This is a genomic window from Terrabacter sp. Root85 (assembly GCF_001429185.1).
Classification (GTDB): Bacteria; Actinomycetota; Actinomycetes; order Actinomycetales; family Dermatophilaceae; genus Terrabacter.
In genome coordinates this window covers 171,430-228,521 of record NZ_LMIW01000012.1, presented here as the reverse complement: position 1 = coordinate 228,521, position 57,092 = coordinate 171,430, and the positions used below count along the sequence as shown (strand labels likewise).

Here is a 57,092-nt window from a genome sequence, read left to right as displayed (position 1 = left end):
TCCGAGGCGCCCGCGGACCCGGACGTCGTCGCGGGCACGGTGCTGGCGGACCCGCCTACCGTCACCGCGCCGTTGCCGGACCACGAGGTCGCCGACGAGACCAGCTGGGCGACCGGCCGGCAGCCAGAACCCTCGCGCTGAGCGCCAGGCTCCGGCGACCGGACGCGTGAACACCGTCGCCGTGGCCGTTGGCCCTCCTGGGGACGCTCTGCGGACCGGGAGCGGCCGCGTGACGTCACCGCAGGTCAGAGACGGGCCGGTACTCGGGTCCCCCCTGGGCCGGGTACCGTCGATCCGTGCTTCGACTCTGGCTGACGCGGCGCTGGCTGCTCTGGACCCTCGTCGCGGTCCTCTTCGGGGTCGCCTGCTTCTACCTCGGCCTGTGGCAGTGGCACCGCCATGTCGAGCAGCGGACCAAGGTCGATGCCATCGCCCGCAACTACGGCGCTGCACCGGTCGCCTTCGCTCCCCCCATGGTCGCGACGCCGATCCCGGCGGAGCGGCAGTGGACCCGGGTCGCGCTGACGGGCACGTATGCCGCCGGCCCCGACCTGCTCGTCCGCAACCGGACGCTCGACGCGACGGTGGGTTTCGAGGTGCTGACGCCGATGCAGACGGGCGACCTGACGCTCCTCGTCGACCGGGGCTGGGTGCCCAACGCGGACGACGCCGAGACCAGTCCGCCCGTCGACCCGCCGCCCTCCGGCCCGGTGCAGATCACCGGGTGGCTGCGCACCGGCGAGGTGAGCCTCGGCCGCGACCTGCCTCGGCCCCAGATGGCGAGCATCAACATCGCCGACGCGCGGACGCAGGTGCCGTCGCTGAGCCCGGTGGACGCGTACGTCGTCCTCGGCGCGCAGGTGCCGACCGCAACCGCGGGCGAGCACCCGCTGCGTCTGCTGCCTCGCCCCGAGGAGGACCTGGGTCCCCACCAGGCGTATGCCTACCAGTGGTGGCTCTTCATGCCCGGCGGGGTCGTCTTCATCTTCTTCGCCATCCGGGGGGAGGCTGCGACCCGGCGCGCCGGGACGGTTGGACCCGACGCGGCTCCCGTCAAGCCGAAGAAGGTGCGCATCTGGGACGAGGAGGACGCCTGAGGACGAGCCCTCCCCCGCGCACAGCCTCCCGGATGAGAAGGTCGACGTCCGAGCACGCCGTCACCACTTCAGAGGAGCCCGCATGGACATGCGCCTGGAACTCGTCCCGCTTCCGACCACCGACGTCGACGCCAGTTTGGCGTTCTACACCGAGGGCATGGGCTTCGTCCTCGACCACGACGTCGAGCCGGGCAACGGCATGCGCGTCGTGCAGCTGACGCCGCCGGGGTCGAGCTGCTCGATCGTCATCGGCGTCGGGATGAGCGCGCCCGACGCGCCGCGCGTGCAGAACCTGCACCTCGTCGTCGATGACATCGACGAGGCGCGGGAGATGCTGACCGGCAACGGGGTCGACGTCTCAGAGGTCCAGGACATGGGTGGCGTCAAGTACGCACACCTCAGCGACCCGGACGGCAACACGTGGGCGCTCCAGCAGCTCTCGCGATGAGCGGGCCCGCGGCACGACGATGACCACCGGCGACTCCGCGCCTGACCACCTCCGGCTGCTCGCCCGACCGACCGTCGCCGAGCGGCGGGCCCAGCTGCCCGGCGACGCCCTCGTGCCCGCCGACGTCGTCATGGACCGGGCCTTCACCGTGTCGGGCTCGCCCGAGCGGGTCTGGCCGTGGCTCCTCCAGCTCGGCAAGCGGCGCGCCGGCTGGTACCTCCCGCGGACCGTCGAGCGAGCCGTCCCGCGGTCGCGCCGGGCCGTCCGTCACCTCGACCCAGCCCTCCAGGCGCTCGCGGTCGGCGACGTCATCCCCGACTGGGGCGGTGCCGACGCGACCTTCACGGTCGTCGAGCTCGAACCGGCCTCACACCTGCTCTTCGCCTCCACCCGAGGCCGCACCGACCTGACGTGGTGCCTCCGGCTGCAGCGGGCCGACGGCGACCGTACCCGGGTCCACCTGCGGCTCCGCCTCGGCCCGGTGCGTCACCGGCGGCTGGCCCGAAGCCTCGGCGGCCTCGTGGACCTCGTCACCGTGGCCGGCCTCGCCGTCGGACTCGAGGAACGGCTGGTGCGCCACCGCGCCTGACCCGACGGCAGTGTCAGACGTGGTCGAGCGCGTCGCGCTCCAGCGCCGTGAGCTCTCGTTCGGCTCGCCCGGGCCGCTCGACGGTCTGGTCGTCGAACTGCGTCGCGTGGAGGTCGGCGTACAGGCCACCCGCCGCGAGCAGCTCGGAGTGCCGGCCGGTCTCGACGACGCGGCCGTGGTCGAGCACGACGATGAGGTCGGCCTGGCGGATCGTCGAGAGCCGGTGGGCGATGACGATCGAGGTGCGCCCCTCGAGGGCCGCGTCGAGCGCCCGCTGCACCGCGACCTCCGACTCGGAGTCGAGGTGGGCCGTCGCCTCGTCGAGCACGACGACGTCGGGCGCCTTGAGCAGCAGGCGCGCGATGGCGAGCCGCTGCTTCTCGCCGCCGCTGAGCCGGTGACCGCGGTCGCCGACGACGGTGTCGAGACCCTCCGGGAGCTCCGCGACGAGGTCGCTGATCTGGGCGGCCCGGAGGGCCGCGTGGATCTCGTCGTCGGTGGCGTCGGGCCGGGCGTAGAGCAGGTTGGCCCGGATCGTGTCGTGGAAGAGGTGGGCCTCCTGGGTCACGACCCCGACGCGGTCGCGCAGCGAGGTCATCGCGACGTCACGCAGGTCGAGGCCACCGATGCGCACGACGCCCTCGCTCGGGTCGTAGAGCCGGGACACGAGCGACGTCAGGGTCGTCTTGCCGGCACCCGAGGGTCCGACGAGCGCGACGAGGTGGCCGGAGGGAGCCGAGACGGTGACGTCGTGGAGCACGACGCCGCTGCCGCGGCGGTCACCCGACGCCACGGACTCGAGGGAGGCGAGCGACACCTCGTCGGCGGACGGGTAGCGGAACGCGACGTGGTCGAGCTCGACCCCGAGGGGTCCGCTGGGCAGGTCGACGGCACCGGGCCGCTCCTTGACGAGCGGCTCGAGGTCGAGCACCTCGAAGACGCGCTCGAAGGAGATGAGCGCCGTCATGATGTCGACCCGGACGTTGGACAGCGACGTCAGCGGGCCGTAGAGGCGGGCGAGCAGCGCGGCCAGGGCCAGCAGCGTGCCGACGGAGAGCGTGCCGTTGACGGCCATGACGCCACCGAAGCCGTAGATCATCGCGGTGGCCAGCGCCGCGACGAGGGTGAGAGCGGCCATGAAGATCGTGCGGTTGAGCGCGATCTGGATGCCGATGTCGCGGACCCGGCCGGCGCGCTCGGCGTACTCGGCCCCCTCACGGGCGGGATTGCCGAAGAGCTTGACGAGCAGCGCACCGGCGACGTTGAAGCGCTCGGTCATCCGCGTGCCCATGTCGGCGTTGAGCGTCATCTGGCGGTGCGCGAGGCTCGCGAGCCGCTGGCCCATGAGCTTGGCCGGGATGAGGAAGAGCGGCACGAGCAGCAGCGAGCCCAGCGTCAGCTGCCACGACAGGGCGAGCATCGCCGCGATGACGAGCACCACCGACACGATGTTGGAGACGACGTTGGACAGCACGGACGTGAACGCCTGCTGGGCGCCGACGACGTCGTTGTTGAGCCGGGAGACCAGCGAGCCGGTCTGCGCGCGGGTGAAGAAGGCGATCGGCTGGCGCAGCACGTGTGCGAAGACCTGGGTGCGCAGGTCGTTGATCAGACCCTCACCGATGCGGGAGGAGTACCACCGCGAGATGACCGTCAGGACGGCGTCGGCGATGGCGATCACCGCGACGACGAGCGAGAGCCGGACGACGACGGACGAGTCCTTGGGGATGACTCCGTCGTCGACGAGGCTCTTGATCAGCAGCGGCACCGTGACGACGAGCACCGAGTCGACGACGACGACCGCGAGGAACGCGATGATCGCGCGGCGGTACGGCGCGGCGTACGTCAGGACCCGGCGACGGGTGCCCGGCGACAGGGTCCGTTCGGCCACCGACGAGTCGCGCGACATCGATCGCATCGCCATCCACGGCTGCATGCCCACGGCACAGACCTCCTTCAGTCCCTTGATCCAACCCCGAGGGACCGACAGCGATTCCCCCGAGGCCGGGATCAGCCGGGGCCGGGGCGCGACTCAGGCGCCGAAACCGCCGAGCATCGCCTGGAGCAGCCCCGTCTGGGCCTCCCGCTCGCGGGCGAGCTGCCCGTCGCGGTCTCCGTCCATCGCGCCCCGCAGCAGCGGCTTGAGCGCTCGCAGCGCGGGTGCCGGCGCTGCGAGCAGCGCCTCGACGAGGGAGCCGGTCACCTCCTCGAGGTCGGCCGCCGGTGCGAGCGTGCCGACGAGTCCGATGCCGTGCGCCTCGGGCGCCGAGACCTTGCGCCCCGTCGCACAGATCTCGAGGGCCCGGGCGTAGCCGACGAGGTGGACGAGCGGGCCGGTGCCCCCGAGGTCTGGCACGAGACCGAGGCTCGTCTCGCGCATGGCGAACCACGCGTCGAGCGCCGCGACGCGCAGGTCGGCCGCGAGCGCGAGCTGGAAGCCGGCGCCGATCGCGTAGCCGTGCACCTGCGCCACGACGACGGCCGGGCACTCCGCCCACGCGGTGAAGCCCTCCTGGTAGGCCGCGATCCCGCGCTGGACGGCCTCCGGGCCTCCCGCGGCGAGCTGGGCGACGCTCACCTCCCCGGGCACCCCCTCCGGGGTGAACATGGCGGTGTCGATGCCGGCGGAGAAGGCGTCACCGGCCCCGCGGAGGACGACGACGCGTACGTCCTCGGGGACCGACCGCGCCTCGTCGGCGAGCGCCGCCCACAGTGACGGGGTCTGCGCGTTGCGCTTCTCCGGGTGGTCGAGCGTGAGGGTGCGGACAGGTCCGTCGGTCTCGACGACGAGGTGCGGATGCGTCATGGACGCAGGCTACCCGTGGGTCACGGCGAGGTCGTCGGGCTCAGGCCGCGACCGCCGGAACGACCCCGCGACCGACCGTCGCAGGCGGGACGACGCGCAGGACACCCCATCCAGTCACGGACGCAGGCTGGACCAGCTCGACCCGGAAGACGCGCGCACAGTCCAGGCACGACCACGCGGAGGTGGGGTCCGGGAACGGCGTCAGGTCCTCGCCCGAGCAGTACGGGCAGGTGAGGTGGTGGTCGCTGGGCATGGCACACAGTGTCCCGATCGACACACCCAGATACAATAACCGTCCATTATGTGAGCCCAACTATTTGCTTATGTATGCCGGAGGCGGGCTCACTGCCCCAGGGCACCCACCGCTCGGGCCACGACGAGCAAGGACGTGAGCAGCGCGGCCGTCGCCTCGAGACCCATGAGGGACTTGGCCCGGGCCGACAGCGGCATCGTGTCGGTGGGGCTGAACGCGCTCGAGTTCGTCAGGGACACGTAGAGGTAGTCGACGAACTCCGGCCGCCAGTTGCTCCGGGCGCTCGAGGTCGCGGCGACCTCGGTGATCGCGTCCTGGTTCTCGTCCTGCGAGAAGCGCCAGTCGGCCGGCGGGAGCCGGTCGCGCACGACCGTGTGCCGCGCGACCGGTCCCCCACGGTCGATCTCCCAGAAGAGCAGGCCGAAGCCGATGACGTTGGTCAGCCACACCTGCATGCCGGCCAGCAGCAAGGGCAGGCCGCCCGGCTCGGACGAGGTGAGGCTCCGCACGAGCATGCCGAGCGCGAAGAGGTTCGTCGCGATGACCACGCACGCGAGGGCGATGGAGACGCCGCGGGACCAGCGCGTCTGACGCACCAGGCGGCGAGGGTTCGTCACGACGAGCGCGCCGAGCAGCACGAGCTCGAGGGCGGGGATGGCCAGCCGGGGGCCGACGAGAAGGCTCTCCGGCAGTACGGCGTAGGCCAGCGCTGCCACGACGACCGCGAGCGCCGGCCACAGGCGGTTCTCGCCGGCGCTCGAGCGTGGCTCACGGCGCCGTCGTCGCCCCGCGCTCGATGTCATGGCGCCAACGTAGCCAGTGGCGCCCCGCGCCGGGTGCCGACAGGCTCAGGCGAGCGAGATGAGGTCGAGGTAGTCCGGTCCCCAGAGGTCCTCGACGCCGTCGGGCAGCAGCAGGATGCGCTCGGGCTCGAGTGCCTCGACGGCCCCTTCGTCGTGGGTGACGAGCACGACGGCACCCTCGAAGGTCGACAGGGCCCCGAGGATCTCGGCCCGCGAGGCAGGGTCGAGGTTGTTCGTGGGCTCGTCGAGGAGCAGCACGTTGGCCGCCGAGACGACGAGCAGGGCGAGCGACAGGCGCGTCTTCTCGCCGCCCGAGAGCACGCCCGCGGGCTTGTGGACGTCGTCGCCCGAGAAGAGGAAGGAGCCGAGCACCTTGCGCACCTCGGTCTCGCCGAGCTCGGGCGCCGCCGACTTCATGTTCTCGAGGACCGTGCGACCGACGTCGAGGTTCTCGTGCTCCTGGGCGTAGTAGCCGAGGCGCAGCCCGTGACCGGGCTCGACTTCGCCGGTGTCGGGGGTGTCGACGCCGGCGAGCATCCGCAGCAGCGTCGTCTTGCCGGCACCGTTGAGGCCGAGCACCACGACCTTGCTGCCGCGGTCGATGGCGAGGTCGACGTCGGTGAAGACCTCGAGCGAGCCGTACGAGCGGGAGAGTCCCGACGCGCGCAGGGGGGTCTTGCCGCAGGCGGCCGGCTTGGGGAAGCGGAGCTTGGCCACCTTGTCCTGGACCCGCTCGCCCTCGACGCCGGCGAGGAGTCGTTCGGCGCGCTTGGCCATGTTCTGGGCCGCCGTCGCCTTGGTGGCCTTGGCGCGCATCTTGTCGGCCTGCGCCATGAGCGCGCCGGCCTTCTTCTGGGCGTTCTGCAGCTCGCGGCGGCGGCGCTTCTCATCCGTCTCGCGTGCCTGGAGGTAGGTCTTCCAGCTGACGTTGTAGACGTCGAGGGCCGAGCGGTTCGCGTCGAGGTGGTAGACCTTGTTGACGACGGCGTCGAGCATCTCGGCGTCGTGGCTGATGATGATGAGCCCGCCCTTGTAGGCGCGGAGATACTCCCTCAGCCAGATGATCGAGTCGGCGTCGAGGTGGTTGGTCGGCTCGTCGAGGAGCAGGGTCTCGTTGCCGGAGAAGAGGATCCGCGACAGCTCGACGCGGCGACGCTGGCCACCCGAGAGGGTTCCGAGCGGTTGGCCGAGGATCCGCTCCTCGAGGTTGAGGGCGCTGGCGATGGACGCGGCCTCGGACTCGGCGGCATACCCGCCCTGGGCCTCGAACTCCACCTCGAGCCGGGTGTAGGCCCGCATCGCCTTGTCGCGAACCTTCTCGTCGTCACTGCCCATCCGCGCCTCGGCCTCGGACCGCTGGCGCACGATGGCGTCCAGGCCGCGGGCGGAGAGGATGCGGTCGCGGGCGAGCATGTCGAGGTCGCCGGTGCGGGGGTCCTGCGGCAGGTAGCCGACGGCGCCCGTGCGGGTCACCGTGCCCGCGGCCGGCTGGCCCTCCCCGGCGAGCACCTTGGTCAGGGTGGTCTTGCCGGCACCGTTGCGTCCGACGAGGCCGATGCGGTCGCCCGCGTCGATCCTGAAGCTGGCGTCCTCGACGAGCAGGCGCGCCCCAGCGCGCAGCTCGATCCCGGTGGCGACGATCACGGCATTCCTCCTATCGGTGCCGCACTACGTCAGCGGCCGGACAACCCCTCCAGTCTAGGAGCCGCGAAGGGGTGCTCTCGACGCGTTATCCGTGCGGCGACCTCGTGGCAGGCCGCGCACCCGCACGTGCGGGAGGCGTGCATCGTGCCGACGTTCCGCTGGGTGCCGGGCTCCCAGAGCTGCTCGCGTATGCCGCCGGGCGAGGTCACGGTCGGCAGCAGCGTCGGGGTCGGGTCGGGGTCGGCCGAACCGGTCCGGCAGCACCGGCACGGCGTGTAGCCGCCGTTCCCGGACTCATGCCACGCCTGCTGGTGGCCGCAGCCGCGGCACAGGTGGACGAGGACGCTCATGCCGGGTCGGCACCCTCTCCGTTCGAGGTGATCGCGTCAGGCACGTCGGTGACGCCATCACCTCGAACCAGGGGCGCGACGGGCATGAGGACGGAGAAGCCCGCCCCGTCACCGCGGATCGCCAGGGGGCGGTGCGGACCGTCGAGCACGAGCGTCGGCCGGGCGCCCGCGACGGCGAGCGCCTCGTGGAGGAACTCGGGGTCGACGAAGACGGCTGCGTCACCGGCACCGACGCCATGCGGCTCGGCCACGTGGACCGAGCCGTCACGCACGACGAGGCCGACCGTCTGCGCCTCCACCGGCAAGCGAGCCTGCAGGCCGTCGGCGTCGACGGCATCCCGACCCGGGTCGGTGGCCACGATGCTGCGGTAGTCGGGGAACGAGCCGGCGACCACCGGGGTCGCGGCCAGCTCACCGTCGACGAGCGCACCCACCCGCCCCGGGCGCACGTCGAGCTCGACCACGGCGTCCGCGTCGATGCGGCCGCACCTCTCGGCGACCCGGTCGGCCCAGCCGAGCGGGACGACGGCGGACACCGGGTGGTCCGGCGAGGCCGTCGGTGGGAGGACGACGGGAGCCCACCCGACGGCGAGGCGGTAGCGGTCGGTGGCGACGCACCGCACCTCGGCGCCGCACACCTCGACGAGGATCCCCGTCAGGACGCGCAGGTCCACCCCGTCGGGGGCGCCCGCCACCGGCTCCCCCGGCGCCACGGCGAACCGGACCGCGCCCAGGGCCGCGGCGAGATCACCGGCACGGACCGTGACCCGACAGGCCTCCGAGCCCGCGTGGTCGCGCTCGGCGAGGAGGGCCAGGGTGCGCACGATCTCGCGCCGGGCATCCGCCAACCCGTCGACCAGGCGCTGCTCGTGGGCGGCGACGACGTCCGCGGCGGCTCCGGACGCACCCCGCGCGTCCTCGTCGAGCACGAGCGCGACCTCGGCGAGCGGCATACCGACCCGGCGCAGCGACGCGAGGAGACGGGCGGCGCGCACCTGCGCGACGGCATACCTCCGGTAGCCCGTCAGGGCGTCCACGTCGGCCGGGACGAGGACGCCCTCTCGGTCGTAGAAGCGCAGCGCGCTGGCGGTGAGGCCACTCCGACGGGCGACCTCCCCGATCGTCAGGAGGCGGTCGTCGACGGCAGCGGGCTCGGGCTCGGCGGGCATGACGAGAAGACTGGGCCCTCGACCGGGTCGAAGGTCAAGCGGTCAGTGGGTCGAGTCGGCGACGGCGTCCGCGACGGCGTCCGCGTCCGCGTCCGCCCGTCGTCCATCCGTCACCGTCGTGGCCCCCACGACGACGGCCCCGGCGAGCGAGATGCCGGCGGTCACCCAGGCCGCGACGTTCCAACCGGCCACGAGCCCCGACGCCCCCGAGCCGGTCCCCGCGTGCGCCGCGACGACGACGGCGACCACCGTGACCCCGATGGACGAGCCGAGGTAGCGGGCCGTGTTGTTCGCGCCGCTACCCATCCCGCCCCGCCCCGGCGGCACGCTCGCGACGGCCTCACGCCCGAGAGCGGCGTTGAGGACCCCACTACCCACCCCGGCGACGAGCAGCCCGGGCAGGAACCGGGCCCAGGAGGACCCGGGCGTGATCCCCGACAGCGCGAGCTGACCTGCGGCCACGACGACCAGCCCACCCGCCAGCTGCGCCCTGCCGGACCACCCGGCCGGCAGCCGCCGGGCCACGAGGGCGAACACGACGCTCGTCCCGGACCAGGCGAGGAAGAGGACGGCGGAGGTCGTCGGGGGCAGACCGAGAGCCAGCGCGAGGAATCCGGGGAGGAACGACAGCAGGCCGATCGCGCCGGCACCGGTCGCGAGCGCAGCCGCGCTCGCGGCGACGAACCGGCCGTCACGGAAGAGGGACGGGTCGACCATCGGGAAGGACGTGCGCCGCTCGGCCACCACGAACGCGGCAGCCGAGGCCGCGCCGAGACCGAGCAGGACGAGGACCTCCGGCCGGCCCCACCCGTTGCGCCCTTCGACGAGCGCCGCGAGGAAGCCCGTGGTCGCAACGGCGAGCAGCGTCGCGCCCCACGCGTCGAGCGGTCGACGTTCGTGCGACCGGGTCTCGTCCAGCCGGCGTCGTGCGACTGCGGCCAGGCCGAGCGCCGCCACGGCGAGGACGACGTACGTGTCGCGCCACGACGCCCAGCGGTCGAAGGCGCTCGCGACGAGCGGGCCGAGGGCGATGCCGCCTCCGACACTCGCACCCCACACCCCGCTCGCGGCCGCCCGGGCCGCCCCGGGCTCGAACCAGTGGGCGACGAGGCCCAGGCTCGCCGCGATGACCGCCGCGGCGCCGATGCCCTGGCCGACCCGGGCGAGGACGAACACGAGCGTGCCTCCGGCGAGAGCGGCGGCGAGGCTCGATGCGGCAAGGACGACCAGGCCACCCACGAGGACGCGACGCCGACCGCGGTCGTCGGCCAGGGTCCCTGTCGTCAGCAGTGCCGCCCCGAGCCCGATGCCCATCGAGCTGAGGATCCACGTGCGTCCGGCGACGTCCGACCCGAGCGCCGCGGTGACCGAACCGACCGTGGCCAGAGGGGCCGTGAAGGCGACGAGGGCCAGGACGGTGCCCACCGCGGCCACGGCGAGCGCCCGCCGGGCCTGCTCTCCGGTTCGGGGCGCGGTCGCCCCGCGCGTCGTCGTATCGGGTGCTGCCTGCCGGATGCGGCTCATGACGTCCTCCATGGTCTCGATTGGTCTGTTGAACAGACCAAGGCGTACCTTCATTCCATGGCACTCGGGACGGACTACAGCGGACAGGACTGCTCGCTCGCCAAGGCACTCGAGGTCGTCGGCGAGCGGTGGTCGCTGCTGCTCGTGCGCGACGCCTTCCTCGGCGTCACCCGTTTCAGCGACTTCCGGCGCCGCCTCGACATCTCCAAGGCGGTCCTCAGCCAACGGCTCGGATCGCTCGTCGAGGCCGGCGTCCTCGAGCGCCGGATGCACGGCGGACACGACGCATACGTCCTCACCCCCTCCGGCGAGGCGCTCTGGCCGGCCGTCCACGCCCTCATGCGCTGGGGGGACGCCACGACGTCCACGCGGGGGCCGCGGCGGCTCTTCCGCCACGTGCCCTGCGACGCCGACGTCGACGTGTTCGGTCGCTGCCCCGTCTGCGGAACGACACCACCCGCGGCCGAGCTCGAGACCCGGCCCGGACCGGGAGCCGGCACGGACCCGCCCGCCAACCCGCTGTCCGCGAGGCTCCGGGAGCCCCACCGCCTGCTGGCGCCGCTGCGCGAGTGAGGGGGCGTAACGCGGGAGACACATCGATGCAGCACGATGTTCCCCATGAACAGCCCCCTGCCCCCGGGTGAACCGCTCAGTGCGGAGCACGCGCGGCTCATCGACTCCCCCGGCCACGACGCCCCGTGGCGCCTCTGGGGCCCCTACCTCTCCGGCCGGCAGTGGGGCACGGTCCGCGAGGACTACTCGGCCGAGGGCAAGGCGTGGTCGGAGTTCCCCTTCGACCAGGCCGTGTCGCGCGCCTACCGCTGGGGCGAGGACGGGCTCGGAGGCATCAGCGACCGCTTCGGCTTCCTCAACTTCTCCGTCGCCCTGTGGAACGGCAAGGACCCGATCCTCAAGGAGCGCCTCTTCGGCCTGACGAACGAGGAGGGCAACCACGGCGAGGACGCCAAGGAGTACTGGTGGGCCCTCGACGGCACCCCGACGCACTCGTGGATGCAGTGGCTCTACCGCTACCCGCAGGCCGAGTTCCCCTACGAGCAGCTGCGGCGCGAGAACCGCGAGCGCACCCGCGACGAAAGGGAGTTCGAGCTCGGCGACACGGGCATCCTCGACGACCACGAGTTCTTCGACGTCACGATGACGTATGCCAAGGCCGGGCCCGACGACATGTGCATCCGGATCTCGGCGACCAACCACGGGCCGGCTGCCGCGCCGCTCCACGTGCTGCCGACGATCTGGCTGCGCAACACCTGGTCCTGGGGCGTCGACGACCGCGTCACCGAGCTGCGCGAGATCCGCCGCAACGGTCGCCCGACGCGTGGCTACCGCGCCGCCGAGGTGACGCACGGCTTCCTCGGCCGCTACGTCCTTGCGGCGTCCGGCTCCCCCACGACGCTCTTCTGCGACAACGAGACGAACGCCCGGCACGTCTTCGGCGACCGGGCGCTCGCGAACCAGTCGCTCTACCCGAAGGACTCGATCAACGAGCGGGTCGTCCACGGCCGCACCCAGGCCGTCAACCCCGGCGGCTACGGCAGCAAGTGCTCGTTCTGGTACCGGTTCGACGCCGTCGAGCCGGGTGAGACCGTCACGGTCGACCTGCGCCTCGCGACCGGCGACCCCGGGATCGAGTGGTTCGGCGAGCCGTTCGAGGAGGTGCTCGGCTCCCGGTCGGCCGAGGCCGACGAGTTCTACGGGCACGTCATCGACGCCTCTCTCGACGAGGCCGACCGCCACGTCGCGCGCCGGGCGTACGCCGGCCTCCTCTGGGGCAAGCAGCTCTACCGCTACGACGTGCGCCAGTGGGTCGACGGCGACCCCGTCGGCCCGGCGGTGGCCGAGTCGCGCAGGAAGGGCCGCAACGAGCACTGGAAGCACCTCGCCCTCGCCGACATCATCTCGATGCCCGACGAGTGGGAGTACCCGTGGTTCGCGGCGTGGGACCTCGCGTTCCACACGATCCCGCTCGCCCACGTCGACCCGGAGTTCGCCAAGGAGCAGCTGCTCCTCATGTGCCGCGAGTGGGCCATGCACCCGAACGGCCAGCTCCCGGCGTACGAGTGGGAGTTCGGCGACGTCAACCCGCCGGTCCACGCGTGGGCGGCCTGGCACGTCTACCGCATCGACGGCTACCGGGACCGCGAGTTCCTCGTCCGCGTCTTCACCAAGCTGCTGCTCAACTTCGCGTGGTGGGTCAACCGCAAGGACGCCAACGGTTCCAACCTCTTCGAGGGCGGCTTCCTCGGGATGGACAACATCGGCCTGTTCAACCGCTCCGCTCCCCTGCCGCCGGGCTTCCGCCTCGAGCAGTCCGACGCGACGAGCTGGATGGCCTTCTACTGCCAGCAGATGCTCAAGATCGCCCTCGAGCTCGCGCGCACCGACAAGGCGTGGGACGACGTCGCGACGAAGTTCCTCGAGCACTTCCTCTCGATCGCCCAGGCGATGCGGCACTTCGGGTCCAGCGACAAGTCGCTGTGGCACGAGGAGGACGGCTTCTACTACGACGTCCTCGTGCAGCCCGACGGGCGCGCGCCGCACATGCGGGTGCGCTCGATGGTCGGCCTGCTGCCGATCCTCGGTGCGACGGAGATCCCCTCGTGGGTCGTCGACGAGTGCCCCGACGTGACGAGCCGCTTCCAGTGGCTCCAGCAGCGCCGGCCCGAGCTCGTCAAGCCGATGCTCGCCCGCGAGGACGGCAAGATGCTGCTCACGCTCGTGCCGCCGAAGCGCCTGCGCCGCATCCTCGAGCGGATGTTCGACTCGGAGGAGTTCTTGTCCCCCTACGGGATCCGGTCGCTGTCCGCCGCGACGCGCCAGGCCGTGACGGCGACGCTCGGCAGCGAGACCGTCTCGATCGAGTACGAGCCGGGCGAGTCGCGCACCGGCATGTTCGGCGGCAACTCCAACTGGCGCGGGCCGGTCTGGTTCCCCACGAACGTGCTGCTCGCGGACAAGCTGCGCACCTACGGCCGCTACTTCGGCGACGACTTCCGGATCGAGATCCCGACCGGCTCGGGCGACTGGCGCACGCTCGACGAGGCGGCCGACGTCATCGACGGCGGCCTGACGGCGCTCTTCCGCCCCGTCGACGGCCGCCGCCCCTCCGACGGCAAACGCATCGAGTCCTCGCCGGACCCGCTGTGGTCAGCGCACCCGACGTTCTCGGAGTACTTCGACGGCGACACCGGCGAGGGCCTCGGCGCGACGCACCAGACCGGGTGGACCGCCCTCGTCGCGCACCTGCTCAACCCGCGGCTGCCCCCCGACCCGCGCACCATGGGCTGGGCCTGAGCGACACGGCATACGTCCTCGGTCGGTCCGGGCGTGCCCGGCGGGTCGCAGAGGGCGTATGCCGTCCGGCGGGCGAGGCGTGTCGGGTGACCCGCCGCGCTCGGGTAGCGTGAGCCAGCGTGAACGCGCCCATCTCCGTTCGTGACATCTCCGCAGCCGAGCACCTCGCCTGGCTGCGATCCCAGCCCTCGGCGAGCTTCCTCCAGACGCCGGCCTGGGCCGACGTCAAGAAGGAGTGGCGCGCCGAGTCGGTCGGCTGGTTCGAGGGCGAGGAGATGGTCGGCGCCGCGCTCGTGCTGCACCGCTCGCTCCCACGCCTGAAGCAGTCGCTGGCCTACGTGCCCGAGGGTCCGTGCATCGACTGGGCCTCACCGCGTCTCGTCGAGCTGCTCCGCGCGCTCCGCGACCACCTCAAGGCCAAGGGTGCCTTCGCGCTGAGGCTCGGGCCGCCCGTGGCGACGCACCGCTGGCGCACGGCCACGATCAAGGCGGCCATCGGCGACCCGGACATCCGCCGCTACGACGACGCGACGCCCGACGTCGTCGAGCCGGTGGGCACAGCGGTCGTCGCCGAGCTGCAACGGCTGGGCTTCCGCCACCTCAGCCCCGACGACGGCTTCGCCGCCGGTCAGCCGGAGTACGTCTTCCAGGTGCCGCTCGCGGGCCGCACCGAGGCCGACGTGCTCGCCGGCATGAACCAGCTGTGGCGCCGCAACATCAAGAAGACCGCGAAGAACGGCGTCACGGTCCGGGTCGGGGACGCCTCCGACCTGCCGGCCTTCCACCGCACCTACGTCGAGACGGCCGAGCGCGACCGCTTCACGCCGCGTGGTCTCGCCTACTTCGAGCAGATGTACGCCGCGCTGTCGGCCGAGGACCCCGAGCGGATCCGCGTCTACCTCGCCGAGCACGAGGGCGACGTCCTCGCGGCGACGATCTTCATCCGGGTCGGAGAGCACGCCTGGTACTCCTACGGCGCGTCGACCTCGGCCAAGCGAGAGCTGCAGGGCTCGACGGCCATCCAGTGGCGGATGATGCAGGACTCGATCGCAGCCGGCGCCGGCGTGTACGACCTGCGCGGCATCACCAACACCGTCGACGAGGCCAACGCGCACATCGGGCTCATCCGCTTCAAGGTCGGCACCGGTGGCGAGGCCGTGCGGCTGGCCGGCGAGTGGGACCTGCCGCTGAACCGCTTGCTCTACAAGGCTTTCGACCTCTACATGAAGCGGCGGTGATCGGCCGTGTCCTTCGTCCTCCACGTCGACGGTGAGCGCTGGCGTGCCGGCCACGACCGTTTCGTCGCCGAGCACCCCGGCGTCGTCCCCGTCGTCAAGGGCAACGGCTACGGCTTCGGTCGTGACCTCCTCTGCGCCGAGGCCGCCCGCCTCGGGGTGCCGATGGTCGCGATCGGCACCTACGCCGAGCTGCCTTCTGCGCTGGGCGCGTTCGGCGGTGACGTGCTCGTCATGGAGCCCTACCGTGCGGCCGTCCACGCCGACCTGCCCGACCTCGCGAACCGCCGCGTCGTGCACACCGTGACGACCGAGTCCGACCTCGGGAGCCTTCGCGAGGTGCTTTCGGACGCACGGGTCGTCGTCGAGGGCCTGACGTCGATGAACCGCTACGGCACGCCCGTCGCCGACGTGGCCGGTCTGGCCGGCGCCGCCGACGCGGTCGGGGTCACGCTGCACCTGCCGCTCGGGACCGGCCACGTCGAGGAGATCTCGCGCTTCATCGCCGCGGTCCCCGGCGTGCGCACGTGGTTCGTGTCGCACGTCTCGCCAGCCGAGCTCGCCGCTCTCGCAGCGCGTTTCCCCGAGCACGAGTTCCGGCCGCGCATCGGCACCGACCTCTGGTACGCCGACAACGGCTCCTACGAGGTCCGCGCGCACGTGCTCGACGTGCGCCCCGTCACCAAGGGCACGCGAGTCGGTTACCGACAGCGAGCGGTCGCCGCGGGCCACCTCGTCGTCGTCAGCGGCGGCACGTCGCACGGCGTCGCCATGGAGAGCCCGTCGTCGGCCGCCACGGCACGGTCGCGTGCCATCGCCGTCACCGAGGGTGTGCTCGAGGCAGCGCACCGGGTGCGGTCGCCCTTCACGGTGTCGGGCGTCATGCCGCGCTTCGCCGAGCCGCCGCACATGCAGTGCAGCCTGCTCGTGCTGCCGGCCGGCGTCGCTCCCCCACGGATCGGCGACGTCGTCCCGGTCCGGATGCGCCTGACGACGACGAACCCGGACGCCGTCGTCGTCTCCTGACACAGCACAGCGACGGCAGGAGGGACGCCTCGCGGACGTCCCGCGGACGCCGACGCGTCCATGCGGGTCGGAACTAGGGCCGCGCCGTCGTCGGGATCGTGAGGACCTCGGCGCCGTCGTCCGTGATGGCGATCGTGTGCTCGCTGTGGGCCGTGTGGCTGCCGGTGGCGCTCCGGAGCGTCCACCCGTCGGCATCGGTCACGAGCTCGGCGGTGCCGGCCATGACCCAGGGCTCGAGGGCGAGCAGGAGTCCGGGGCGCAGCGTGTAGCCGCGGCCCGGGCGGCCGGTGTTCGACACGTGCGGGTCCTGGTGCATCGTCGACCCGACGCCGTGGCCGCCGAACTGCGTGTTGATCGGGTAGCCCGCGTCGGAGAGCACCGAGCCTATGGCATACGAGAGGTCCCCGACACGGGCGCCCGGCCCGGCCGCGGCGATGCCGGCGGCGAGCGCACGCTCGGTGGCCCCGATCATCGCGACGCTCTCCGGAGGCCGGGACCCGCCCACGACGAAGCTGATCGCGGAGTCGGCGACGACCCCGCCCAGGTTCACGGCGAGGTCGAGCGACAGCAGGTCGCCGTCGGCGAGCGACCGGTCGTGAGGCAGCCCGTGGAGCACGGCGTCGTTGACCGAGGTGCAGATGTAGTGGCCGAACGGGCCCCGCCCGAAGGACGGCGCGTAGTCGACGTAGCAGGACATGGCTCCCGCCTCGAGGATCATGGCCTTCGTCCAGCCGTCGATGTCCAGGAGGTTGGTGCCCACGGCAGCGCGGCCCTTGAGGTCTTGCAGGATGTCGGCGACGAGAGCTCCGGCGGCCCTCGCGCGGGGCAGCTCGGAGGGGCTGAGGATCTCGATCATGCGGCGCCTTTCGATGCGGCTGCGGTGCGACCAATAACTATCCCGGCCATGTTATCCCGGTCTAGGATCGTGGTCATGGTCAGGCTGCCGCTCACACCCGCGGAGGTCGAGCGCGGACAGCGCCTCGGCTCCCTGCTGCGTCGGGCCCGCGGGGATCGCACGATGCTCGAGACCGCCCTCGAGGCACGGATCTCCCCCGAGACCCTCCGCAAGATCGAGTCCGGCCGCGTGGCCACCCCGGCCTTCCCGACGATCGCAGCGATCGCCGAGGTCCTCGGCCTGTCCCTCGATGCCGTGTGGGCCGAGATCAGCCCGCCCGAGGCCGGCGCGGCCCCACGGGGCTCCGGTCCCGACCGTCGGGACCGCATCGCCTCGTAGGCCCTCGGGCCGACGACCGCCGGCCCTGCCATGCTGTCGGCATGGAACGCGTCCTCGGCATCGGCGGCTACTTCCTCAGGGCTGCGGACCCCACGGCCATCAGCACCTGGTACCGCGAGGTCCTGGGACTGGACTTCGACGCCAACGGACTGTGGCAGCAGGAGGCCGGGCCGACCGTGTTCGCCGCGTTCCCGGCCGACACGGACTACCTCGGCGCCCGTACCCAGCAGGTGATGCTCAACGTCCGGGTCGGCGACCTGGACGCCATGCTCGCCCAGCTGCGCGCCGCCGGGGCGGAGGTCGACGCCGAGAGCCAGGACCTGGCGGGCGTCGGGCGGTTCGGCTGGGTGACGGACCCGGAGGGCAACAGGATCGAGCTGTGGCAGCCCAGCTGACGACGGCTCGGGCCACCGGTCAGGCGCCCTCGCTCCCCTCGATGACGTCGAGGTCGCGCACGGCGTAGCGGTGGTGCTCCCACTCCTCCTCGAGGATCGTGTGCAGGCACGAGAGCACCGTCTCGGGGTGGGCGGGGTCGTGCGGGTTCGGTCGGGACGACGCGAGCAGCTCGGGCGTGACGCCCGCGATGACGTCGCGCACCATCGCGACGCGGCCTGCCCGCGCCTCGAGGACCTCGCCGTAGGACGGTGCGTCCTGCGCGAGCACCGTCACGTCGAAGCCGTCGTCCGCGGTCGCAACGTCGATCAACCCGTAGGGGTGGTAGGGCTGCTCCTCCCCGAGGATCGCCTTGCGCAGCCACGTGTCCGTCGCCAGCACGAGGTGCCGCAGCGTCTGGGCGAACGACCACTCGCCGGCCACCGACACGTCCACCGTGCCGGACGGCATGGTGTCGACACGCGCGAGCGTGGCGGCCCAGGTGCGCTCCAGCCGGTCCCAGGCAGTGGCGAGTCCCTCCGGATCGGTCGCCCGCCGGTCGGCACGTCCGGGGAAACGACGGTTGAGCTCGGCATCGACGAGCGGGACCACGTCGACGCCGTTGACGAGCAGGACGTTCTCGCCGTCGAAGAGCCACGGCGCATCGATCTCCACGCCCTCCGCCTGCACGCCGCGCATGACGACGCCGGAGATGTCGGCGCCGACGAAGCGCGCGCCGCGCAGGTCCGTGTCGACGAACTCCGCTCCGTGCAGGTCGTCGGTCGAGCCGAAGGTTGCCATGACGTCTCCTCGTCGTACGCCGCGCAGGACGGCTCAGACTACCGATCGAGCACGGCTCGGGTCGGGATCGGACCCACGTCGACGAGCTCGACCGTCACCGCCGGGCGATATCGTCGTCCCGGACGGTCGGCGTCCGGGAGGTGAGAGGTGTGCGGTACGACACGAGTCCCACGGCACGGGCCCTTCTCGCCCTCGAGGCCATCCAGGACAGCCCCGGCATCACGGCGGAGCGGCTCGGCGACCACCTCGGGGTCTCCGAGCGCGCCGCCCGTCGCTACGTCGCGATCCTCCGCGAGGCCGACCTGCCCATCGAGTCGGTGACCGGCCCACACGGCGGCTACCGGGTCGGCCGTGGGCTCCGTCTGCCGCCACTGATGTTCACGGCCGCCGAGGCGCTCGGCCTCGTCATGGCCGTGCTCGAGGGCCACCGCGGCGCCGCTGACCCGACCGAGCTCGTCGGGGCCGCCCTGTCCAAGATCCTGCGCGTGCTCCCCCAGCAGGTCGCCGAACCGGTGCGGGCGGTCCGCCGGGTCACCGGGCCCCCTCCGGACCCGAGCCTGCGCGTCGACCCTGCCGCGACGGCCCAGCTCGTCGAGGCGTGCACGAGGTCGCGCCGGGTGCGCCTCGACTACCGCCTCGAGGACGGCCGGGAGCGGCCCATGGAGATCGATCCGTGGGCCGTCGTCCTGCGTCACGGCCGCTGGTACCTCCTCGGCTGGTCGCAGACGAGCGACGCCCAGCGCGCCCTGCGCGTCGACCGGGTCCGGTCGGTCTTCACGACGTCGGTGACCTTCGACCCCCCGGAGGACCTGGACGCCCTCCGGACGCTGGAGGAGCACCTCTCCCAGGGCTGGCGCCACGACGTCGACGTCCTCCTCCGGGCCGACCTCGACGAGGCCACGCGATGGATCCCGCGCAGCCTCGGACGGCTCGAGCCGGTCGAGGGCGGCGTCCGGCTGAGGGCCACGACCGACGAGCCCGAGTGGTACGCCCGCCAGCTCGCCGTCACCCCGCTGACCTTCGAGGTGATCGGGTCCCCCGCGCTCGTCCAGGCCACCGAGGACCTTGCCGCGCGGCTCGTGAAGTCGGCGGGCGCCGTCGACGCCACCCCCAACGATCCCGCCGATCGCTGACCCGCCCCCAGCGGGTACGACACCGTCACGGCGGCCGTGCAGCAGCCGACGTCCACAGGTCCCCGCGCACTAGGGTGATCTCGACCGGACCGGGGAGGCCCCCGGTCCCGACCCGAGGAGCGGCAGATGAGCTTCAACGACAGCGCCCAGCTCGACACCTCCCAGGTGCAGAGCGGCGGCAGCGGAGGTGGCGGCGGAGGCGGAGGCTTCCCCGGCGGCATCCAGGTCGGCGGAGGCATCGGCGGCCTCATCCTGCTCGTGCTCATGCTCATCTTCGGCGGGGGCAAGATCCTCGGTGGCGGCGGTGACTCCGGCACCGGCGCCGGTGGCCTCCCGTCCCAGCAGCTCGAGAGCAGCCAGGTCGCGGCCGCGGGCCAGGTCGACCAGGGCGAGTTCTCCCAGTGCAAGACCGGCGCCGACGCCAACAAGAACGACGTCTGCCTCATCATCGCGACGGTCAACAGCGTCCAGGACTACTGGGGCAAGACGCTGCCGAAATATCAGATGAACTACGAGCCGGTGAAGACCGTCATCTACCAGGGCCAGACCCCGTCGGGCTGCGGCACCGCCAACTCGCAAGTCGGCCCGTTCTACTGCCCGCTCGACGCCAAGGTCTACGTCGACGCGAGCTTCTTCGAGGAGCTGCAGAGCAAGTTCGGCGCCGACGGCGGCCAGCTCGCCAAGGAGTACGTCATCGCGCACGAGTACGGCCACCACGTGCAGGACCTCCTCGGCATCCTCGACCGGGCGCAGCAGGACCCCCAGGGCCCCAACTCCGGCGCCGTCCGCATCGAGCTCATGGCCGACTGCCTCGCCGGCACGTGGGTCAAGCACGCGACCGAGACGACCGACGCCGACGGCACCCCACTGCTCAAGCCCATCACCGAGCAGGACATCACGTCCGCGCTCTCGGCCGCGTCAGCCGTCGGAGACGACCGCATCCAGAAGAAGATGCAGGGTCGCGTCACTCCCGAGAACTGGACGCACGGCTCGTCGGAGGCCCGCCAGAAGTGGTTCCTGCAGGGCTACCAGACCGGCGACCTCAACCAGTGCAACACCTTCGGCGTCGACACCGTCAGCTGACGCCACCCGGCGGCGCCTCGTCCAGCTCGATGCGCACGGCTCGCCCACGGCGCAGCGCGGTCTCGAGCACGTCGCGCTTCGGGTCGGGCAGGTCGTAGAGCTCCCGCATCGGCAGCCCCGCCAGGGCCCGCAGGGCTCCGGCGTCGAGGACCTCGCGCACGAGCGTGCGGTCCCCGCCGACGACCAGAGCATGAGGTATGCCGTCTGCTCCCGTCGCGGGTGACTCGTCGTCCCCGAGGAGCACCCGTCGCGCGTGGCCGACAACGGCATCGACGAGCTCGTCGGCCTGCTTCCCCCGTCGGCGGGCGAAGCGCTGCTGCGACCACCCACCCGCTGCGGTGCGTGACTGCACGTGGCGCGTCCCGACCTTCGAGGCGGTGAAGGCACCGGCGGAGGCCAGCCCCACGGCATACCCACCGCGCCTGACGAGGATGACACCGAGGGGCTCGTGGGCGAACGGCGTTGCCACGACGGTGGATCCGTCGGCGGCGCGGGCGGACACGACGACGCCGCCGGGAGTGGACTCCTCGGCGGCGTCGTAGGTGCCGTGCCGCTCGGCGAAGCCCGCCATCCAACGGTCGAACCGCACGGGGTCGACCTCGATGACGCGCGTCGTCACGAGCGCGGGTGCTGCTGGCTCAGAGGTTGAAGCCGAGGGCGCGCAGCTGCTCGCGGCCGTCCTCGGTGATCTTGTCGGGACCCCACGGCGGCATCCACACCCAGTTGATGCGGTGCGTGGTGACGAGCCCCTCCAGCGCCTGAGCGGTCTGGTCCTCGATGACGTCGGTGAGGGGGCACGCGGCAGACGTCAGCGTCATGTCGATGACGGCGTGCGACTGGGCGTCGACGGTGATGCCGTAGACGAGGCCGAGGTCGACGACGTTGATGCCGAGCTCGGGGTCGACGACGTCGCGCATGGCCTCCTCGACGTCGGCCACGTTGGGCGGGGTGGTGGTCTGGGTCATGACGAAACTCCTTGGGGGGAGGTGGAACTCGTGGAAGAGATGTCGACACCGGCTCGGGCGAGGGCATCGGTGAAAGCGGACCAGCCGAGCAGGGCGCACTTGACGCGCGCGGGGTACTTCGAGACGCCGGCGAAGGCGACGCCGTCACCGATGACGGTCTCGTCACCGGCCACCTGGCCTCGGGAGGTCAGCATGGCGCGCATCGCCTCGAAGGTCTCGAGGGCCTCGTCGACGCGGTGGCCGATGACCTCCTCGGCGAGGACGGACGCGCTCGCGACGGAGATCGAGCAGCCCTGCGCCTCGTAGGAGACGTCGGTCACGACCGCCTCGGCACCCGTGCCGGAGACGTCGACCCGAAGGGTCACCTCGTCGCCGCACGTCGGGTTGATGTGGTGCACCTCGGCGTCGAACGGGTCGCGCAGGCCCGCGTGGTGCGGGCGCTTGGAGTGCTCGAGGATGAGCTCCTGGTAGAGGTCCATCAGCTCGCCTCCCTCTCGGTGTCGAGCCCGAAGACGACGGGCACCCGGTCGAGCGCCGCGAGCAGCGCCTCGACCTCGGCGACGGTGTTGTGGACGGCGAACGACGCACGGGTGGTCGCGGTGGCCCCGAGAGCCCGGTGCAGCGGCCACGCGCAGTGGTGGCCCACGCGTACGGCCACCCCGGCGTCGTCGAGCACCTGGCCCACGTCGTGGGCGTGCACGCCGTCGACGACGAACGCGACGGCACCGCCGCGTGGCGTGCCGACCGCAGGACCCACGACACGCACCCACGGGCGCTCGGACAGACCGCGCTGGAGCAGGTCGACGAGAGCGGCCTCGTGCGCGTGGATGCGGTCGATGCCGAGACCCTCGATCCACCGGACGGCGGCCGCTAGGCCGACCGCCTGGGCGGCGTTGGGCACGCCGGCCTCGAACTTCTGCGGCGCCGGGGCGTAGGTCGACCGTTCCATCGTGACGAGCTCGATCATCGAGCCGCCCGTGAGGAACGGTGGCATGACCTCGAGCAGCTCGGCGCGACCCCAGAGGACGCCGACCCCCATCGGGCCGTACATCTTGTGGCCGCTGAAAGCGATGAAGTCCGCGCCGAGCGTGGCCACGTCGACCGCGAGGTGCGGCACCGACTGGCATGCGTCGACGACGACGAGCGCTCCCACGGCGTGTGCGCGGGCGGCGAGGTCGGCGACCGGGTTGACCGTGCCCAGCACGTTGGACACGTGCGTGAACGCGAAGACCTTGGTGCGCTCGGTGAGCAGCTCGTCGAGCCCGGACAGGTCGAGTGCGCCGTCCGCGTCCACCGGGACCCAGCGCAGGGTCGCACCCGTGCGACGGGCGAGCTCCTGCCAGGGCACGAGGTTGGCGTGGTGCTCCATCTCGGTGACGAGGATCTCGTCACCGGCACCGAGCACGAAACGCTCGTCCTTGGGGTCGTCGGTCGGGGCCGCGTTGGAGAAGGCGTACGCGACGAGGTTGAGCGCCTCGGTGGCGTTCTTCGTGAAGACGACCTCGTCAGCAGGCGCCCCGATGAACGACGCGACGGTCGCGCGGGCGGCCTCGAAGTCGTCGGTCGCCTCCTCCGCGAGCTGGTGCGCGCCGCGGTGGACCGCGGCGTTGTGCTGCTCGTAGAACGCGCGCTCGGCGTCGAGGACCGGCGTCGGCTTGTGCGACGTCGCCCCCGAGTCGAGGTAGACGAGCGGCCTGCCGTCGCGCACCGTGCGCGTCAGGATGGGGAAGTCGCCGCGGATCGCGGCGAGCTCCCCGTCCGTGAAGGGCAGGACGTCGGCCATTCGGCTCAGGCCTCGACCGCCGCGGCCGGGGCCGCGGTGAGGTAGCGGTCGTAGCCCTCGTCCTCGAGGCGGTCGGCCAGCTCCGGGCCACCCTCCTCGACGACCTTGCCGTCGACGAAGACGTGCACGAAGTCGGGCTTGATGTAGCGCAGGATGCGCGTGTAGTGCGTGATGAGCAGGACGCCGAGGTCGCTCGAGTCCTTGGCCCGGTTGACGCCCTCGGAGACGATCTTGAGCGCGTCGACGTCGAGGCCGGAGTCGGTCTCGTCGAGGATGGCCACCTTCGGGCGCAGCAGCTCCATCTGGAGGATCTCGTGGCGCTTCTTCTCGCCACCGGAGAAGCCCTCGTTGACGTTGCGCTCGGCGAACGCGGGGTCCATGCGCAGGTTGCCCATGGCGGCCTTGACGTCCTTGACCCACGTGCGCAGCTTGGGCGCCTCGCCGTCGATGGCCGTCTTGGCGGTGCGGAGGAAGTTGCTCACCGTGACACCGGGGACCTCGACGGGGTACTGCATCGCGAGGAAGAGGCCGGCACGGGCGCGCTCGTCGACCTTCATGGCGAGGACGTCCTCGCCGTCGAGCGTCACGGTGCCGCCGGTGACGGTGTACTTCGGGTGGCCGGCGATGCTGTAGGCCAGCGTCGACTTGCCGGAGCCGTTGGGCCCCATGATCGCGTGCGTCTCCCCCGACTTCACGGTGAGGTCGACCCCGCGCAGGATCTCCTTGGGGCCGTCCTCGGTCTCGACCGAGACCGTCAGTCCCTTGATCTCGAGCGTGCTCATGGGTCAGTTCTCCTTGTTCGTGATGCTGGGCGTGTGCTGGGTGGGAGCGGCGTAGGCCGTCGACGCGAGCTCGTCCTCGATCGCCGCGGTGATCTCGTCCCGCAGGTCGGCGAGCGGGATCTCGCGGATGATGTCGGCGAAGAAGCCGCGCACGACGAGGCGCTTCGCCTCGTCCTCGTTGATGCCGCGCGACTGGAGGTAGAAGAGCTGCAGGTCGTCGAACCGGCCTGTCGCAGAGGCGTGTCCGGCACCCTCGATCTCGCCGGTCTCGATCTCGAGGTTCGGCACCGAGTCGGCGCGGGCACCGTCGGTCAGCACGAGGTTGCGGTTGAGCTCGTAGGTGTCGGTGCCCTGGGCCTCGGCGCGGATGAGCACGTCGCCGACCCACACCGTGCGGGCGGTCTCACCCTGGAGCGCACCCTTGTAGGTGGCCCGGCTCTTGCAGTGCGGTGCGTTGTGGTCGATGTACGAGCGGTGCTCGAGGTGCTGGCCGGCGTCGGCGAAGTAGACGCCGAGCAGCGTCGCGTCGCCACCCGGGCCGGCGTAGCGCACGTTGGCGTTGACCCGGACGACCTCGCCGCCGAGCGACACCGAGAGGTGCTTGAAGCGGGCGTCGCGCCCGACGAGGGCGTCGTGCTGGGCCAGGTGCTGGGCGTCGTCGGCCCAGCGCTGCACCGACACCACGGTGAGGTCGGATCCGTCACCGGTGACGACCGAGACGAGCTGCGCGTAGCGGGCTGAGCCCGTGTGCTCGACGACGACGGTCGCCTTGGAGAAGCGGCCGGCGCGCACGACGAGGTGACCGTGCACGGGCTCACCGCCACGGCCGACGAGCGACAGGCGTACGGGCTCGTCGAGCTCGGCCTCGGCCGGGATGTCGAGCAGCACGGCGCCGCCCGCGGCCGCGCCGGCCACGACGGCTGCGCGGTCCTGCGGCGGCAGGACGCCGAGGGCCTGGGCCTGCTCGGAGGTGATCATCGACGTCGTGACGCCCTCGGGGAGCGACGTGCTCCAGTCGAGGCTGCCCGTCGCGCCCTCGGCCAGCAGGCCGGCGAGCTTCTTGACGGGCGTGAAGCGCCAGTCCTCCTCGCGACCCGACGGGATCGGGAAGGCGGCGACGTCGAAGGACGCCGTGCGCTCGGCACGCGACTGGTCGGGCACGAAGGCCGCGGCGGAGTCGGTGTGGGCGGCCGCGCCGGGGGCGGCGACGGTGGTGGTGGGGGCGGCGTCGGGCACCGTGGTCTCGCTCTGCTGGGTCTCGGGGATGTCGGTGGTCGTGTCAGCCAGAAGGCTCATCAGCCGACGGCTCCTTCCATCTGCAGCTCGATGAGGCGGTTGAGCTCGAGGGCGTACTCCATGGGCAGCTCGCGCGCGATGGGCTCGATGAAGCCGCGCACGATCATCGCCATGGCCTCGTCCTCGGCCATGCCGCGCGACATGAGGTAGAAGAGCTGGTCCTCGGACACCTTCGAGACCGTGGCCTCGTGTCCCATCGAGACGTCGTCCTCGCGGATGTCGACGTAGGGGTAGGTGTCGGATCGGCTGATCGTGTCGACGAGCAGGGCGTCACAACGCACGGTCGAGGCCGAGTGCGACGCGCCCTCGAGCACCTGCACGAGGCCGCGGTAGCTCGCACGGCCGCCGCCACGGGCGACCGACTTGCTGATGATCGAGCTCTTCGTGTTGGGAGCCGCGTGGACCATCTTGGAGCCGGTGTCCTGGTGCTGGCCCTCGCCGGCGAAGGCGATGGAGAGCGTCTCGCCCTTGGCGTGCTCGCCCATGAGGAAGACGGCGGGGTACTTCATCGTCACCTTGGAGCCGATGTTGCCATCGACCCACTCCATCGTCGCGCCGGCCTCGCAGGTCGCGCGCTTCGTGACGAGGTTGTAGACGTTGTTGGACCAGTTCTGGATCGTCGTGTAGCGCACGCGGGCGTTCTTCTTGACGATGATCTCGACGACGGCCGAGTGGAGCGAGTCCGACTTGTAGATCGGGGCGGTGCAGCCCTCGACGTAGTGCACGTAGGAACCCTCGTCGGCGATGATCAGCGTCCGCTCGAACTGGCCCATGTTCTCGGTGTTGATGCGGAAGTACGCCTGGAGCGGGATGTCCACGTGGACACCCTTGGGGACGTAGATGAACGAGCCCCCCGACCACACGGCGGTGTTGAGCGCGGCGAACTTGTTGTCGCCGGCCGGGATGACGGTCGCGAAGTGCTCGCGGAAGAGGTCCTCGTGCTCCTTCAGGGCCGTGTCGGTGTCGAGGAAGATGACGCCCTGGGCCTCGAGGTCCTCACGGATCTGGTGGTAGACGACCTCCGACTCGTACTGGGCTGCGACACCGGAGACGAGGCGCTGCTTCTCGGCCTCCGGGATGCCCAGACGGTCATAGGTGTTCTTGATGTCCTCTGGCAGGTCGTCCCACGTGGCGGCCTGCTTCTCGGTCGACTTCACGAAGTACTTGATGTTCTGGAAGTCGATGCCGGTGAGGTCCGAGCCCCACGAGGGCATGGGCTTCTTGCCGAAGAGGCTGAGGCTCTTCAGGCGCAGCTTCGTCATCCACTCCGGCTCGCTCTTGCGGGCCGAGATGTCGCGCACGACGTCCTCGTTGAGCCCTCGACGCGCCGTGGACCCGGCCACGTCGCTGTCGGCCCAGCCGTACTCGTAGGTGCCGATGCCCTTGAGGCCGGGGTTCAGCTCTTCGATGTGCGTGGTCATGAGGAACCTTCCTTGACGTGCGTGAGCGTGTCGGTGGTGCTCGAACGAGGTGGGGCAGCCTCCGGGTCAACACCCGAGGGCTGCGTGGTCTTCCGGGGGCGGGAGCCGATCCCACCGGTCGGGACGAACGTCGTGCAGACGTGGTGTCCGCCCGCGAGGGTCGCGAGGCGCTGGACGTGCACCCCGAGCAACCGGGAGAACGCGTCGGTCTCGGCCTCGCAGAAGGCCGGGAACTCGGTGGCGACGTGCTGCACCGGGCAGTGGCCCTGGCACAGCTGGACGCCGGTCAGGCCGCCGGCGCCGACGGGCCGGGCGGTGGCGGCGAAGCCGTCCTCGCTCAGCGCCTCGACGAGGGCCTCGGTGCGCGCGGCGGGGTCGTCGCCGGCGGCGGCGAGCCGGGCGGCATACCGCTCCTCGAGCGCGCCGACGCGGCTGCGGGCGAAGTCGCCGACGGCCGCGGGTCCCGCGTGCTCCTGGAGGTAGCGCAGCACCTCGACGGCGAGCGAGTCGTAGTCGGCCTCGAGGGCGTTGTGGCCGGCGTCGGACACGACGTAGGCGCGAGCAGGGCGTCCACGGCCGCGGCGACCACCGGTGGGCTCGTGCGGGACGACGGCGCCCTGCTCGACGAGCGCGTCGAGGTGACGACGCACGGCAGCCGGTGTCAGGTCGAGATGACGCCCGAGCTCGGCGGCCGAGATCGGGCCGTCGGCAGAGACCATGTGGAGCACCCGCGAGCGCGTGCGCGACTCGAGCGGCGAGACGTGCTGGCCGTCCTCGCCGTCCTTCGTCTCACGCGGGGCGTGCGCTCCGATAAACACCACACCATTGTGACGTAATTGGGGCTGCGACTCCAGTTAGGTCGTCCTTACCGCCAGGTAGCGCGATCGGCGTCGTCGTCCCCGTCGTCATCGTCGTCGTCATCCAGGTCGGGCGGCATGATGACCGATGGCATCCGCGTGCGCGGCGGCGCGACGGCGTCCTCCCCGAACCAGCGCCTCCGCAGCGGGGCCGTGACCCAGCCCAGGGGGCAGGTGAGCACGTAGCCGTACGCGAGCGCCATGCCCGTAGCGCCGGGGAAGAGCGCGAGCCCCAGCGCGATGACGATGCCGAGGGGGATCGTGATCCGCAGGTGGCGCGGCGACAGCAGGTCGCGGAAGGAGCGGAAGCGGAACGACGAGGCCATGAGCGCGGCCGGGACCACCCCGGCCGCGACCGGCACGAGGGGCGCCCAGTCGTAGAGGGGCTCGCCGATGGCGAGCACCGTCGAGATGACGACGCCCGCGGCACCGGGGCTCGCGAGACCGACGAAGTAGCGCTTGTCGGCCAGCGGGTCGATGGTGACGTTGAAGCGGGCCAGTCGGTAGGCCGCGCAGGCGAGCCAGAACATCGCCCCGGCCCAGGCCCAGACCGGGTAGGCCGGCAGCGCCCACGTGTAGACGAGCACGGCGGGTGCGATCCCGAACGAGATGAGGTCGGCGAGGGAGTCGAACTGCAGGCCGAACGGCGTGATGGCACCGACGGCACGGGCCACCGCGCCGTCGCAGATGTCGAGGACGATCGAGATGCCGACGAGCACCGCGGCCGCGCGGAAGTGCCCCTGGAACGACAGGAGCACCGACGAGAAGCCGCACAGCATGTTGCCGAGCGTGAAGAGGCTGGGAAGGGTCGCCCGCGCACGGACGCGCGGGTTGAGCCGGTCGAGCGGGATGACCCGGGCGCCGGTGGCCGACACGAGCCGGATGCGCCGGCTCACGCGGTCGCGCCGGCGGGGCCGATCGTCGGAGGCGGAGGCCGCGTCGCCGCTCACGAGGCGTCCGCCGCGGGGAAGCGGCCCAGCACGGTCTCCCCACCGATGGCGCGCTTGCCCTTGCTGACCTCGAGCTGCACCTCCGGCGGCACGAAGACGTCCATGCGCGAACCGAACTTCATCAGGCCCATGCGCTCGCCGGTGCCGATCTCGTCACCGGGCTCGATGCGGGTGACGATGCGGCGCGCGAGCTGGCCGACGAGCTGGCGGTAGACGATGCGGCGCGGGCGGCCCGCGACGACGCGCTCGACGATGATCTCGCTGCGCTCGTTCTTCGTGGCGCTCTCGGCGCGGTAGGCGGCGAGGAAGCGGCCCGGCGTGTGGGTGACGTCGATGACGCGGCCGCCGTAGGGCGAGCGGTTCATGTGCACGTCGAGCAGCGACAGGAAGATGCTGACCTGCTGCCACTCACCGGGCGGGGCGATGCCCGGCTGCGGCTCCCCCACGTGCATGACGATCCCGTCGGCCGGGGCCAGCACCACGTCGGGGTCGGACACGGGCGAGCGGTCCGGGGTGCGGTCCGGGTCGCGGAAGAAGAGGGTCACCCCCGCAGTGAGCAGGCCGAGGGCGGCGGTCGTGCGCGGTCGGCGGGCCAGCGCGGCGATCACCGTGGGCACGGCGGCCATCGCGGTGAAGGGCTTGGCGGCTGGGTCGATCTTCACGGGTCGGGGTCTCCGTCAGGGTCGAGTGTGGTGAGCAGGTCGAGTGGGGCGGGCGGAGCAGAGACGGCGTGAGGGGTACGCCGGTGGCGACCGAGGTGCGGTGACCGGGGTCGTCGGCACCGAGCCTAGACTCATGAGCCATGACCGATGCGGTGACACTGTCCGACCTCCACCGCACCTTCGGTCAGGTGTGTGCCCTCGACGGCCTGACGTGGACGGCCCCCGCCGGCCGCATCACCGCGGTGCTCGGTCCCAACGGTGCGGGCAAGACGACCGCCATCGAGTGCGCGGTCGGTCTCGGGCGGCCTGACGGCGGCACGGTGCGCGTCCTCGGCACCGACCCGTGGCAGGCGGACGCCGACCACCGCGCCCGCGTCGGCGTCATGCTCCAGGCGGGCGGTCTGCCCAACGGAACGAAGCCGCTGCGTCTGCTCCACCACCTCTCCCGCCTCTACGCCGACCCGCTCGACGTCGACGCCGTCGCGCGGCGGCTCGGCGTCACGGACTTCGCCTCGACGACGGTGCGTCGCCTCTCGGGTGGCCAGAAGCAGCGCCTCGCCCTCGCGGCGTCGCTGCTCGGGCGCCCCGAGGTGCTCTTCCTCGACGAGCCGGCGGCCGGGCTCGACCCGCACGGACGGCTCGACGTGTGGGAGCTCGTGGCCGAGCAGCGTGACGCCGGCACGACCGTCGTCGTGACCACCCACTCGTTCGAGGAGGCAGGGCGTCTCGCGGACCACCTCGTCATCATGAACGCGGGACGCACCGTCGCCGAGGGGACCCCGGCCTCGGTGACCGGCGGCCGCTCCCTCGAGGACGTCTACTTCAGCCTGACCCGCAAGGGAGCCGCGTGAGCACCTCAGCCACCCCGACGACGCCGACCGCCGCTGGAGCGGCCGCTCCGCGCCGTCGGGTCCTCGCCCAGGCCGGCTTCGAGGTCGGCAGCCTGCTGCGCAACGGTGAACAGCTGCTCGTCTCGCTCGTCCTGCCCGCCCTGGCGCTCGTCGGTCTCAGCGTCACGACGTCGCCGTCGCTCGGTCCGGGCACGCGCATCGACGTGGCGACACCGGGCATCATCGCGCTCTGCGTCATCTCGGCCGCCTTCACGTCCCAGGCGATCTCGACCGGCTTCGACCGCCGCTACGCCGTGCTGCGCTACCTCGGTGTCACCCCGCTCGGGCGCGGTGGGCTCGTCGCAGCCAAGGTGGCGGCGACCCTGGCCGTCGAGGCGATCCAGATCGCCGTCATCGCCGTGATCGGTCTCGCGCTCGGGTGGCGACCGGAGGTCGCCGGGATCGCGTATGCCGTCCTCTTCGTCGTCCTCGGCACGTGGGCCTTCGTGGCCCTCGCCCTCCTGCTCGCCGGCACCCTGCGGGCGGAGGCGGTGCTCGCGATCGCCAACCTCGTGTGGGTGCTGCTCCTCGCGGTCGGCGGTGTCGTCGTCCCGCGGAGCGAGCTGCCGGCCGGGGTCTCGCACGTCGTGGCCTTCCTGCCGTCGGCGGGTCTGGCGGACGGGCTCAGGTCGGCCCTGGTGGACGGGACGCTGAACCTGCTCGCGCTCGGGGTCGTCCTCGCGTGGGGAGTGGTCGCAACGGTTCTCGCGGCGCGTCTCTTCCGCTTCGACGACTGAGCGGACGAGACTGGCCGCAGCACCACCGCTCGACCGCTCCCACCGCTCGACCGCACGCCCGCACGAAGAAGCCGCACCACACCCCACGACCCCGACCGGCCTGGAGGCGACGTGTTCGACTACATCTTCGGTCTTCCGATGCACGCCCTCGTGATCCACGCGGTCGTCGTCCTCGTCCCCCTCTCGGCGCTGTGCGCGATCGCCTACGTGGTGCGCCCCGGGTGGCGGCGGCTGCTGCGCTGGCCGACGGCTGCCGGTGCCGTCATCTCGGGTGTCTCGGCGTTCGTCGCGGCCGAGAGCGGTGAGGCCCTGCAGCGCCGGGTGTCGCAGGTGCGTGCCAGCACGACGGACTTCGACCTGCTGCGCAACCACACCGAGTGGGGCGACCGCGCCAAGCTCATCTGCGTGCTCTTCATGGTCCTCACCCTCCTGGCCCTGTGGTTCGTCCGACCGCCCGAGGAGGAGTCACCGCAAGGCCACGCGTTCGACGTGCTCATCGGCACGCTCGTCGTGCTCTCCGCCGTGGCCGCGATCATCACCGTCGTGCTGGCCGGTCACGCGGGATCCCTGGTGGTCTGGAACGGCCTGGCCTGACCCGGCCACGCGTGCCCCGGTCCCGGCCGGGCCACGGCCCGTCCTCCGGGTCCCGACGACACGGGGCGATGCGGGGTGACCCGGCTCGGCGGCATACCCTTGCGGGGTGTCCTCCACGCCTCCCGTGACCGACGACGCCCCCGTGACCGGCGCGAGCCGTCTCGCCCGGGCCACCGGTCGCCTCCCCGCCGTCCGGCCCAGCTGGGTGCGTCCCCTGCTGCTCGCCAACCTCGTCGGCGAGGTCGGCATCGTCGTCACCGGCGGCATCGTGCGCCTCACGGGCAGCGGTCTCGGGTGCAGCACCTGGCCGGAGTGCCAGCCCGGCTCGTTCACCCCCGTCCGGACGCCCGAGAGCGAGTTCCACGACCTCGTCGAGTTCGGCAACCGCACCCTGACGAGCGTCGTCACGGTGCTCGCACTCGCCTCGCTGTGGGTCGTGCTCACGCACTGGCCGGAGCGCCGGCGGCTGCACCGGGTCGCCATCGGCGTCCTCGCCGGCATCCCCGCGCAGGCCGTGCTCGGCGGCATCACCGTCCTCACGGGGCTCAACCCGTGGACCGTCATGTCGCACTTTCTCCTCTCGATGGTCCTCGTCTCGTTGTCGACCATGCTCGTGCGCGGCGCCCGAGACGACGTCTCGGGCCCGGGTGAGCTCGTCGTGCACCCGCTCGCACGGACGCTCGCCCTCGGCACGAGCGCCGTCGGCGCAGTCGTGCTGCTCCTCGGCACGATCGTCACCGGCTCGGGGCCGCACTCGGGCGACGCCGACCGGCCCGCGCGCACGGGCTTCGACCCGCGGTTCGTCTCGTGGATGCACGCCGACGCCGTCATGCTCTTCTGCGGTCTCGTCATCGCCACCCTCGTCGCCGTGAGCATCACGGCGACCACCGACGAGGCCCGCCGGGCCTGGACCGTGGTGCTCGTCGTCACCCTCGCGCAGGGGCTCATCGGCTACGTCCAGTACTTCACGAAGCTGCCCGAGCTGCTCGTGCTGCTCCACATGCTCGGGGCCAGCCTGCTCGTCGTCGCCCTGACGTTCGGCGTCCTCGCGACAAGGCGCCATCCGGTCTGACGACCGTCCGCCGACGTCACCGGACCGCAAGGACTTTCGCCGTCGCCGACGGCCCGTCGCTGCCTAGGCTGGGGACGTGCCCACCGTCCTCGTCGTCGACGACGACCCCACCCTGCGCGAGGTCGTGTCCGGCTACCTGACCCGTGCCGGGCTCGACGTCCTCGAGGCGCAGGACGGCCATGCGGCGCTGTCCGTGGCCCGCGACCGCTCCCCCGACCTCGTCGTGCTCGACCTCACCCTCCCCGGTCTCGACGGTCTCGAGGTCTTCCGCCGGCTGCGCGCCGAGCGCGGCGACCTGCCGGTCGTCATGCTGACCGCCCGGGGCGAGGAGTCCGACCGCGTCCTCGGCCTCGAGATCGGTGCGGACGACTACGTGACCAAGCCGTTCAGCAGCCGTGAGCTCGTGCTGCGCATCCAGTCGATCCTGCGCCGTGCCGCACCGCCCGCCGCACCGCCCGCCGCGACGACGCTCGTCGACGACGACCTGCGCGTCGACACCCGACGCCACCAGGCCTGGCTCGCGGACGGTCTGCTCGCCCTGACCAGTCGCGAGTTCGACCTCCTCGCCCACCTCATGGCCCACCCGGGCACCGCGTTCTCCAGACGCGAGCTGATGGAACAGGTGTGGGGCTGGGAGTACGGCGACGAGTCGACGGTCACGGTCCACGTCCGCCGACTGCGCGAGAAGGTGGAGACCGACCCGGCGCGGCCCGTCCGGCTCCAGACCGTGTGGGGCGTCGGCTACCGGTGGGACGGCGCGGCCCCCGCGACGGCGGCCGGGACGTGATCGCCGAGGCAGCCCTGCTCGCTGCGCTCGCGGCGGTCGCCGTCGGCACGGTCGGGGCGCTCGTCGTCCGGGCGCTCGCCGCCCGCTCGCTCGTCGCCGCCGCAGTGCTGGCACCTGTCGTCGTCATCCTCAGCGTCGCCCTCGGCGTGGTCGTGACGGCGCACGCAATGTTCATCAACGAGCACGACCAGGCCGTCGTCCTCGTCGTCACGGCGACCTCCCTGCCCATCGCGGCGGTCTTCGGCTGGCTCATCGCCCGGCGCGTGCAGGAGCTGATGCGCGCCTCCGCCGAGGAGGCCGCCGAGCGCGACCGCGACCGACAGGTCGAGGAGAGCCGCCGCGAGCTCGTCGCCTGGGTGTCGCACGACCTGCGCACCCCGCTCGCCGGCATCCGCGCGATGGCCGAGGCCATCGAGGACGGCCACGCGCCCGCCGACGGCAGGTATCCCGCACGCATCCGGTCCGAGGCCGACCGCATGTCCGACATGGTCGGTGGGCTCCTCGCGCTGTCGCGGCTCCAGTCCGGCACGCTGAAACTCGATCGCGCCCCCGTCGACCTCGGCGACCTCGTCTCCGACGCCCTCGCGTCAGCACGCGTCCTCGCGGATCGCCGGGGGGTGCACGTGGGCGGCTCCGCCCCGGCCGAGTCCGTCACGGCCTCGGCCGACGCGGGTGAGCTCTCACGCGCTCTCGCCAACCTCGTGACGAACGCGCTGACGCACACGGACCCGGGCGGCCGGGTCGACATCTCCCTCACCGCTGACCACGACGTGGCCCGCGTCAGTGTCGCGGACGGCTGCGGCGGCATACCTCTCGACGAGCTCGGCCGGCTCTTCGACCCGGGCTGGCGCGGGACGAGTGCGCGGACGCCGGCCGCGGGCGTGGGCGCCGGCCTCGGTCTCGCCGTCGCGCGCGGGATCGCCCGGGCCCACGGGGGTGACGTGACCGTGGCCAACGCGGGTCCCGGTTGCCGGTTCGAGCTGGCCCTGCCCCTCGCCGGCCCCCTCGGCGAGCCCGTGCCCGGCGGTCATCCCTAGGCTGGGGAGGTGACCGACCAGCCGACGCTCCGTGAGGGCGAGCTCGTGCTGCGGCCGTGGACGATCGACGACAGCGACGAGACCCGGCCCCTCCACGACCGCGAGATCGCCCGGTGGTTCGACTTCCCCGCCGTCGAGCCACCGGCCGACGAGCACCGGACCTGGATCGAGCGCACCCACACCGAGTGGTCCGACCGGTCCAAGGTCACCTACCTCGTGCAGTGGCGCGGGCGGGCCGCCGGCATTGTCGACGTCCGCGTGCAGGACCCCGGTGTCGGCGTCCTGTCCTGGGCGGTCTTCGCCCCCTACCGCGGACAGGGTCTCGCGTGGCGGGCCGTGCGCCTCCTCGTCGAGTGGGCCTTCGACGCACTCGACCTCGAGCGCGTCGAGGCGCACGTCAACCCCGACAACCGGGCCTCCGTGCGCACCGCCCTGCGAGCCGGGCTGCGCCGGGAGGGACGGCTGCGCGGGAACGCGACCCTCGCCGGCGTGCGCCAGGACACCCTCGTGCTCGGGCGGCGGCGCGACGACGCACACCCGGACACCCGTGAGGGCTTCACGGCGATGCTCGACTCGACCCTCCCGACCAAGCGCGCCATCGCCCAGGGCGTGCTGCGCTCCGGCACTGGGCAACTGCTGCTGTGCGAGCTCGTCTACAAGCGCGAGTGGGACCTCCCCGGCGGGGTCGTCGACCGGCACGAGTCCCCCGCCGCGTGCGTCGTCCGCGAGGTCCGCGAGGAGCTCGACATCAGCGTCACGGCCGGGCCGCTGCTCGCGGTCAACTGGCTTCCTGCCCTGCACGGATGGGGCGACGCGACGGTCTTCGTCTTCGACCTCGGCACCGTCGACGCCGACGTCGTCGAGCGGGCGCACCTGCAGCAGCGCGAGATCCTCGGCGTCCACTGGGCCGGCCCCGGGGACTGGGCGGGGCGGGTCGCCGCCTACAACGAGCGGCTGCTCGACGCGCTGCACGCGCACGACGGCGGGACGCTCTACCTCGAGGACGGCATGCCGACCCTCTGACCGCGCCACACGGCATACGCCCTCGGTGTGGCGTCCCCGGTCAGGAGAAGAACGGCAGCGGCAGGTGCCAGATGGGGTCGAGCGCGACTCCCACGAAGAGGATCGTGAGGTACGTGATCGAGAAGTGGAACAGGCGCATCGGCTTGAGGACGTCCTCGGCCGCACCGGCCTTCGCCTTGGCGAGGAGGCGGTGCGCCTCGGTGAGGAAGAGCGCCCCGGCGACCACGGCAGCGGTGGTGTAGACCCAGCCGACCTGCTGGACCGGCACGAGCGCCAGTGACGTCAGCACCATGGCCCACGAGTAGGCGACGATCTGGCGCGCGACGACGACGAAGCGCTCGACGACCGGCAGCATCGGCACGTGCGCCGTGGCGTAGTCGTCCTTGTAGCGCATCGACAGCGGCCAGTAGTGCGGCGGCGTCCAGAAGAAGATGACCATGAAGAGGATGAACGCCGACCAGCTGAGCGAGTCGGTGACGGCCGACCAGCCGATGAGCACCGGCATGCAGCCGGCGGCGCCGCCCCAGACGATGTTCTGGGCCGTGCGGCGCTTGAGCAGCAGCGTGTAGCCGAAGACGTAGAAGAGCAGCGCACCGAGGGCGAGCCAGGCGCTCAGCCAGTTGACGAGCAGGCCCAGCCAGACGGTCGATCCGACGGCCAGCGCCACCCCGAACACGAGGGCGCCCCGTGGGCTGACCGTGCCGGTGACGAGAGGCCGACGACTCGTGCGGTGCATGACGGCGTCGATGTCGCGGTCGATGTAGCAGTTGAGGGTGTTGGCCGCACCGGCGGACAGCGTGCCACCGACGACGGTGACGACGACGAGCCAGAGGTCCGGCACGCCCTGCTCCGCCAGGAACATCACGGGGATGGTGGTGATGAGGAGGAGCTCGATGATCCGCGGCTTCATCAGCGAGACGTACTGTCCGAGGAGGAACTTCAGCCCACTGCCGTCGGGACCGTGCAGCGCCGAGAGGTCGGCGCGGGGGTCCACCGTTGTCACTGAGATCCTCACCGCTGGTACGTCGCTCCGACCCGCTGGGTACGTGAGCATTGCGTCGCAAGTCTAGACCGTCGCCGCCGACGGCCGGCACCGCACCTGCAGATGGCCGTTCCGACCGCCGGGCGAGGTGTCGTCCCTCACAGCGCGGGCACTAGGCTCGTGGCCGTACGTGATCAACCCTTGTTGAAGGAGACCCGTTCCGTGCCCACTGCTGCGTCCAGCACCGCCACGAAGGCGAAGAAGCCCACCCGATCCGGCACCACGCGGACCGCGAAGACGAAGGGCCTGCTGGCACAGCGCGACCCGGGTCTGCCGCTGCCCGTGGCGAAGAAGGCCGGCTGGAGCGATCTCGACGTCCGCGCGGTCGACACCACGCGACTGCTCGCCGCCGACGCCGTGCAGAAGGTCGGCAACGGCCACCCCGGCACGGCCATGTCGCTCGCGCCGCTCGCGTACCTGCTCTACCAGAACGTCATGACGCACGACCCGTCCGACCCGGCCTGGCTCGGGCGCGACCGGTTCGTGCTCTCCTGCGGGCACTCGAGCCTCACGCAGTACATCCAGCTCTACCTCAGCGGCTACGGCCTCTCGCTCGACGACCTCAAGTCGCTGCGCACGTGGGGCTCGCTGACGCCCGGCCACCCCGAGGTGCACCACACCCCCGGCGTCGAGATCACGACCGGCCCGCTCGGTTCGGGCCTGGCCTCGGCCGTCGGCATGGCCATGGCGCAGCGTCGCCAGCGCGGCCTCTTCGACCCCGACGCCAAGCCGGGCACGAGCCCCTTCGACCACCACGTCTACGTCATCGCCTCCGACGGCGACATGCAGGAGGGCGTCTCCCACGAGGCCTGCGCCCTGGCCGGCCACCAGGAGCTCGGCAACCTCACCGTCGTCTACGACGCCAACCAGATCTCCATCGAGGACGACACCGACATCGCGTTCAGCGAGGACGTCGCGGCGCGCTTCGAGGCCTACGGCTGGCACGTCGCCCGAGTCGACTGGCGCAAGGACGCCGACGGCGCGACCTACGTCGAGGACGTCGACGCGCTGCTCGCCGCGATCCGCTCCGGCGACAAGGTGACGGACAAGCCGACCCTCGTCGTGCTGCACACGATCATCGCGTGGCCCGCGCCGACGAAGCAGAACACCGGCAAGTCCCACGGCTCGGCCCTCGGCGACGAGGAGATCAGCGGCACGAAGGAGCTGCTCGGCTTCGACCCGAAGAAGACCTTCGCCGTCGAGCCCGCGGTCCTCAAGCACGCCCGCGACGTCGTCAAGCGCGGCAAGGCGGCCCACCGCGAGTGGGACAAGGCGTACAAGGCGTGGCGCAAGGCCAACCCCGACCGCGCGGCCCTGCTCGACCGCATCCTCGCGGGCCAGGCCCCGGCGGGTCTCGCCAAGGCGATGCCGACCTTCCCCGCCGACGAGAAGGGCGTGGCGACCCGCGCCGCCTCCGGCAAGGTCCTCACGGCCATCGCCGACGTCATGCCCGAGCTCTGGGGCGGCTCCGCCGACCTCGCCGAGTCCAACAACACGACGATGGAGGGACAGCCGTCCTTCATCCCCAGCTCGAAGCAGACGTCGACGTGGAAGGGCGGCCCGTTCGGCCGCACGCTGCACTTCGGCATCCGCGAGAACGGCATGGGCATGATCCTCAACGGGATCGCGCTCGAGGGCCTGACCCGTCCCTACGGCGGCACCTTCCTCGTCTTCTCCGACTACATGCGCCCCGCCGTGCGCCTCGCCGCGATCCAGCAGGCACCCGTCACGTACGTCTGGACGCACGACTCCATCGGCCTCGGTGAGGACGGCCCGACGCACCAGCCGATCGAGCACCTCGCGGCCCTGCGCGCCATCCCCGGCCTCGACGTCGTCCGCCCCGCGGACGCCAACGAGACCGCCGCCGCCTGGGCCCAGATCCTGACGAAGACCGACGGCCCGGCCGCCCTCTGCCTCACGCGCCAGCCGGTCCCGACGTGGGACCGCTCGACGTACGGCAAGGTGAGCGGCGTCGCCAAGGGCGCCTACGTCCTCGTCGAGGAGTCGCGTGCCGGTGACCCCGACGTCGTCATCGTCGCGACCGGATCCGAGGTGCAGCTCGCGGTCCAGGCCGCCGAGCGCCTCGAGAAGTCGCGCATCGCGACGCGCGTCGTCTCGATGCCCTGCCGGGAATGGTTCGAGAAGCAGACCCGTTCCTACCAGGACAAGGTTCTGCCGCCGGCAGTCCGGGCCCGCGTCAGCGTCGAGGCGGGGATCTCGATGGGCTGGCACGACGTCGTCGGCGACGCCGGGCGCATCGTCAGCATCGAGCACTTCGGCGCCTCCGCCGACCAGGCCACCCTGTACCGCGAGTTCGGCATCACCGCCGACGCCGTCGTCAAGGCCGCGAAGGACTCCATCAAGGCAGCCAAGGGCTCCGCGACGAAGGCCCCGGGGGTCACCGAGACCAACCCGGCCCGCGCCGCCCAGAGCGCCTCCACCGACGTCATGGGTGGCGACGCGCAGACCGGCAGCGGCAAGGCCGCCCACGCGGCCGCCGCATCCGCTACGAGCAAGGGGAAGTGACCAGCATGACCAACCCGAACACCCAGGCGCTCTCAGAAGCAGGCGTCTCCATCTGGCTCGACGACCTCTCCCGCGAGCTCATCGAGACCGGCAAGATCTCCGAGCTCATCACCGAGCGCAACGTCGTCGGTGTCACCTCGAATCCCTCGATCTTCCAGGCGGCGCTGTCGAAGGGCGACCGCTACAACGACGACCTGGCCGCCCTGACGAAGGCCGGCAAGGACGTCGAGGAGGTCGTCCACGAGCTGACGACGGAGGACGTCCGCGACGCGTGCGACCTCTTCCTGCCGCTCTACACGTCGACACGTGGCGTCGACGGCAGGGTCTCCATCGAGGTGGACCCACGCCTGGCGCACGACACCGACAAGACGGTCGAGCAGGCGAAGCAGATGCACGGTGACGTGGCCCGCCCGAACGTCCTCATCAAGATCCCCGCGACGAAGGCCGGCCTCCCGGCGATCACGGCCACCATCGCCGAGGGCATCAGCGTCAACGTGACGCTGATCTTCTCCCTCGAGCGCTACCGCGCCGTCATGAACGCCTACCTCGAGGGGCTCGAGAAGGCGCACGCCAACGGGCACGACCTGTCGACGATCCACTCGGTCGCCTCGTTCTTCGTCTCCCGCGTCGACACCGAGATCGACAAGCGGCTCGACGCCATCGGCACCGACGAGGCCCGCGCCCTCAAGGGCAAGGCCGGCCTCGCCAACGCCCGCCTCGCCTACCAGGCCTTCGAGGAGGTCTTCTCGACGCCGCGCTGGGGCTCGCTCGCCGAGGCCGGCGCGAACGTGCAGCGCCCGCTCTGGGCGTCGACCGGCGTCAAGGACCCGGCCTACCCCGACACGATGTACGTCACCGAGCTCGTCGCCGCCGACGTCGTCAACACGATGCCCGGCAAGACGCTCGAGGCGACCGCCGACCACGGCGACATCCACGGCGACACGGTGACCGGCGGCTACGAGCTGGCCGGCAACGTGCTCGACGACCTCGAGGGCGTCGGTGTCTCGTACAACGAGGTCGTCGACCTGCTCGAGACCGAGGGCGTCGACAAGTTCGAGAAGGCGTGGGGCGAGCTGTTGGACGGCGTCACCGCGGAGATGGAGAAGGTGACGGCATGAGCTCGCTGTCCGTCAGCGCAGCAGGAGCAGCGGCGGACGCGATCGGGAGGCACGTGCCGAGCCTCGTCGACGACTCCGTCGCGAGCCGCCTCTTCGCCCGGGACGCCACGCTGTGGGGTCCTGACGCCGAGTCCGAGTCGCGGGTCCGCCTGTCCTGGGTGGGCCTCCCGCGATCCTCGCGCCCCCTCGTCGGCGAGATCGCGGCGTTGCGCGACTCCTTCGCCGAGCAGGGCCTGACCCACGTCGTGCTCTGCGGCATGGGCGGCTCCTCGCTCGCGCCGGAGGTCATCTGCGCCACGGCCGGCAAGCCGCTCGTCGTGCTCGACTCGTCCGACCCCGACTACGTCCGGCGTGCCCTCGGCGACGACCTCGACCACACCGTGGTCGTCGTCTCGAGCAAGTCCGGCTCCACGGTCGAGACCGACTCCCAGCGCCGTGCCTACGAGCAGGCGTTCACCGACGCCGGCATCGACCCCGCGTCGCGCATCGTCATCGTCACCGACCCGGGCAGCCCGCTCGACAAGGAGTCCCGCGCCAAGGGCTATCGCGTCGTCAACGCCGACCCCGACGTCGGTGGCCGCTACTCGGCGCTGACCGCCTTCGGTCTCGTGCCGAGCGGCCTCGCCGGCGTCGACGTCGAGGCCCTCCTCGACGAGGCCGAGTCCGTCGCCGACCTGCTGGCCGCCGACGACGACGCCAACCCGGGTCTGCGCCTCGGCGCCGCCATGGGGGGCACCGACCCCCTGCGTGACAAGCTCGTTCTCGTCGACGACGGCTCCGGCATCGTCGGGTTCGCCGACTGGGCCGAGCAGCTCATCGCCGAGTCCACCGGCAAGAACGGCACCGGCGTCCTGCCGGTCGTCGCCGGTGGGGACGAGGACCCCGAGGTGGCCTGGCCCGCGGCCGACGTCACGGTGGCGCGTCTCGTGGACGCCGACAGCGAGGCGGCCCCGTCGGGCGACGTCGCGTCGGAGGTACGCGTGGGCGGCGCCCTGGGTGCCCAGCTGCTCCTGTGGGAGGTGGCCACCGCCGTCGCCGGGCGCCTGCTCGGCATCAACCCCTTCGACCAGCCCGACGTCGAGAGCGCCAAGAAGGCCGCCCGCGCCCTGCTCGACCAGGGAACCGGCTCGAGCACGGACCCCGCCGCGACGGACGGCGCCATCGAGATCCGCACGCTCGGTGGGTCGGGCGACTGGCTCGGCGACGCACGGACCGTGCCCGCGGCCCTCGACGCGCTCTTCGCGCAGCTCGACCCGGAGCACGGCTACGTCGCCGTCATGGCCTACCTCGACCGGCTGGCCGACGCCGACCTCGCCGAGTGCCGCGTCCCGCTCGCCCGTCGCACGGAGCGTCCGACGACGTTCGGCTGGGGCCCGCGCTTCCTGCACTCGACCGGCCAGTTCCACAAGGGCGGCCCGGCGGTGGGCGTCTACCTCCAGATCACGACGGCACCCAAGGAGGACCTCGCGATCCCCGGACGCGAGTTCACCTTCGGTGACTTCATCGCCTCGCAGGCGGGCGGCGACGCCGCGGTCCTCGCCGACCACGGTCGTCCCGTGCTGCAGCTGCACCTGACCGACCACGACGCAGGGCTCGCGCAGCTGCGCGCGGTGCTCTTGGCGGGAGGTCGTGGGTGAGCCCGGCACGCATCGCGCACGGGAACAACCCGCTGCGCACCGCCGAGGACAAGCGCATCCCCCGCATCGCGGGACCGTGCGGTCTCGTGCTGTTCGGGGTGACCGGCGACCTCGCCCGCAAGAAGCTGATGCCGGCGATCTACGACCTCGCCAACCGCGGACTGCTGCCGCCGGGCTTCTCGCTCATCGGCTTCGCGCGGCGCGACTGGGCCGCCCAGGACTTCGGCCAAGTGGTCCACGACGCCGTCAAGCAGCACGCCCGCACCCCTTTCAGCGAGGACGTGTGGCGCAACCTGTCCGAAGGATTCCGTTTCGTGCCAGGCACGTTCGATGACCCTGCGGCGTTCGACCTTCTCGCCAAGACGGTCGAGGAGCTCGACCAGGACCGCGGCACCGGCGGCAACCACGCCTTCTACCTCTCGATCCCGCCGGGCTTCTTCGCGACGGTCTGCGAACAGCTCCAGCGATGCGGCCTGACGACCGCCGAGGGCGACAGCTGGCGACGGGTCATCATCGAGAAGCCGTTCGGTCACGACCTCAAGAGCGCCCAGCAGCTCAACGAGATCGTCGAGGGCGTCTTCCCCGCCGACTCCGTGTTCCGCATCGACCACTACCTCGGCAAGGAGACGGTCCAGAACCTCCTCGCCCTGCGCTTCGCCAACCAGCTCTTCGAGCCGGTCTGGAACGCGAACTACGTCGACCACGTGCAGATCACCATGGCCGAGGACATCGGCATCGCGGGTCGGGCTGGCTACTACGACGGCATCGGCGCGGCTCGCGACGTCATCCAGAACCACCTGCTCCAGCTCCTGGCTCTCACGGCCATGGAGGAGCCGGTCTCCTTCGACGCCAAGGACCTTCGCGCCGAGAAGGAGAAGGTGCTCTCGGCGGTCCGCCTCCCTGCAGACCTCGACAAGGGCGCCGCTCGGGGGCAGTACGCCGGTGGCTGGCAGGGGGCCGAAGAGGTCGTCGGCTACCTCGACGAGGACGGCGTCGACCCGAACTCGGTCACCGAGACCTTCGCCGCGGTGACGCTCGAGGTCGACACCCGCCGCTGGGCCGGAGTCCCGTTCTACCTCCGCACGGGCAAGCGTCTCGGCAAGCGCGTGACCGAGATCGCGGTCGTCTTCAAGCGGGCGCCGCACCTGCCTTTCGAGCACACCGCCACGGAGGAGCTCGGCCAGAACGCCATCGTCATCCGGGTGCAGCCCGACGAGGGGATCACGCTCCGCTTCGGTTCCAAGGTGCCAGGCGCCCAGATGGAGGTCCGCGACGTCACGATGGACTTCGGCTACGGCTCGTCGTTCACCGAGGCCTCGCCCGAGGCGTACGAACGCCTCATCCTCGACGTGCTGCTCGGTGACCCGCCGCTCTTCCCACGGCACGAGGAGGTCGAGTCGTCCTGGCGCATCCTCGACCCGCTCATGAAGCACTGGGCCAAGGCCGGCAAGCCGGAGCAGTATCCCGCAGGCACCTGGGGTCCACCCTCGGCGGACCACATGCTCGAACGCGACGGACGAACGTGGAGGATGCCGTGATCCGCGACCTGACCGACACCACGACAACGGGGATCAGCAAGACCCTCGTGCGCCTGCGCAACGAGGTCGGCGCGCTGGCCCTGGGGCGGGTGCTGACGCTCGTCGTCGTCGTCGAGGACACCGACGCCGGGCACGCCATCGAGGTCGCCAACCAGGCGAGCCGCCAGCACCCCTGCCGCATCATCGTCGTCATCCCCGGCGACCGGCGGGGCAAGAACCGCCTCGACGCGCAGATCCGCCTCGGCGGTGACGCAGGCGCGAGCGAGATCGTCGTGCTCCGGCTCTACGGCGCGCTCGCCAACCACGGCCCGAGCGTCGTCGTGCCGCTGCTGCTGCCCGACTCCCCCATCGTGGCGTGGTGGCCCGGTCAGGCGCCCGCGGACGTCGCCAAGGACCCCATCGGGGCGATGGCCCAGCGTCGGATCACCGACGCCGCCGAGCACCACAACCCGCGACTCATGCTCAAGAAGCGTGCGGCGAACTACGCGCCGGGCGACACCGACATCGCATGGACGCGGCTGACCCGCTGGCGCGGTCTGCTCGCGGCCGCGCTCGACCAGCCGCCCTACGAGCCGATCACCGGCGCCGTCGTGAGCGGTGCGCCCGACTCGCCGTCGTCCGACCTCCTCGCGGGCTGGCTCTCGCGGCGGCTCAAGGTGCCCGTGCACCGGGTCTCGACACCGCGTGGCTCGGGGATCAGCTCGGTGCGGCTCGAGCGCAAGAGCGGTCCGATCGACCTCGTGCGTCCCGGCGACGACGTCGCCACCCTCTCGCAGACCGGTCAGCCCGACCGGCGGATCAGCCTGCCGCGACGCGAGCTACCCGAGTGCCTGGCCGACGAGCTGCGCCGCCTCGACCCCGACGACGCCTACGAGGACTCGCTCCTGCACGGCATCCCGGCGCTCCAGCCGGTGCGCCTCACCGCGGCCGCAGCGGCCAAGGCAGGCAAGGCTCCGGATCCCGCCGAGTCGCGTCGCCTCGCGGCCCGCCTCGGCCGCGACGAGTCGGCGCAGGAGGCCAGCGCGATGATCACCGCTCCCCCGGCGCCCGAGCACGCCGAGACCGCCGACGTGCACGCGGCCACCGTCCGCAAGCTCGCCGGCAAGCGGACGCCCCGCGAGAAGCAAGCCGCCAAGAACCGGAAGAAGGCGGCCGGGACCGAGTCGACGAGCCCGGCCACGACGGCGGCCAGGACGGCGTCCCCGACCAAGCCAGCGACTGCCAAGCGGGCCACTGCCAAGCAAGCCACCGCCAAGCGGGCGACGACGAAGGCGGCCGCGACGTCGGCCACCCGGAGCGCCGCGACGAAGGGTGCGTCGAAGACGGGCGCGGCCCAGAGCACGACGAAGGCCGCGTCGCGGACGACGGCGGGCACCCGCAAGGCGACGGCTCGCAAGGCCACCACGGCCACGAAGGCGGCGAGCGGGACGGCGACCTCGTGACCGCCGAGCCGCGCGTCGTCGTCCACCCGGACAAGCAGTCCCTGGCCGACGCCGCCGCGGCCCGGTTCGTCACCGCGTTGATCGACGCCCAGACCCGCAATCCCGAGGCCCAGGTGGCTCTCACCGGCGGGTCCATGGGATCGGCGATCATCGCCTCCGTCCTGACGACGCCGGGCCGCTCGGCCGTCGACTGGTCACGGGTACGCGTGTGGTGGGGCGACGAGCGCTACCTGCCGGCGGGTGACCCCGACCGCAACGACACCCAGAACGACGAGGCGGGTCTCAGCGCGCTGGGACTCGACCCGGCGAAGGTGCACCGGGTGGCCGGTCCCGACGCCTCGGAGAGCGCCGAGGCCAGCGCCGTGGCCTACGCCCGCACGATCCGCGAGCACGGCCAGAAGGCGTGGGACGTCGTGCTCTTCGGCGTCGGCCCGGACGGTCACGTCGCCTCGCTCTTCCCGCACCACCCGGCCCAGCGGGTGACCGACGCGATCGCGATCGCCGTGCACGACTCGCCGAAGCCGCCACCGGACCGGGTGAGCCTCACCTTCGAGTGCTTCGAGCGCTCCCACGAGGTGTGGTTCCTCGTGTCCGGAGCCGACAAGGCCGAGGCGGTCGAGACCGCGCTCGTCCCGGGTGCAGACCGCTGGGACGTCCCCGCGGCCGGACCTGCCGGCACGGACGCGACCCTGTGGCTCGTCGACGCCGACGCGGCCTCGGCCCTCGACTGACCGACGCGGCCGGTCGCGCAGCACCGGACGGCATACGACACGACGAAGGGCCCGGGAGGATCTCCCGGGCCCTTCGTCGTCAGGTCACCCACCGGTGACCCGAGGGGTCACTGGATGAGGCCGCGCTCGCGCAGCGTGCTCAGGGCCTCGTCGAGGATGGCGGCGCCGTCGGCGTCGCTGCGACGCTCCTTCACGTAGGCCAGGTGCGTCTTGTAGGGCTCGACCTTCGGCGGGGCCGGGGGGTTGTCCTTGTCCTGGCCGGCCGGGAACCCGCATCGCGGGCAGTCCCACGTCTCGGGCAGGACCATGCCGGGCTCCTCGGCGAAGCTCGGACGGGTCTCGTGCCCGTTGGAGCACCAGTAGGAGATGTGGACGCGAGGGGCGGCGTCGCCGCGCTCCGCCTCGCCCATCGGGCCGGCGCCGACCCGGCTTCCACGAATGGCGTTACCGCTGGCCATCTGTTCCTTCTCTCAGCTCGCGAAACGGGCCAGGAGGCCCAGACCGATGATCGCCGTCGCCCAGACGAGCGCCACGGCCACCGTGAAGCGGTCGAGGTTGCGCTCGGCGACCGATGAGCCACCGAGCGACGTGGACATGCCCCCGCCGAACATGTCGGACAGGCCGCCACCCTTGCCCTTGTGCAGCAGGATGAAGAGGGTCAGGACCATGCTGGACAGCACCAGCAGGACCTGAAGCACGATGCGAACCGCATCCACGTGGTCACTCCAAATCGTCGGGATCTCGGGGGTCGTCGGGCCGGACGGCCACTCCCCCGCGTGTTCCGGGGCTCGGGTAAGGATACCTGCCCGAGGGCCCTTCGGCCGAACGGCCCCGTGGGATCCGTCCGGCCGAAGGGAAGGTATCAGGACGTGCCGACGTGGTCGCGGTAGCGACAGATCGACGCGAACTCCGTCGGGTCGATCGACGCACCACCGACGAGGGCGCCGTCGACGTCCTCCTGGGCCATGATCGCGGCGACGTTGCCCGACTTGACGCTGCCGCCATAGAGGACGCGTACGCCGTCGGCGACGTCGCCGCTGTAGAGCTCGGCGAGCAGCGTGCGGATGGCCGCGCAGACCTCCTGCGCGTCGTCGGGCGTGGCGACCTCGCCCGTGCCGATGGCCCAGATGGGCTCGTAGGCGATGACGACCGATGCCGCCTGCTCCTTGGTCACCCCGTCGAGGTTCTCGCGCAGCTGGGCGACGACGTGCTCGACCTGGCGGCCCTCCTTGCGCACGTCGAGCGCCTCGCCGCAGCAGAGGATCGGTGTCAGGCCGTGGGCGTAGGCCGCCTTGACCTTGGAGTTGACGACGGCGTCGGTCTCGCCGTGGCCCTCGCGCCGCTCGCTGTGCCCGACGGTGACGTACGTGCAGCCGAGCTTGGCGAGGAAGGCGCCCGAGATGTCACCGGTGTAGGCACCCGAGGTGTGCGGCGACAGGTCCTGCGCGCCGTACCTGAGGTCGAGCTTGTCGCCCTCGATGAGCGTCTGGACCGAGCGCAGGTCGGTGAAGGGCGGCAGCACGGCGACCTCGACGGCCGCGTGGTCGTGCTTCGCGTCGCGCAGCGTCCAGTCGAGCTTCTGCACGAGGTGCGTCGCCTGGAGGTGGTCGAGGTTCATCTTCCAGTTGCCGGCCATGAGCGGGACGCGCCCGACCGGCTTGGTGTCCTTGGCCATCAGGCGTCGCCCTCCTCGAGCACGGTGAGTCCGGGCAGCTCCTTGCCCTCGAGGTACTCGAGGCTGGCGCCGCCGCCGGTGGAGATGTGGCCGAAGTCGGAGTCGGCGAAGCCGAGCTGGCGCACCGCCGCGGCGGAGTCGCCGCCACCGACGACGGTGAGGGCGCCCTGGGCGGTGATCTCGACGAGCGCCTGGGCCAGCGCCTTGGTGCCGGCCGCGTAGGGCTCCATCTCGAAGGCGCCCATCGGGCCGTTCCAGAAGACGGTGCGGCAGTCGGCGAGCTTCTCGGCGAAGAGCGCGCTCGACGCGGGCCCGATGTCGAGGCCCATCCGGTCGGCCGGGATGGCGTCGGCCGAGACGACCTCGTGGGCCGCGTCGGCGCTGAACGCGTCGGCGGCGACGACGTCGACCGGAAGCACGATCTCGACGCCCTCCTTCGCGGCCCGCTCGAGGTAGCCCTTGACCGTGTCGATCTGGTCGGCCTCGAGCAGGCTCTTGCCGACCTCGTGACCCTGCGCGGCGAGGAAGGTGAAGACCATGCCGCCACCGATGAGGAGACGGTCCGCCGTGCCGAGGAGGTTGCCGATGACGCCGAGCTTGTCGGACACCTTCGCGCCACCGAGGACGACGGCATACGGGCGCTCGGGGTCCTTCGTCAGGCGGCGCAGGACGTCGACCTCGGTGGAGACGAGGTCGCCCGTGGCGTGCGGCAGCAGGCGCGCGACGTCGTAGACGGAGGCCTGCTTGCGGTGCACGACCCCGAAGCCGTCGGAGACGAAGACGTCGGCGAGAGAAGCGAGCTCGGCCGCGAAGCCGGCACGCTCGTCGTCGGTCTTGGCGGTCTCGCCGGCGTTGAAGCGGAGGTTCTCGAGGAGCAGCACCTGGCCGTCCTGGAGCGCCGCCGCCTTGGCCTTGGCGTCGTCACCGACGGTGTCGTCGGCGAAGACGACGTCGGTGCCGAGCACCTCGCTGAGTCGCTGCGCGACCGGCGCGAGGGAGTACTTGGCCTCCGGGGCGCCCTTGGGGCGGCCGAGGTGGGCGCAGACGATGACGCGGGCGCCGGCGTCGGCCAGGCCCTTGATCGTCGGGGCCGAGGCGCGGATGCGGCCGTCGTCGGTGATCGTCGCGCCGTCGAGCGGCACGTTGAGGTCGGACCGGACGAGGACGCGCTTGCCGCGCAGGTCCCCGAGATCGCTGGTGGTCTTCACGCGGGATGCCTCTTCGTCAGTTGGGAATGGGGCGGGCACGGGTGACAAGGGTGCGGCCACCGCCCGGGGTGCTCGGGAGAGCGCCGGGGGCGGTGGCCGAGTGGCTCAGAGCGACGAGCCGACGAGCGCGACGAGGTCGACGAGGCGGTTGGAGTAGCCCCACTCGTTGTCGTACCAGCCGACGACCTTGACCTGGTTGCCGATGACCTTGGTGAGACCGGCGTCGAAGATGCACGAGGCGGGGTCGGTCTCGATGTCCTTGGAGACGATCTCGTCCTCGGTGTAGACGAGGAAGCCCTTCATCGGGCCCTCGGCGGCCGCCTTGACGGCGGCGTTGACCTCTTCGACGGTCGTCTCGCGACCGGCCTCGAAGGTCAGGTCGGTGGCCGAGCCGGTCGGCACCGGCACGCGGAGCGCGTAGCCGTCGAGCTTGCCCTTGAGCTCGGGCAGCACGAGAGCGACGGCCTTGGCGGCGCCGGTCGTGGTCGGGACGATGTTGAGGGCGGCAGCGCGGGCCCGACGGAGGTCCTTGTGCGGGGCGTCCTGGAGGTTCTGGTCCTGCGTGTAGGCGTGGATGGTCGTCATGAGGCCCTTGACGATGCCGAACTCGTCGTTGAGGGCCTTGGCCATCGGCGCGAGGCAGTTCGTCGTGCACGAGGCGTTGGAGATCACCGTGTGTGCGGCGGGGTCGTAGAGCTCGTGGTTGACGCCCATCACGATCGTGATGTCCTCGTTCTTGGCCGGGGCCGAGATGATGACCTTCTTGGCGCCACCGTCGATGTGGGCCTTGGCCTTCTGGGCGTCGGTGAAGAAGCCGGTGGACTCGACGATGATGTCGGCGCCGACGCCGGCCCAGTCGATGTTGGCGGGGTCGCGCTCCTCGAAGACACGGATGGCCTTGCCGTCGACGATGATCGACGTGTCGTCGTAGGTGACCTCACCGGGGAAACGGCCCAGGATCGAGTCGTACTTGAGCAGGTGGGCGAGGGTCTTGTTGTCCATGAGGTCGTTGGTGGCCACGACCTCGATGTCGGCTCCGGACGCCACGATGGCGCGGAAGAAGTTGCGGCCGATGCGGCCAAAGCCGTTGATACCAACGCGAACGGTCACTGCTGTGCACCTCTTCGGTGAGACTGTGTGTCGGACGAAAATGCCAGACCTTGGGCCGCCCCGTTGCGACCTCGATCACACCACACCCTAGTGCGTCGCCTGCGACGCCGAAGCGGCAGTCTCAGGGCTTGGTGAGCACGCGCTCAGCACGCGCCGCCCCCGCCGCGCGGGCACCCGAGCGACGGCGTCGGACGCCCCGGTTCAGCTCTCGAGCATGTCGGCCGTGAGGTTGGCGTCGGTGCCGGCGACCCCGAGCTCCTCGGCCCGCTTGTCGGCCATGGCGAGCAGGCGCCGGATGCGACCGGCCACGGCGTCCTTGGTCATCGGCGGCTTGGCCAGCTGGCCGAGCTCCTCGAGGCTGGCCTGCTTGTGCTCGAGACGGAGCACCCCGGCCTCACGCAGGTGGTCGGGGATCTCCTCGCCGAGCAGCTCCATGGCGCGCTCGACCCGGGCCCCGGCAGCGACGGCGGCCCGTGCGGAGCGGCGCAGGTTGGCGTCGTCGAAGTTGGCCAGGCGGTTGGCCGTGGCCCGCACCTCGCGGCGCATCCGCCGCTCCTCCCACGCCATGACGGCGTCGTGGGCCCCGAGACGCGTCAGCATCGCGCCGATGGCGTCGCCGTCACGGATGACGACCCGGTCGACGCCGCGGACCTCGCGGGCCTTGGCCTGGATGCCGAGGCGGCGTGCGGCGCCGACGAGGGCGAGGGCGGCCTCGGGACCGGGGCACGTCACCTCGAGCGCCGACGAGCGCCCCGGCTCGGTGAGCGAGCCGTGCGCGAGGAACGCGCCCCGCCAAGCGGCCTCGGAGTCGCACGTCGCGGCGCTGACCACCTTGGGCGGCAGGCCGCGGACGGGACGCCCGCGCGTGTCGATGAGCCCGGTCTGCCGGGCGAGGGTGGCGCCCTCCTCGACGACCCGGACGACGTAGCGCGAGCCACGACGCAGACCGCCGGCGGCGAGGACGAGCACGTCGCTCTTGTGCCCGTAGACCTCGGCGATGTTGCGGCGCAGGCGACGTGCGGCGTTCGCGGTGTCGAGCTCGGCCTCGACGACGATCTGTCCCCCGATGATGTGCAGCCCGCCGGCGAAGCGGAGCATCGTCGAGACCTCGGCCTTGCGACAGCAGGGTTTGGTCACCTCGAGGCGTGAGAGCTCGTCCTTCACCTTTGCTGTCATGGCCATGGGCGACATCCTGCCACCCTGATCAAGCACCCTCGCGCCGGAGCCCCGGCCGGCTCTGCGAACGGCAGCGCCACGAGCTCAGGAGATGACGTCGCGCAGCGCCGCCGCGAGCCGCAGCGGGTCGTGGACCCCGGGCTCGCCCCGCGCCGCCACCGGCGCGACGACGAGCTCGGCCCCGAGCTCGGCGGCCGCCGCCCGCAGCGACGCACCGTCGGGGACGACGCTCGGGTCGGCGAGCACGACGTCGAGCCGGAGGTCGGGAGCGTTGGCGGCGAAGGACGCGAGGTGGTCCTCGGCCCGGAAGTCGCGGGTCTCCCCCTTGTGCACCTCGAGGTTGAGGTTGAGCAGTCGCTTGGCCGGCGTCGAGACGAGTGCGTCGACGAGGTCGGGCACGAGCAGGTGCGGCATGACGGACGTGAACCACGACCCGGGTCCGAGCATGACCCAGTCGGCGTCGCGGACGGCGGAGAGCGCCTCGTGGCAGGGCTCCGGACACGTCGGCACGATGCCGATCGACGACACGATGCCCGGCGACGACGCGACGCGGTGCTGTCCGCGCACGTCGACCGTGGCATCGGGGCGGGCCGGGTCGTGGCCGCGGATCTCGGCCACGATCTCGAGCGGCTCGGCCGCCATCGGCAGCACCCGGCCCCGCGCGCCGAGCAGACGCCCCACGAGGTCGAGCCCCTGCACCGTGTCGCCGAGCAGCTCCCAGATCGAGACGATCATGAGGTTGCCGAGCGCGTGGCCCTTGAGGTCCCCCGTGCCGGCGAAACGGTGCTGGAGCACGTCGCGCCAAGTGTGGCCCCAGTCGCTGTCGTCGCACAGCGCAGAGAGCGCCATCCGCAGGTCGCCGGGGGGCAGCACGTCGAACTCCTCGCGGAGCCGCCCGCTCGACCCGCCGTCGTCGGCGACGGTGACGACGGCGGTGACGTTGTCGGTGAGCAGCCGCAGCGCGGTCAGCGCCGCGGCCAGGCCGTGACCACCACCGAGCGCGACGATGCGCCGGTGGTGCGAGGAACCGAGGGGCAGTCGCTGGGTCGTCACCGCAGTCGTCCCGGTCACTCCCGACCCAGGTCGCGGTGGACGACGAACGTGTCGACGCGGTCCCGGCCGCCGAGCCGCCCGCTCAGCGCCTCCGCGATCGCGACGGACCGGTGCTTGCCGCCGGTGCAGCCGACGGCCACGGTGACGTAGCGGCGCCCCTCGCGGACGTAGCCGTCGATCATCGTGTCGAGCAGGTCACCGGCGCGGTCGAGGAACTCGTCGGCGCCCTCCTGCTTCATGACGAACTCGCTGACGGGAGTGTCGCGCCCGGTCAGCGCCCGCAGCTCGGGCACCCAGTAGGGGTTGGGCAGGAAGCGCATGTCGAAGACGACGTCGGCGTCGAGCGGCAGGCCGTACTTGAAGCCGAACGACATGACCGCGATGCGCAGCTGGACGCGCCGGTCGCCCGCGAAGAGCGAGGAGAGCTTGGCGCTCAGCTGGTGGACGTTGAGGCCCGAGCTGTCGATGACGACGTCAGCCGACGAGCGCAGGTCGAGGAGCAGCTCGCGCTCGCGCTGGATGCCGTCGAGGAGCCGACCCTCGCCCTGGAGCGGGTGCGGTCGGCGCACGCTCTCGAAGCGGCGGACGAGCGCCTCGTCGGTGGCGTCGAGGAAGACGAGGCTGGGACGCTCGCCGCGCTCGCGGGCCGCACCGATGGCGCCCTCGAGCTGGGCGAACCAGCCACGCGAGCGCACGTCGACGACGACGGCGACCTGCTGGAGGTGGGCCTCGGGGTGCTGGGCGCGGGCCTCGTCGCGCAGCTCGGCGAGGTGCGTGAGCAGCTGCGGTGGCAGGTTGTCGACGACGAGCCACCCGAGGTCCTCGAGGACGTTGGCGGTCGTGCTGCGTCCGGCCCCGCTCATCCCGGTGACGATGACGATCGGAGCATCGGCCAAGGGCGTCTGCGGTGTGCGCCTGGTGTCGGCGGTCATTCGAGCACTTCTCCCGTCGTGAGGTTCACGGCTGGCTCCTGGGGTGCTCCCTCAGCCAAGTGGTTGACGACGGCCGAAGCAAGCGACCGTCCGAAGCCGGGTACGGCCATGATGTCCGTTGTGTCCGCCGCGCGAAGGCGTTTGACCGAACCGAAGTGGCGCAGCAGCGCCTTCTGACGGCTCGCGCCGAGCCCGGGTATGCCGTCGAGCTGGGAGGTCGTCATCGCCTTGGACCGCCGCTGCCGGTGGAAGGTGATCGCGAAGCGGTGGGCCTCGTCGCGCAGCCGCTGGAGCAGGTAGAGCCCTTCGCTGGTGCGGGGCAGGATGACCGGGTGGTCGTCGCGCGGGACCCACACCTCCTCGAGGCGCTTGGCGAGCCCGACGAGCGCGACCTCCTCGATGCCGAGCTCGTCGAGCACGGCCTGGGCGGCGTTGACCTGCGGCAGGCCGCCGTCGACGACGACGAGGCTGGGTGGGTAGGCGAACCGTCGAGGCCGTCCGGTCTCAGGGTCGATCGGACCGGAGGCGGACGGCCCGTCGTCGTCGTCCGACGGACCCGTCGCGTCGGGGCCGGCCGCGCCGTCGGTCGCCCCGCCGACGACCCCCGTCGAGAGGTCGAGGTCACCCGCCCCCTCGGCGTCCTCGAGGTAGCGCCGGAACCGGCGGGTCAGCACCTCGCGCATCGCGGCGGTGTCGTCGACGGTGACCGGCTCGCCGTCCTCGGTGGCCGCGCCACGGACGATGAAGCGGCGGTACTCGCTCTTGCGGGCCAGTCCGTCCTCGAAGACGACCATCGACGCGACGACGTTGGTGCCCTGGACGTGGCTGACGTCGTAGCACTCGATGCGCAGCGGTGCGTCGTCGAGGCCGAGGTAGTCCTGCAGCTCCTGCAGCGCCTTGCTGCGCAGCGTCAGGTCGCCGGCGCGGGCCACCTTGTGCCGGGCCAGCGACTGCTCGGCGTTGCGCCGGACCGTCTCGCTCAGGGTGCGCTTGTCGCCGCGTTGCGGCACGCGGACGCTGACCGCGGAGCCGCGCACCGACGACAGCCACTCGGTGACGGCCTCGGGGTCGGCCGGCAGGCTCGGGACGAGCACCTCGCGCGGGATCGCGTCGCGCTCGGCGTCGCCGTAGACCTGCAGCAGCAGGTGCTCGACGAGGGTCGGGATGTCCTCGCTCTCCTTCTCGACGACCCAGCCCCGCTGGCCGCGGATGCGTCCACCCCGGACGTGGAAGACCTGGACCGCGGCCTCGAGGTCGTCGTCGGCGAGGGCGAAGACGTCGGCGTCGGTGGCGTCACCGAGGACGACGGCCTGCTTCTCGAGCGCCTTGGTCAGGGCCCCGATGTCGTCGCGCAGCCGGGCGGCCTGCTCGAAGTCGAGCTCCGCGGCCGCTTCCTTCATGCGCGTCTCGAGGCGCTTCGCGAAGCGCGTCGTGTTGCCGCCCATGAAGTCGCAGAAGTCCTCGGCGATGGCCCGGTGCTCCTCGGGGGTGACGCGGCCGACGCACGGGGCCGAGCACTTGTCGATGTAGCCGAGCAGGCACGGTCGACCGCTCGCCGTCGCGCGCTTGAACACGCCGGACGAGCACGTGCGCAGGGGGAAGACCCGCAGCAGCAGGTCGAGGGTCTCGCGGATCGCCCAGGCATGGCCGTAGGGCCCGAAGTAGCGAGTGCCCTTGCGCTTGGCGCCGCGCATGACCTGGGCCCGCGGGAACTCCTCGCCCATCGTCACAGCGAGGAAGGGGTAGGACTTGTCGTCGCGGTACTTGACGTTGAAGCGCGGGTCGAACTCCTTGATCCAGGAGTACTCGAGCTGCAGGGCCTCGACCTCGGTGCGCACGACGGTCCACTCGACCGAGCTCGCCGTCGTGACCATCGTCGCGGTGCGCGGGTGCAGGGCCGTGATGTCCTGGAAGTAGGACGACAGCCGCGGGCGCAGCGACTTGGCCTTGCCGACGTAGATGACCCGGCCGTGCGCGTCGCGGAAACGGTAGACGCCCGGGTCGGTCGGGATCTCTCCCGGCTTGGGTCGGTAGGTCGTCGGGTCCGCCACGTTCCCACCCTATGTCGGCCCGCCGACGCCGCCGCAGGGCGTCCTCGCGTATGCCGTGTCGGCGGATCCGTGACCGCGCCCGGAGGGTGCTGGGCCCGGACGCACGACGCCCGGCCGGGCGCCGAGGGGGCACCGACCGGGCGGCATACGACAGCGGGTGACGCTCAGCTGATGGTGAACGTGTCACCGGTGACGGTGATGGTCTTGGCGGTCAGGCCGGTGGGTGCCGGGCCGGACACGCGGTCGCCGGTCGTGGCGTCGAAGTGGCTCTGGTGACAGGGGCAGATGATCTGGCCGCCCTCGACGGAGGCGACGGTGCAGCCCTGGTGGGGGCACACCGCGTCGAACGCCTTGAACGTGCCGGCCGCCGGCTGGGTGACGACGGTCTTGGTGTCGGCGAAGATCTTGCCGCCGCCGACGGGGATCTCGGACGTCGGGGTGCCACCGGCGGCGGCCGAGCTCGCCCCGGAGGACGGAGCCGCCGCAGCGCTGCTCGACGACGAGTCGGCCGGAGCCGTCGGGACGGGCGGGCTGCTGCAGGCAGCCAGCGCCCCGGCCCCGACGACGACCCCGGCGACCCGGAGGACGCCGCGGCGGTCGGTGAGCACGGAGATGCGGTCGCCGAGGCTCGGCTCGGCGGTGCCGGTGGACGGGCCGGTGGATGGCCCGGCGGCTGGGAGGTCGGACGGAGTGGTGGGCGGAGTGTCGGAGGTGCTCGTGCTGCTGGTCGGCTCGGTGGTGCTGGAGTGCGTGCGCTCGGTCATGCGTTCCTCTTCCGGGTCGTGGTCGACCTCGTCTTGCTCACGGTGGTGCTCGACGTGGTCTTCTTCGCAGCGGCGGTGGTGGCACCTCCTCGTGCGCGTCCGCTCGCCTTCGATGCCGTGGCTGCCTTCGTTGCCTTCGTCGTCGTCTGTGCCTTCACGGTGCGCGCCGTCGATGTGCCCGCGCCGTCAGCGCGCTGTGAGCCGGCCGAGCCCGCCGCGCCCGCAGAGGCCGGGGCCTTCTTCGCGCGGGTGCGTGCCGGGCCGCGGCTCGTCGTGCGGGCCGTCCGCTCGAGGATCGGCTTGAGGAACCGGCCGGTGTGGCTGGCGGCCACCTCGGCGACGTCCTCGGGCGTGCCCTCCGCGATGACCATGCCACCGCCGGAGCCGCCCTCGGGCCCCATGTCGATGATCCAGTCGGCGTTCTTGATGACGTCGAGGTTGTGCTCGATGACGATGACGGTGTTGCCCTTGTCGACGAGGCCCTGGAGCACGTCGAGGAGCTTGCGGATGTCCTCGAAGTGCAGGCCGGTGGTCGGCTCGTCGAGGACGTAGATGGTGCGTCCGGTGGAGCGCTTCTGCAGCTCGCTGGCGAGCTTGACGCGCTGGGCCTCACCACCGGAGAGGGTCGGCGCCGGCTGGCCGAGGCGCACGTAGCCCAGGCCGACGTCGTTGAGGGTCTTGAGGTGACGCGCGATCGCGGGGACCGCCTCGAAGAACGTGGCGGCCTCCTCGATCGGCATGTCGAGCACGTCCGCGATCGTCTTGCCCTTGAAGTGCACCTCCAGCGTCTCCCGGTTGTACCGGGCCCCGTGGCACACCTCGCACGGGACGTAGACGTCGGGCAGGAAGTTCATCTCGATCTTGATCGTGCCGTCGCCGGAGCACGCGTCACAGCGGCCGCCCTTGACGTTGAAGGAGAACCGGCCCGGCTGGTAGCCGCGCACCTTGGCCTCCGTCGTCTCGGCAAAGAGCTTGCGCATGTTGTCGAAGACGCCGGTGTAGGTCGCGGGGTTCGACCGGGGGGTGCGCCCGATCGGGCTCTGGTCGACGTGCACGACCTTGTCGAGATGGTCGAGGCCCGTGACGGACTTGTGCCGTCCGGGCACGTGGCGGGCACCGTTGAGCTTGTTGGCGAGGACGTTGTAGAGGATGTCGTTGACGAGCGTCGACTTGCCGGAGCCCGACACGCCGGTGACGGCCACGAGGTTGCCGAGCGGGAAGTCCACCGAGACGTTCTGGAGGTTGTTCTCGCGGGCGCCGTTGACGGTGATCTGGCGTCCGTCGTGGCCGCGGCGCACGTCGGGAGACGGGATCTCGCGACGGCCCGAGAGGTACATGCCGGTCAGCGAGTCGG

General features: G+C 71.8%; 57 protein-coding genes (2 of these 57 only partly in view). 25 read left to right on the top strand and 32 right to left on the bottom strand.

What is annotated here, in order from left to right; all coding sequences use genetic code 11:
* The 4 genes from ASE25_RS18910 to ASE25_RS23285 form a co-directional block, all read left to right on the top strand.
* Positions 1-141, top strand: the end of a protein-coding gene (locus ASE25_RS18910; protein WP_056827008.1) for an MFS transporter. 1,197 nt of this gene lie to the left of the window's left edge; 141 of the gene's 1,338 nt are visible here — the last part of the coding sequence; the start codon falls outside the window, past its left edge; its stop codon occupies positions 139-141.
* Between the two features lie 155 nt (positions 142-296).
* Positions 297-1,097: an SURF1 family protein gene (locus ASE25_RS18905; protein ID WP_056827007.1), complete on the top strand. Its 801-nt coding sequence runs from the start codon at positions 297-299 to the stop codon at positions 1,095-1,097.
* A gap of 82 nt (positions 1,098-1,179) precedes the next feature.
* Positions 1,180-1,545 (top strand): VOC family protein, encoded by a 366-nt coding sequence (locus ASE25_RS18900; protein WP_056776826.1) that lies wholly within the window; start codon positions 1,180-1,182, stop codon positions 1,543-1,545.
* Positions 1,546-1,564: 19 nt separating this feature from the next.
* A complete protein-coding gene (locus tag ASE25_RS23285) occupies positions 1,565-2,134 on the top strand; it encodes a hypothetical protein (RefSeq protein ID WP_056827006.1) in 570 nt (189 codons plus the stop codon).
* Between the two features lie 13 nt (positions 2,135-2,147).
* On the opposite strand, the gene ASE25_RS18890 is transcribed toward ASE25_RS23285, so the two are convergent.
* From ASE25_RS18890 to ASE25_RS18855, 8 genes are all read right to left on the bottom strand, one after another.
* Positions 2,148-4,070 carry an ABC transporter ATP-binding protein gene (locus ASE25_RS18890; protein WP_056777755.1) on the bottom strand — a complete coding sequence of 641 codons (1,923 nt, stop codon included), beginning with the start codon at positions 4,068-4,070 and terminating at the stop codon, positions 2,148-2,150.
* 96 nt (positions 4,071-4,166) lie between these two features.
* A complete protein-coding gene (locus ASE25_RS18885) occupies positions 4,167-4,940 on the bottom strand; it encodes an enoyl-CoA hydratase/isomerase family protein (protein WP_056827005.1) in 774 nt (257 codons plus the stop codon).
* 40 nt (positions 4,941-4,980) lie between these two features.
* A complete protein-coding gene (locus ASE25_RS18880; protein WP_056776819.1) occupies positions 4,981-5,193 on the bottom strand; it encodes a hypothetical protein in 213 nt (70 codons plus the stop codon).
* An 89-nt stretch (positions 5,194-5,282) separates the two neighbouring features.
* Positions 5,283-5,996 carry a hypothetical protein gene (locus ASE25_RS18875; protein WP_082622987.1) on the bottom strand — a complete coding sequence of 238 codons (714 nt, stop codon included), beginning with the start codon at positions 5,994-5,996 and terminating at the stop codon, positions 5,283-5,285.
* Positions 5,997-6,041: 45 nt separating this feature from the next.
* The gene (locus tag ASE25_RS18870; RefSeq protein ID WP_056827004.1) at positions 6,042-7,640 is read right to left on the bottom strand and encodes an ABC-F family ATP-binding cassette domain-containing protein; all 1,599 of its coding nucleotides are present in this window, start codon (positions 7,638-7,640) and stop codon (positions 6,042-6,044) included.
* A gap of 29 nt (positions 7,641-7,669) precedes the next feature.
* Complete coding sequence (locus ASE25_RS18865) at positions 7,670-7,990, bottom strand: hypothetical protein (protein ID WP_056827003.1); 321 nt, start codon at positions 7,988-7,990, stop codon at positions 7,670-7,672.
* Positions 7,987-9,159 (bottom strand): MerR family transcriptional regulator, encoded by a 1,173-nt coding sequence (locus ASE25_RS18860; protein WP_056827002.1) that lies wholly within the window; start codon positions 9,157-9,159, stop codon positions 7,987-7,989. The genes ASE25_RS18865 and ASE25_RS18860 overlap by 4 nt, the downstream gene beginning before the upstream one ends.
* A gap of 42 nt (positions 9,160-9,201) precedes the next feature.
* Positions 9,202-10,683, bottom strand: a complete 1,482-nt coding sequence (locus tag ASE25_RS18855) for an MFS transporter (protein WP_056827046.1) — start codon at positions 10,681-10,683, stop codon at positions 9,202-9,204.
* Positions 10,684-10,740: 57 nt separating this feature from the next.
* Here ASE25_RS18855 and ASE25_RS18850 point away from each other — a divergent pair, with 57 nt between their 5' ends.
* From ASE25_RS18850 to ASE25_RS18835, 4 genes are all read left to right on the top strand, one after another.
* A complete protein-coding gene (locus tag ASE25_RS18850; RefSeq protein ID WP_056827001.1) occupies positions 10,741-11,256 on the top strand; it encodes a helix-turn-helix domain-containing protein in 516 nt (171 codons plus the stop codon).
* A gap of 45 nt (positions 11,257-11,301) precedes the next feature.
* Positions 11,302-13,995 (top strand): hypothetical protein, encoded by a 2,694-nt coding sequence (locus ASE25_RS18845; protein WP_056827000.1) that lies wholly within the window; start codon positions 11,302-11,304, stop codon positions 13,993-13,995.
* 119 nt (positions 13,996-14,114) lie between these two features.
* Complete coding sequence (locus ASE25_RS18840) at positions 14,115-15,233, top strand: peptidoglycan bridge formation glycyltransferase FemA/FemB family protein (RefSeq protein WP_056776803.1); 1,119 nt, start codon at positions 14,115-14,117, stop codon at positions 15,231-15,233.
* A gap of 6 nt (positions 15,234-15,239) precedes the next feature.
* A complete protein-coding gene (locus ASE25_RS18835) occupies positions 15,240-16,256 on the top strand; it encodes an alanine racemase (protein ID WP_056826999.1) in 1,017 nt (338 codons plus the stop codon).
* 73 nt (positions 16,257-16,329) lie between these two features.
* Here the strand turns inward: ASE25_RS18835 and map are convergent, their stop codons facing one another.
* Positions 16,330-17,112, bottom strand: a complete 783-nt coding sequence (gene map / locus ASE25_RS18830; protein ID WP_056826998.1) for a type I methionyl aminopeptidase — start codon at positions 17,110-17,112, stop codon at positions 16,330-16,332.
* A gap of 75 nt (positions 17,113-17,187) precedes the next feature.
* On the opposite strand from map, the gene ASE25_RS18825 reads away from it, so the two are divergent.
* A complete protein-coding gene (locus ASE25_RS18825) occupies positions 17,188-17,490 on the top strand; it encodes a helix-turn-helix domain-containing protein (RefSeq protein ID WP_056826997.1) in 303 nt (100 codons plus the stop codon).
* A 41-nt stretch (positions 17,491-17,531) separates the two neighbouring features.
* Positions 17,532-17,885 (top strand): VOC family protein, encoded by a 354-nt coding sequence (locus tag ASE25_RS18820; protein ID WP_056826996.1) that lies wholly within the window; start codon positions 17,532-17,534, stop codon positions 17,883-17,885.
* Positions 17,886-17,904: 19 nt separating this feature from the next.
* Here the strand turns inward: ASE25_RS18820 and ASE25_RS18815 are convergent, their stop codons facing one another.
* Positions 17,905-18,663 carry a DinB family protein gene (locus ASE25_RS18815; RefSeq protein ID WP_056826995.1) on the bottom strand — a complete coding sequence of 253 codons (759 nt, stop codon included), beginning with the start codon at positions 18,661-18,663 and terminating at the stop codon, positions 17,905-17,907.
* Between the two features lie 149 nt (positions 18,664-18,812).
* Between ASE25_RS18815 and ASE25_RS18810 the strand changes: the two genes are divergently transcribed.
* On the top strand, positions 18,813-19,796 hold the full coding sequence (locus tag ASE25_RS18810) for a YafY family protein (protein WP_056826994.1): 984 nt from the start codon (positions 18,813-18,815) through the stop codon (positions 19,794-19,796).
* Positions 19,797-19,922: 126 nt separating this feature from the next.
* Positions 19,923-20,879 (top strand): neutral zinc metallopeptidase, encoded by a 957-nt coding sequence (locus ASE25_RS18805; RefSeq protein ID WP_056826993.1) that lies wholly within the window; start codon positions 19,923-19,925, stop codon positions 20,877-20,879.
* Here the strand turns inward: ASE25_RS18805 and ASE25_RS18800 are convergent.
* From ASE25_RS18800 to ASE25_RS18755, 10 genes are read right to left on the bottom strand one after another with little or no spacing between them, the layout of a single operon-like run.
* Positions 20,872-21,498 carry an acVLRF1 family peptidyl-tRNA hydrolase gene (locus ASE25_RS18800; RefSeq protein ID WP_056776780.1) on the bottom strand — a complete coding sequence of 209 codons (627 nt, stop codon included), beginning with the start codon at positions 21,496-21,498 and terminating at the stop codon, positions 20,872-20,874. The genes ASE25_RS18805 and ASE25_RS18800 overlap by 8 nt on opposite strands.
* A 19-nt stretch (positions 21,499-21,517) precedes the next feature.
* Positions 21,518-21,844, bottom strand: a complete 327-nt coding sequence (locus tag ASE25_RS18795) for a metal-sulfur cluster assembly factor (RefSeq protein WP_020144129.1) — start codon at positions 21,842-21,844, stop codon at positions 21,518-21,520.
* The gene (gene sufU / locus ASE25_RS18790) at positions 21,841-22,323 is read right to left on the bottom strand and encodes a Fe-S cluster assembly sulfur transfer protein SufU (RefSeq protein ID WP_056776777.1); all 483 of its coding nucleotides are present in this window, start codon (positions 22,321-22,323) and stop codon (positions 21,841-21,843) included. The genes ASE25_RS18795 and sufU overlap by 4 nt, the downstream gene beginning before the upstream one ends.
* Entirely contained in the window at positions 22,323-23,627 is a 1,305-nt protein-coding gene (locus ASE25_RS18785; protein WP_056826992.1) for an aminotransferase class V-fold PLP-dependent enzyme, read from the bottom strand. The genes sufU and ASE25_RS18785 overlap by 1 nt, the downstream gene beginning before the upstream one ends.
* Positions 23,628-23,632: 5 nt before the next feature.
* Positions 23,633-24,409 (bottom strand): Fe-S cluster assembly ATPase SufC, encoded by a 777-nt coding sequence (gene sufC / locus ASE25_RS18780; RefSeq protein ID WP_020144126.1) that lies wholly within the window; start codon positions 24,407-24,409, stop codon positions 23,633-23,635.
* A gap of 3 nt (positions 24,410-24,412) precedes the next feature.
* Complete coding sequence (gene sufD, locus ASE25_RS18775) at positions 24,413-25,696, bottom strand: Fe-S cluster assembly protein SufD (RefSeq protein ID WP_200959180.1); 1,284 nt, start codon at positions 25,694-25,696, stop codon at positions 24,413-24,415.
* Positions 25,697-25,704: 8 nt separating this feature from the next.
* Positions 25,705-27,126, bottom strand: a complete 1,422-nt coding sequence (gene sufB, locus ASE25_RS18770; protein ID WP_020144124.1) for a Fe-S cluster assembly protein SufB — start codon at positions 27,124-27,126, stop codon at positions 25,705-25,707.
* Positions 27,123-27,947 carry a metalloregulator ArsR/SmtB family transcription factor gene (locus ASE25_RS18765; RefSeq protein ID WP_056776771.1) on the bottom strand — a complete coding sequence of 275 codons (825 nt, stop codon included), beginning with the start codon at positions 27,945-27,947 and terminating at the stop codon, positions 27,123-27,125. Before ASE25_RS18765 ends, sufB begins: the two co-directional genes overlap by 4 nt.
* Positions 27,948-27,991: 44 nt before the next feature.
* Positions 27,992-28,933: a phosphatidylcholine/phosphatidylserine synthase gene (locus ASE25_RS18760; protein WP_056826991.1), complete on the bottom strand. Its 942-nt coding sequence runs from the start codon at positions 28,931-28,933 to the stop codon at positions 27,992-27,994.
* A complete protein-coding gene (locus tag ASE25_RS18755) occupies positions 28,930-29,595 on the bottom strand; it encodes a phosphatidylserine decarboxylase (protein ID WP_056776764.1) in 666 nt (221 codons plus the stop codon). Before ASE25_RS18755 ends, ASE25_RS18760 begins: the two co-directional genes overlap by 4 nt.
* A 140-nt stretch (positions 29,596-29,735) precedes the next feature.
* Between ASE25_RS18755 and ASE25_RS18750 the strand changes: the two genes are divergently transcribed.
* The 7 genes from ASE25_RS18750 (at position 29,736) to ASE25_RS18720 (ending at position 35,735) form a co-directional block, all read left to right on the top strand.
* Positions 29,736-30,446, top strand: coding sequence for an ABC transporter ATP-binding protein (locus ASE25_RS18750; RefSeq protein WP_056826990.1), 711 nt, complete (start codon positions 29,736-29,738; stop codon positions 30,444-30,446).
* Positions 30,443-31,222 (top strand): ABC transporter permease, encoded by a 780-nt coding sequence (locus ASE25_RS18745; RefSeq protein ID WP_056826989.1) that lies wholly within the window; start codon positions 30,443-30,445, stop codon positions 31,220-31,222. Before ASE25_RS18750 ends, ASE25_RS18745 begins: the two co-directional genes overlap by 4 nt.
* Positions 31,223-31,333: 111 nt before the next feature.
* Positions 31,334-31,816, top strand: coding sequence for a DUF2231 domain-containing protein (locus ASE25_RS18740; RefSeq protein ID WP_056776754.1), 483 nt, complete (start codon positions 31,334-31,336; stop codon positions 31,814-31,816).
* Between the two features lie 142 nt (positions 31,817-31,958).
* Positions 31,959-32,888, top strand: coding sequence for a heme A synthase (locus ASE25_RS18735; RefSeq protein WP_056826988.1), 930 nt, complete (start codon positions 31,959-31,961; stop codon positions 32,886-32,888).
* Positions 32,889-32,964: 76 nt separating this feature from the next.
* Positions 32,965-33,675 carry a response regulator transcription factor gene (locus tag ASE25_RS18730; RefSeq protein WP_056826987.1) on the top strand — a complete coding sequence of 237 codons (711 nt, stop codon included), beginning with the start codon at positions 32,965-32,967 and terminating at the stop codon, positions 33,673-33,675.
* On the top strand, positions 33,672-34,712 hold the full coding sequence (locus ASE25_RS18725; protein WP_200959168.1) for a cell wall metabolism sensor histidine kinase WalK: 1,041 nt from the start codon (positions 33,672-33,674) through the stop codon (positions 34,710-34,712). The genes ASE25_RS18730 and ASE25_RS18725 overlap by 4 nt, the downstream gene beginning before the upstream one ends.
* 9 nt (positions 34,713-34,721) lie before the next feature.
* Positions 34,722-35,735: an NUDIX hydrolase gene (locus tag ASE25_RS18720; RefSeq protein ID WP_056776743.1), complete on the top strand. Its 1,014-nt coding sequence runs from the start codon at positions 34,722-34,724 to the stop codon at positions 35,733-35,735.
* Positions 35,736-35,775: 40 nt separating this feature from the next.
* Here the strand turns inward: ASE25_RS18720 and ASE25_RS18715 are convergent, their stop codons facing one another.
* Complete coding sequence (locus ASE25_RS18715; RefSeq protein ID WP_369793510.1) at positions 35,776-36,750, bottom strand: heme o synthase; 975 nt, start codon at positions 36,748-36,750, stop codon at positions 35,776-35,778.
* 189 nt (positions 36,751-36,939) lie between these two features.
* Here ASE25_RS18715 and tkt point away from each other — a divergent pair, with 189 nt between their 5' ends.
* Genes tkt through pgl form a run of 6 tightly spaced genes read left to right on the top strand, consistent with a single transcriptional unit; the run spans position 36,940 to position 45,769 of the window.
* Entirely contained in the window at positions 36,940-39,303 is a 2,364-nt protein-coding gene (tkt, locus tag ASE25_RS18710; RefSeq protein WP_056826984.1) for a transketolase, read from the top strand.
* A gap of 5 nt (positions 39,304-39,308) precedes the next feature.
* Positions 39,309-40,421, top strand: a complete 1,113-nt coding sequence (gene tal, locus ASE25_RS18705) for a transaldolase (RefSeq protein WP_056827044.1) — start codon at positions 39,309-39,311, stop codon at positions 40,419-40,421.
* Entirely contained in the window at positions 40,418-42,058 is a 1,641-nt protein-coding gene (locus ASE25_RS18700; protein ID WP_056826983.1) for a glucose-6-phosphate isomerase, read from the top strand. The genes tal and ASE25_RS18700 overlap by 4 nt, the downstream gene beginning before the upstream one ends.
* On the top strand, positions 42,055-43,596 hold the full coding sequence (zwf, locus tag ASE25_RS18695; RefSeq protein ID WP_056776735.1) for a glucose-6-phosphate dehydrogenase: 1,542 nt from the start codon (positions 42,055-42,057) through the stop codon (positions 43,594-43,596). Before ASE25_RS18700 ends, zwf begins: the two co-directional genes overlap by 4 nt.
* Positions 43,593-45,038 (top strand): glucose-6-phosphate dehydrogenase assembly protein OpcA, encoded by a 1,446-nt coding sequence (opcA, locus tag ASE25_RS18690; protein ID WP_200959166.1) that lies wholly within the window; start codon positions 43,593-43,595, stop codon positions 45,036-45,038. The genes zwf and opcA overlap by 4 nt, the downstream gene beginning before the upstream one ends.
* Positions 45,035-45,769 (top strand): 6-phosphogluconolactonase, encoded by a 735-nt coding sequence (gene pgl / locus ASE25_RS18685; protein WP_056826982.1) that lies wholly within the window; start codon positions 45,035-45,037, stop codon positions 45,767-45,769. The genes opcA and pgl overlap by 4 nt, the downstream gene beginning before the upstream one ends.
* Positions 45,770-45,876: 107 nt before the next feature.
* Here the strand turns inward: pgl and ASE25_RS18680 are convergent, their stop codons facing one another.
* The 11 genes from ASE25_RS18680 to uvrA form a co-directional block, all read right to left on the bottom strand.
* Positions 45,877-46,227: an RNA polymerase-binding protein RbpA gene (locus ASE25_RS18680; RefSeq protein ID WP_081633871.1), complete on the bottom strand. Its 351-nt coding sequence runs from the start codon at positions 46,225-46,227 to the stop codon at positions 45,877-45,879.
* 12 nt (positions 46,228-46,239) lie between these two features.
* A complete protein-coding gene (secG, locus tag ASE25_RS18675; RefSeq protein WP_020144105.1) occupies positions 46,240-46,485 on the bottom strand; it encodes a preprotein translocase subunit SecG in 246 nt (81 codons plus the stop codon).
* Positions 46,486-46,631: 146 nt separating this feature from the next.
* Positions 46,632-47,444 carry a triose-phosphate isomerase gene (gene tpiA / locus ASE25_RS18670; protein WP_056826981.1) on the bottom strand — a complete coding sequence of 271 codons (813 nt, stop codon included), beginning with the start codon at positions 47,442-47,444 and terminating at the stop codon, positions 46,632-46,634.
* A complete protein-coding gene (gene pgk, locus ASE25_RS18665) occupies positions 47,444-48,652 on the bottom strand; it encodes a phosphoglycerate kinase (RefSeq protein ID WP_056826980.1) in 1,209 nt (402 codons plus the stop codon). The genes tpiA and pgk overlap by 1 nt, the downstream gene beginning before the upstream one ends.
* Before the next feature lie 105 nt (positions 48,653-48,757).
* Positions 48,758-49,762: a type I glyceraldehyde-3-phosphate dehydrogenase gene (gene gap, locus ASE25_RS18660; RefSeq protein WP_056776721.1), complete on the bottom strand. Its 1,005-nt coding sequence runs from the start codon at positions 49,760-49,762 to the stop codon at positions 48,758-48,760.
* 201 nt (positions 49,763-49,963) lie between these two features.
* Positions 49,964-50,944, bottom strand: a complete 981-nt coding sequence (whiA, locus tag ASE25_RS18655; protein WP_028785583.1) for a DNA-binding protein WhiA — start codon at positions 50,942-50,944, stop codon at positions 49,964-49,966.
* Between the two features lie 78 nt (positions 50,945-51,022).
* Entirely contained in the window at positions 51,023-51,991 is a 969-nt protein-coding gene (yvcK, locus tag ASE25_RS18650; RefSeq protein WP_056777740.1) for a uridine diphosphate-N-acetylglucosamine-binding protein YvcK, read from the bottom strand.
* Positions 51,992-52,005: 14 nt separating this feature from the next.
* A complete protein-coding gene (rapZ, locus tag ASE25_RS18645; RefSeq protein ID WP_056776719.1) occupies positions 52,006-52,923 on the bottom strand; it encodes an RNase adapter RapZ in 918 nt (305 codons plus the stop codon).
* Positions 52,920-54,974 (bottom strand): excinuclease ABC subunit UvrC, encoded by a 2,055-nt coding sequence (gene uvrC / locus ASE25_RS18640; RefSeq protein ID WP_056826979.1) that lies wholly within the window; start codon positions 54,972-54,974, stop codon positions 52,920-52,922. The genes rapZ and uvrC overlap by 4 nt, the downstream gene beginning before the upstream one ends.
* A gap of 164 nt (positions 54,975-55,138) precedes the next feature.
* Entirely contained in the window at positions 55,139-55,738 is a 600-nt protein-coding gene (locus tag ASE25_RS18635; protein ID WP_082622985.1) for a Rieske (2Fe-2S) protein, read from the bottom strand.
* Positions 55,735-57,092, bottom strand: the 3' end of a protein-coding gene (gene uvrA / locus ASE25_RS18630; RefSeq protein ID WP_056826978.1) for an excinuclease ABC subunit UvrA. Its footprint extends 1,810 nt past the window's final position; the window shows 1,358 of its 3,168 coding nt (coding positions 1,811-3,168); its start codon lies beyond the right edge, outside the window; its stop codon occupies positions 55,735-55,737. The genes ASE25_RS18635 and uvrA overlap by 4 nt, the downstream gene beginning before the upstream one ends.

Excerpts from the sequence above, each read along its gene's own strand:
- ASE25_RS18795 (WP_020144129.1), bottom strand. The coding sequence starts at position 21,844 with ATGACCCAGACCACCACCCCGCCCAACGTGGCCGACGTCGAGGAGGCC.
- ASE25_RS18900 (WP_056776826.1), top strand. The coding sequence starts at position 1,180 with ATGGACATGCGCCTGGAACTCGTCCCGCTTCCGACCACCGACGTCGAC.
- ASE25_RS18865 (WP_056827003.1), bottom strand. The coding sequence starts at position 7,990 with ATGAGCGTCCTCGTCCACCTGTGCCGCGGCTGCGGCCACCAGCAGGCG.
- ASE25_RS18860 (WP_056827002.1), bottom strand. The coding sequence starts at position 9,159 with ATGCCCGCCGAGCCCGAGCCCGCTGCCGTCGACGACCGCCTCCTGACG.
- ASE25_RS23285 (WP_056827006.1), top strand. The coding sequence starts at position 1,565 with ATGACCACCGGCGACTCCGCGCCTGACCACCTCCGGCTGCTCGCCCGA.
- ASE25_RS18850 (WP_056827001.1), top strand. The coding sequence starts at position 10,741 with ATGGCACTCGGGACGGACTACAGCGGACAGGACTGCTCGCTCGCCAAG.
- ASE25_RS18880 (WP_056776819.1), bottom strand. The coding sequence starts at position 5,193 with ATGCCCAGCGACCACCACCTCACCTGCCCGTACTGCTCGGGCGAGGAC.
- map (WP_056826998.1), bottom strand. The coding sequence starts at position 17,112 with ATGATCGAGATCCTCAGCCCCTCCGAGCTGCCCCGCGCGAGGGCCGCC.
- ASE25_RS18825 (WP_056826997.1), top strand. The coding sequence starts at position 17,188 with ATGGTCAGGCTGCCGCTCACACCCGCGGAGGTCGAGCGCGGACAGCGC.
- ASE25_RS18845 (WP_056827000.1), top strand. The coding sequence starts at position 11,302 with ATGAACAGCCCCCTGCCCCCGGGTGAACCGCTCAGTGCGGAGCACGCG.
- sufU (WP_056776777.1), bottom strand. The coding sequence starts at position 22,323 with ATGGACCTCTACCAGGAGCTCATCCTCGAGCACTCCAAGCGCCCGCAC.
- ASE25_RS18805 (WP_056826993.1), top strand. The coding sequence starts at position 19,923 with ATGAGCTTCAACGACAGCGCCCAGCTCGACACCTCCCAGGTGCAGAGC.
- ASE25_RS18635 (WP_082622985.1), bottom strand. The coding sequence starts at position 55,738 with ATGACCGAGCGCACGCACTCCAGCACCACCGAGCCGACCAGCAGCACG.
- ASE25_RS18680 (WP_081633871.1), bottom strand. The coding sequence starts at position 46,227 with ATGGCCAGCGGTAACGCCATTCGTGGAAGCCGGGTCGGCGCCGGCCCG.
- ASE25_RS18815 (WP_056826995.1), bottom strand. The coding sequence starts at position 18,663 with ATGGCAACCTTCGGCTCGACCGACGACCTGCACGGAGCGGAGTTCGTC.
- ASE25_RS18885 (WP_056827005.1), bottom strand. The coding sequence starts at position 4,940 with ATGACGCATCCGCACCTCGTCGTCGAGACCGACGGACCTGTCCGCACC.
- ASE25_RS18785 (WP_056826992.1), bottom strand. The coding sequence starts at position 23,627 with ATGGCCGACGTCCTGCCCTTCACGGACGGGGAGCTCGCCGCGATCCGC.
- whiA (WP_028785583.1), bottom strand. The coding sequence starts at position 50,944 with ATGGCCATGACAGCAAAGGTGAAGGACGAGCTCTCACGCCTCGAGGTG.
- ASE25_RS18855 (WP_056827046.1), bottom strand. The coding sequence starts at position 10,683 with ATGAGCCGCATCCGGCAGGCAGCACCCGATACGACGACGCGCGGGGCG.
- rapZ (WP_056776719.1), bottom strand. The coding sequence starts at position 52,923 with ATGACCGCCGACACCAGGCGCACACCGCAGACGCCCTTGGCCGATGCT.
- ASE25_RS18820 (WP_056826996.1), top strand. The coding sequence starts at position 17,532 with ATGGAACGCGTCCTCGGCATCGGCGGCTACTTCCTCAGGGCTGCGGAC.
- ASE25_RS18750 (WP_056826990.1), top strand. The coding sequence starts at position 29,736 with ATGACCGATGCGGTGACACTGTCCGACCTCCACCGCACCTTCGGTCAG.
- ASE25_RS18875 (WP_082622987.1), bottom strand. The coding sequence starts at position 5,996 with ATGACATCGAGCGCGGGGCGACGACGGCGCCGTGAGCCACGCTCGAGC.
- sufB (WP_020144124.1), bottom strand. The coding sequence starts at position 27,126 with ATGACCACGCACATCGAAGAGCTGAACCCCGGCCTCAAGGGCATCGGC.
- tpiA (WP_056826981.1), bottom strand. The coding sequence starts at position 47,444 with ATGGCCAAGGACACCAAGCCGGTCGGGCGCGTCCCGCTCATGGCCGGC.
- sufC (WP_020144126.1), bottom strand. The coding sequence starts at position 24,409 with ATGAGCACGCTCGAGATCAAGGGACTGACGGTCTCGGTCGAGACCGAG.
- ASE25_RS18890 (WP_056777755.1), bottom strand. The coding sequence starts at position 4,070 with ATGCAGCCGTGGATGGCGATGCGATCGATGTCGCGCGACTCGTCGGTG.
- ASE25_RS18700 (WP_056826983.1), top strand. The coding sequence starts at position 40,418 with ATGAGCTCGCTGTCCGTCAGCGCAGCAGGAGCAGCGGCGGACGCGATC.
- tal (WP_056827044.1), top strand. The coding sequence starts at position 39,309 with ATGACCAACCCGAACACCCAGGCGCTCTCAGAAGCAGGCGTCTCCATC.